34 protein-coding genes, 12 pseudogenes and 1 riboswitch (1 of these 47 only partly in view) are annotated in these 43,633 nt (G+C 68.7%); of the genes and pseudogenes, 24 read left to right on the top strand and 22 right to left on the bottom strand.

Translation table 11 applies throughout. The annotated features are described in order from the left end of the window. Positions 1 to 196 (bottom strand): annotated as a pseudogene (locus IE277_RS29700) (ribonuclease); the annotation flags it as partial. 509 nt (positions 197 to 705) lie between these two features. Between IE277_RS29700 and IE277_RS47705 the strand changes: the two are divergent. After that, positions 706 to 967: pseudogene (locus IE277_RS47705) on the top strand (IS5/IS1182 family transposase); the annotation flags it as partial. A gap of 24 nt (positions 968 to 991) precedes the next feature. Here IE277_RS47705 and IE277_RS29695 read toward each other — a convergent pair. Beyond that, complete coding sequence (locus tag IE277_RS29695) at positions 992 to 1,369, bottom strand: VOC family protein (protein ID WP_189956769.1); 378 nt, start codon at positions 1,367 to 1,369, stop codon at positions 992 to 994. A 216-nt stretch (positions 1,370 to 1,585) separates the two neighbouring features. Further along, positions 1,586 to 2,848, bottom strand: a pseudogene (locus tag IE277_RS29690) (IS701 family transposase). An 815-nt stretch (positions 2,849 to 3,663) separates the two neighbouring features. After that, positions 3,664 to 3,838, top strand: a riboswitch (M-box (ykoK) riboswitch). 304 nt (positions 3,839 to 4,142) lie between these two features. Here IE277_RS29690 and IE277_RS29685 point away from each other — a divergent pair. Both IE277_RS29685 and IE277_RS29680 read left to right on the top strand, forming a co-directional pair. Then, positions 4,143 to 5,510: a magnesium transporter MgtE N-terminal domain-containing protein gene (locus IE277_RS29685; RefSeq protein WP_189956768.1), complete on the top strand. Its 1,368-nt coding sequence runs from the start codon at positions 4,143 to 4,145 to the stop codon at positions 5,508 to 5,510. Continuing rightward, entirely contained in the window at positions 5,507 to 6,790 is a 1,284-nt protein-coding gene (locus tag IE277_RS29680) for an NRAMP family divalent metal transporter (protein ID WP_229882051.1), read from the top strand. The genes IE277_RS29685 and IE277_RS29680 overlap by 4 nt, the downstream gene beginning before the upstream one ends. Positions 6,791 to 6,835: 45 nt before the next feature. On the opposite strand, the gene IE277_RS29675 is transcribed toward IE277_RS29680, so the two are convergent. Continuing rightward, on the bottom strand, positions 6,836 to 7,042 hold the full coding sequence (locus tag IE277_RS29675; RefSeq protein ID WP_189956767.1) for a hypothetical protein: 207 nt from the start codon (positions 7,040 to 7,042) through the stop codon (positions 6,836 to 6,838). Positions 7,043 to 7,469: 427 nt separating this feature from the next. After that, positions 7,470 to 8,219, bottom strand: a complete 750-nt coding sequence (locus tag IE277_RS29670; RefSeq protein WP_189956766.1) for a TetR/AcrR family transcriptional regulator — start codon at positions 8,217 to 8,219, stop codon at positions 7,470 to 7,472. A 120-nt stretch (positions 8,220 to 8,339) separates the two neighbouring features. Between IE277_RS29670 and IE277_RS29665 the strand changes: the two genes are divergently transcribed. The 3 genes from IE277_RS29665 to IE277_RS29655 are packed head-to-tail and all read left to right on the top strand — an operon-like array spanning position 8,340 to position 10,724. Beyond that, positions 8,340 to 8,696: a darcynin family protein gene (locus IE277_RS29665; RefSeq protein ID WP_229882050.1), complete on the top strand. Its 357-nt coding sequence runs from the start codon at positions 8,340 to 8,342 to the stop codon at positions 8,694 to 8,696. Continuing rightward, positions 8,689 to 9,150: a hypothetical protein gene (locus tag IE277_RS29660; protein WP_189956765.1), complete on the top strand. Its 462-nt coding sequence runs from the start codon at positions 8,689 to 8,691 to the stop codon at positions 9,148 to 9,150. Before IE277_RS29665 ends, IE277_RS29660 begins: the two co-directional genes overlap by 8 nt. Further along, positions 9,147 to 10,724 (top strand): multicopper oxidase family protein, encoded by a 1,578-nt coding sequence (locus IE277_RS29655; RefSeq protein ID WP_189956764.1) that lies wholly within the window; start codon positions 9,147 to 9,149, stop codon positions 10,722 to 10,724. The genes IE277_RS29660 and IE277_RS29655 overlap by 4 nt, the downstream gene beginning before the upstream one ends. A 52-nt stretch (positions 10,725 to 10,776) precedes the next feature. Here IE277_RS29655 and IE277_RS49715 read toward each other — a convergent pair. Both IE277_RS49715 and IE277_RS29645 read right to left on the bottom strand, forming a co-directional pair. Then, positions 10,777 to 11,040: pseudogene (locus tag IE277_RS49715) on the bottom strand (DUF2690 domain-containing protein); the annotation flags it as partial. Between the two features lie 161 nt (positions 11,041 to 11,201). Then, positions 11,202 to 11,849: a TetR-like C-terminal domain-containing protein gene (locus IE277_RS29645; RefSeq protein WP_189956763.1), complete on the bottom strand. Its 648-nt coding sequence runs from the start codon at positions 11,847 to 11,849 to the stop codon at positions 11,202 to 11,204. Positions 11,850 to 11,997: 148 nt separating this feature from the next. Between IE277_RS29645 and IE277_RS29640 the strand changes: the two genes are divergently transcribed. Then, a complete protein-coding gene (locus tag IE277_RS29640; protein ID WP_189956762.1) occupies positions 11,998 to 12,348 on the top strand; it encodes a hypothetical protein in 351 nt (116 codons plus the stop codon). Between the two features lie 89 nt (positions 12,349 to 12,437). Next, a complete protein-coding gene (locus tag IE277_RS29635; RefSeq protein ID WP_189956788.1) occupies positions 12,438 to 12,869 on the top strand; it encodes an RICIN domain-containing protein in 432 nt (143 codons plus the stop codon). Positions 12,870 to 13,070: 201 nt separating this feature from the next. Here the strand turns inward: IE277_RS29635 and IE277_RS47700 are convergent. Next, a pseudogene (locus tag IE277_RS47700) lies at positions 13,071 to 13,292 on the bottom strand (transposase); the annotation flags it as partial. A 154-nt stretch (positions 13,293 to 13,446) separates the two neighbouring features. Between IE277_RS47700 and IE277_RS49710 the strand changes: the two are divergent. The 3 genes from IE277_RS49710 to IE277_RS29620 all read left to right on the top strand — a co-directional run bounded on the left by IE277_RS49710 (position 13,447) and on the right by IE277_RS29620 (position 15,860). After that, a complete protein-coding gene (locus IE277_RS49710) occupies positions 13,447 to 14,043 on the top strand; it encodes a transposase family protein (RefSeq protein WP_373310919.1) in 597 nt (198 codons plus the stop codon). Positions 14,044 to 14,168: 125 nt separating this feature from the next. Beyond that, entirely contained in the window at positions 14,169 to 14,513 is a 345-nt protein-coding gene (locus tag IE277_RS29625) for a hypothetical protein (RefSeq protein ID WP_189956761.1), read from the top strand. 141 nt (positions 14,514 to 14,654) lie between these two features. After that, positions 14,655 to 15,860, top strand: a complete 1,206-nt coding sequence (locus tag IE277_RS29620; RefSeq protein ID WP_189956760.1) for an acyl-CoA dehydrogenase family protein — start codon at positions 14,655 to 14,657, stop codon at positions 15,858 to 15,860. 682 nt (positions 15,861 to 16,542) lie between these two features. Here IE277_RS29620 and IE277_RS47695 read toward each other — a convergent pair. The 6 genes and pseudogenes from IE277_RS47695 to IE277_RS29590 all read right to left on the bottom strand — a co-directional run. Next, positions 16,543 to 16,772, bottom strand: a pseudogene (locus tag IE277_RS47695) (MarR family winged helix-turn-helix transcriptional regulator); the annotation flags it as partial. Between the two features lie 661 nt (positions 16,773 to 17,433). Beyond that, positions 17,434 to 17,997, bottom strand: a complete 564-nt coding sequence (locus IE277_RS29610; protein WP_189956758.1) for a dihydrofolate reductase family protein — start codon at positions 17,995 to 17,997, stop codon at positions 17,434 to 17,436. Between the two features lie 117 nt (positions 17,998 to 18,114). Beyond that, complete coding sequence (locus IE277_RS29605; protein ID WP_189956757.1) at positions 18,115 to 18,312, bottom strand: hypothetical protein; 198 nt, start codon at positions 18,310 to 18,312, stop codon at positions 18,115 to 18,117. A gap of 365 nt (positions 18,313 to 18,677) precedes the next feature. Next, a complete protein-coding gene (locus IE277_RS29600) occupies positions 18,678 to 19,250 on the bottom strand; it encodes an FUSC family protein (RefSeq protein ID WP_268252670.1) in 573 nt (190 codons plus the stop codon). Next, entirely contained in the window at positions 19,251 to 19,961 is a 711-nt protein-coding gene (locus IE277_RS29595; protein WP_189956755.1) for a hypothetical protein, read from the bottom strand. Position 19,962: 1 nt separating this feature from the next. Then, a pseudogene (locus tag IE277_RS29590) lies at positions 19,963 to 20,394 on the bottom strand (cysteine hydrolase family protein); the annotation flags it as partial. A gap of 379 nt (positions 20,395 to 20,773) precedes the next feature. Here IE277_RS29590 and IE277_RS29585 point away from each other — a divergent pair. Further along, positions 20,774 to 21,133: a hypothetical protein gene (locus tag IE277_RS29585; RefSeq protein WP_189956754.1), complete on the top strand. Its 360-nt coding sequence runs from the start codon at positions 20,774 to 20,776 to the stop codon at positions 21,131 to 21,133. A gap of 83 nt (positions 21,134 to 21,216) precedes the next feature. Next, positions 21,217 to 22,122, top strand: coding sequence for a hypothetical protein (locus tag IE277_RS29580; protein WP_189956753.1), 906 nt, complete (start codon positions 21,217 to 21,219; stop codon positions 22,120 to 22,122). A 239-nt stretch (positions 22,123 to 22,361) separates the two neighbouring features. Here the strand turns inward: IE277_RS29580 and IE277_RS29575 are convergent, their stop codons facing one another. From IE277_RS29575 to IE277_RS29565, 3 genes are all read right to left on the bottom strand, one after another. Beyond that, positions 22,362 to 24,917 carry a DEAD/DEAH box helicase gene (locus tag IE277_RS29575; RefSeq protein ID WP_189956752.1) on the bottom strand — a complete coding sequence of 852 codons (2,556 nt, stop codon included), beginning with the start codon at positions 24,915 to 24,917 and terminating at the stop codon, positions 22,362 to 22,364. 55 nt (positions 24,918 to 24,972) lie between these two features. After that, the gene (locus IE277_RS29570; protein WP_189956751.1) at positions 24,973 to 25,389 is read right to left on the bottom strand and encodes a hypothetical protein; all 417 of its coding nucleotides are present in this window, start codon (positions 25,387 to 25,389) and stop codon (positions 24,973 to 24,975) included. A gap of 776 nt (positions 25,390 to 26,165) precedes the next feature. Continuing rightward, the gene (locus IE277_RS29565; RefSeq protein WP_189956750.1) at positions 26,166 to 26,750 is read right to left on the bottom strand and encodes a putative phosphothreonine lyase domain-containing protein; all 585 of its coding nucleotides are present in this window, start codon (positions 26,748 to 26,750) and stop codon (positions 26,166 to 26,168) included. A gap of 166 nt (positions 26,751 to 26,916) precedes the next feature. Between IE277_RS29565 and IE277_RS29560 the strand changes: the two are divergent. Next, positions 26,917 to 30,047 (top strand): annotated as a pseudogene (locus IE277_RS29560) (Tn3 family transposase). Between the two features lie 209 nt (positions 30,048 to 30,256). On the opposite strand, the gene IE277_RS29555 reads toward IE277_RS29560, so the two are convergent. Continuing rightward, positions 30,257 to 30,838, bottom strand: coding sequence for a TetR/AcrR family transcriptional regulator (locus IE277_RS29555; protein ID WP_189956749.1), 582 nt, complete (start codon positions 30,836 to 30,838; stop codon positions 30,257 to 30,259). A 205-nt stretch (positions 30,839 to 31,043) separates the two neighbouring features. On the opposite strand from IE277_RS29555, the gene IE277_RS29550 reads away from it, so the two are divergent. From IE277_RS29550 to IE277_RS29535, 5 genes and pseudogenes are all read left to right on the top strand, one after another. Beyond that, positions 31,044 to 31,394, top strand: coding sequence for an antibiotic biosynthesis monooxygenase family protein (locus tag IE277_RS29550; RefSeq protein WP_189956748.1), 351 nt, complete (start codon positions 31,044 to 31,046; stop codon positions 31,392 to 31,394). A 68-nt stretch (positions 31,395 to 31,462) separates the two neighbouring features. After that, on the top strand, positions 31,463 to 31,849 hold the full coding sequence (locus IE277_RS29545) for a VOC family protein (protein WP_189956747.1): 387 nt from the start codon (positions 31,463 to 31,465) through the stop codon (positions 31,847 to 31,849). Positions 31,850 to 32,139: 290 nt separating this feature from the next. Beyond that, positions 32,140 to 32,568, top strand: a complete 429-nt coding sequence (locus IE277_RS29540; RefSeq protein ID WP_189956746.1) for a DUF4267 domain-containing protein — start codon at positions 32,140 to 32,142, stop codon at positions 32,566 to 32,568. A gap of 301 nt (positions 32,569 to 32,869) precedes the next feature. Beyond that, positions 32,870 to 32,995: pseudogene (locus IE277_RS50140) on the top strand (zinc finger domain-containing protein); the annotation flags it as partial. Positions 32,996 to 33,128: 133 nt separating this feature from the next. Further along, positions 33,129 to 33,827 (top strand): recombinase family protein, encoded by a 699-nt coding sequence (locus IE277_RS29535; protein ID WP_444544847.1) that lies wholly within the window; start codon positions 33,129 to 33,131, stop codon positions 33,825 to 33,827. 545 nt (positions 33,828 to 34,372) lie between these two features. On the opposite strand, the gene IE277_RS29530 is transcribed toward IE277_RS29535, so the two are convergent. Continuing rightward, the gene (locus tag IE277_RS29530) at positions 34,373 to 35,596 is read right to left on the bottom strand and encodes a PP2C family protein-serine/threonine phosphatase (protein WP_189956782.1); all 1,224 of its coding nucleotides are present in this window, start codon (positions 35,594 to 35,596) and stop codon (positions 34,373 to 34,375) included. 1,165 nt (positions 35,597 to 36,761) lie between these two features. Then, positions 36,762 to 37,103 carry an ArsR/SmtB family transcription factor gene (locus tag IE277_RS29525; RefSeq protein WP_229882045.1) on the bottom strand — a complete coding sequence of 114 codons (342 nt, stop codon included), beginning with the start codon at positions 37,101 to 37,103 and terminating at the stop codon, positions 36,762 to 36,764. Positions 37,104 to 37,196: 93 nt separating this feature from the next. Here IE277_RS29525 and IE277_RS29520 point away from each other — a divergent pair. The 3 genes and pseudogenes from IE277_RS29520 (at position 37,197) to IE277_RS29510 (ending at position 41,380) form a co-directional block, all read left to right on the top strand. Next, positions 37,197 to 37,932 (top strand): annotated as a pseudogene (locus tag IE277_RS29520) (3-oxoacyl-ACP reductase family protein). 119 nt (positions 37,933 to 38,051) lie between these two features. Next, complete coding sequence (locus tag IE277_RS47685) at positions 38,052 to 38,516, top strand: helix-turn-helix transcriptional regulator (RefSeq protein ID WP_229882044.1); 465 nt, start codon at positions 38,052 to 38,054, stop codon at positions 38,514 to 38,516. A gap of 188 nt (positions 38,517 to 38,704) precedes the next feature. Beyond that, positions 38,705 to 41,380: an amino acid permease gene (locus IE277_RS29510; RefSeq protein WP_229882043.1), complete on the top strand. Its 2,676-nt coding sequence runs from the start codon at positions 38,705 to 38,707 to the stop codon at positions 41,378 to 41,380. A gap of 214 nt (positions 41,381 to 41,594) precedes the next feature. Here IE277_RS29510 and IE277_RS29505 read toward each other — a convergent pair whose 3' ends face one another. Beyond that, entirely contained in the window at positions 41,595 to 41,885 is a 291-nt protein-coding gene (locus IE277_RS29505; RefSeq protein WP_189956745.1) for a hypothetical protein, read from the bottom strand. Here IE277_RS29505 and IE277_RS47680 point away from each other — a divergent pair. Next, a pseudogene (locus IE277_RS47680) lies at positions 41,823 to 42,130 on the top strand (DUF6879 family protein); the annotation flags it as partial. The gene IE277_RS29505 and the pseudogene IE277_RS47680 sit on opposite strands and share 63 nt — an antisense overlap. Here IE277_RS47680 and IE277_RS50135 read toward each other — a convergent pair. After that, positions 42,123 to 42,431, bottom strand: a pseudogene (locus IE277_RS50135) (helix-turn-helix domain-containing protein); the annotation flags it as partial. The pseudogenes IE277_RS47680 and IE277_RS50135 sit on opposite strands and share 8 nt — an antisense overlap. 349 nt (positions 42,432 to 42,780) lie before the next feature. On the opposite strand from IE277_RS50135, the gene IE277_RS29500 reads away from it, so the two are divergent. Beyond that, a protein-coding gene (locus tag IE277_RS29500; RefSeq protein ID WP_189956744.1) for an NADP-dependent oxidoreductase crosses the window boundary here: on the top strand, positions 42,781 to 43,633 show its 5' portion. It continues 47 nt past the right edge of the window; 853 of the gene's 900 nt are visible here — the first part of the coding sequence; it begins with the start codon at positions 42,781 to 42,783; its stop codon lies beyond the right edge, outside the window.

Here is a 43,633-nt window from a genome sequence, read left to right as displayed (position 1 = left end):
CGTGTGCCTGGGAGGGGAGCTGGGAGTAGCAGACGTTCCCGATGTCGCTGGCGTCAACGAGGTTGGTGTGCGCCGTCGTGACGTGGGCGGTGGCCGCGACGGCCGGCGTCGCGGCCACCGCGGTCGCGCCGAAGAGCAGGGCCGAGGCGAGGGCGCCCGCGGCGCCGATCCTGGTGATCTGTGGGGGGAAGTTCATGCCGCACAGCATGACGCGCGTAGACATGTCCCCGTCAATGTCGAGAGGGCTAAGTTTCCCAGGAGTTCACTGAGGCGATACATGGACACCTGGCCGTGTCGCTGTCGCCGGCCGACGCCTTGGGGGCCCGCGGTGCAACTGCGGGCGCTACCGACCAGACCCTCCTCCGGGCGGCGAGTTCGACGCGAATGACGTGTGTTTCAAGCGTGAAATTCTGTAGACGACCGCGTCCTGGAAGTCATCCGCAGTCGACTCCGACCTTCTGACGACGGATTCGTCGTCAAAGCAGATTGCGAGGACAGCACTTCCACCCCAAGCTCTGACATGAGGAAGATCAAGGGAGCTCTCGGAAGAGGTGCGCGGCCTGCGATCTTTTGATCGACGAGACAGGGGAGGCCGAACTACTCCTGATGAACCACGCGAGGATGAACCACATCATGTTGCGGCTGACGCACCCCCACTGCGTAGGCTCCAAGGTGGTTCAGTTGAAGGGCGGCAACAGCAAGATCCGCAGGTACCTACGGCGGCGCGCGGGATCCAGCACGTGATCCCGGAGAAGAACGACCACCGGACCGCCCGTCGCAAGCGCGGTTCACGCGGTGGCCGCCCCGCCGGCTTCGACAAGGCCCGCTACCGGGCTCGGAACTCGGTGGAACGGGCGGTCAACAAGCTGAAGCAGTTCAGAGCAGTGGCTACCCGTCATGGCTGTGAGGCTACGTCTACCTGGGCACCGTAACCGCTGCTGCCCTGCTCATCTGGCTCCGGACCTGACAGACGTAACCAGGCAACGGGAGATCAACCGTTCGCCAGCTCCGCCGCGCTGCGTTCGACACAAAATTCGTTGCCCTCGGGGTCATACAGCGTCACCCACCCGGTTCCGTCGGGCCTTCGGTGGTCCCCTTGAAGCGTGGCACCGAGCGAGAGCAGACGTTCGACCTCCTCGTCCCGGGTGCGGTCCTGGGGCTGGAGATCCAGATGCACGCGGTTCTTCATCGCCTTGCGGTCATCGACCCTGACGAACAGCAAGGTGGCAGCAGCAGTCGTGACCACGGCTTCCGGATCCCCGGGAAAGTCGTCATCAGCCAGCGAGCCGTCCAGGGCCTGGGCCCAAAAGCCCGCAAGAACGAACGGGTCGGCGGCATCGATGGTGACATGACGTATCGAAGAACTCATGCTCCAAGCCGATCACGAATGCCTCCCACCGTCCAGAGGCGGCCAGCCTCGACGCCGACCGCCTCACCAGGCTCTAGACATGATCGAAGAGACACGCCCTAGTGGTGCTTCGTCAGGTTCTTCTTCTGCTGGTCGGCAGGGGTCGGTCGCAGGTGGTGCAGGTGCCGGTCCAGCACCTCAGCAGGTCCTGCATGATGTCGAGGACCTGGTAGAGGGTCAGGCCGGTGTGTGTGCTTTTGGGTCGAGCCGCCAGAGGGTGAGAAAGGCCTGGGCGGCGGTGACGAGGGTGACGTGGTGGTGCCGGCCGCGCCAGGTGCGGCCTTCGAAGTGGTCCAGGCCGAGGCCGTGTTTGAGTTCGCGGTAGTCGTGCTCGATCCGCCGGCGCATCTTCGCCCACCGCACCAGGTCGACGATCGGGGTGGTGGCGGCCAGGTTGGTCATCCAGTAGCCGGTCGGCTCGCCGGCTTCTTCGGGCCGTTCGACCAGCAGAGTCCGCAAAGGCAGCACGCCGTCCCACCGGCTGCGTCCCCCGGCCTGTTCCTGGGCGGTTCGGCAGGCTTCCCTGCCCGACGGCCGCACCTGACCACGGCGAAGTGCGAGGTCTCCCGCCCTTGCTGCACTGCCGCCAGGTGACCTCCTCGAAAACGGTGGCGTCGTCGACGAGGCCGGGCAGAGGGCGGGGTGTTTCGCGGTAGCGAGGCAGCGTCGGCGGTCCCAGTCCGCCATAAGCGGGTTGATACGGCTCGGCCGTGGCCGGCCGTGCGATCTCTTTGGGGTCGACGGCCATGACGTATGACCAACCGCGTTCCTCCGGAGCAAGCCGGAAGCAGACGCTGCGGCCGTAGCCGGCATCGGCCACGATCACCGGCACCGCCAGCCCCTGCCCGGCCGGCCGGTCCGGCAGGCCCAGAGCCAGACGGGTCTTGGAGGCATGCCCGACCTCGTCAGGGATCCCGGCCCGCCGGCGCCTGTGATGGTCGCCGGCCCAGTCCTCGGGCAGGAACAGTTCCCAGTCCAGCGAGCACGAGGCGGTGTCGGTGGCCGCGTGCACGCTGACCGCGACCTGGCAGTTCGCCCGCTTGCCCAACGCTCCGCAGTACTGCCGGGCCGGGCCACCCCCACCGACGCCGTCCCGCACTTGGGAAACGACACATCGTCGACCACCCACACCTCAGGGCCGATGGCCCCGCACGGCCGTTCGGCGATCCGCCGCCGCACCGGCAGCGGATCCCACGGCGACTGGTTCACGAACTGCTGCAGGGCCTGCATGTTGCCGTCCGGCAGCCGCTCGGGCATCGGCTGGATCGACTTGCGCCGGCCGTCCAGCATCAGACCCCGCAGACAACACTCGCCCCACCCCCACTGATCCCGCCGCGGCACCGAAGCGAACACATCGGCAACGAACTCCGACAAGTCACCGCGGAGCTGTTCCACTTCCCCAGCCTCATACCCAGGAAGATGCCTACCACCAGGCGAGATCACTCGACGTAACGAAGCACTACTACGTCGAGGCCGGCGGTCGGGACGACGGACCACCACGTGGTGAGCGTTCCGGCTTCGGCAGCGCTGATCCCGGGTGCTCGCAGGGGGCGCACCGCCGGCCGACTTTGACGAGCCCGTCGTCTTCGTTCTCGGCCACCTGGCCCGGGGCGAGGGCCACGATGTACGTCACGAGAGGACCCTACCGACGCCGTCGGCACCGTACGCTTACGGACGCCGGGGCCTGGCCGACGACTTCGGCCTGGAGCGGAACGCTGCTGCAGGCGGCCGCGCTGCCTCTGCTGTGGCGCGCGGCTGGTCGGAAGCGGCCTTCCCGGCGCTCGCGCCGTGCCATCTCGTGGCTCAGCAGCTGCTCGCCGCCGTTCTGCAACAGCAAAAGGTTGGACGATCAGCTGTGGGAACGTTGGTGGAACGGCCTCGCTAAGGGGCGATCGGCACGTTGCCGCGGGTGCTGACGCTCGTTTGACGCACGTCCTGATGGAGTGTCAGACCGGATTTCGTGCAGGTGGCGCTTGGTGGAGTTCCGGGCGTAGACGGTTCGGCTTTACCGTCTCTTGGTGGTATTTCGTGGGTTGTCGCCGGCGCTGAGGCTCAGTACGACCGGGGTCCATACGCGGAGGAACGGCTTCTGGTCGTCGGGGTTGGGCTTGGGCGGAGAGTGGGGGCACAATCAGGCCCTTGCCGGCACCGCGGTGGAGGCGGCGACGGTCACGGTCCCGTAGTCACGAGGTCAAGCGCCGGTCATGGATCGGGAGGGCCGGGTGGTGGGGGCGTATCGTTGACCCGGTTTTGATGAGACACCTCGTTCGGTGAGGCGTCTTCACGGACACAGGCCACTGATCCCACCCGTCGAGAGACGCTCCGGATCAGGACAGGTCTCCCCGGCCCAAGGGGTGATCCCAAGTGGCTTCCCCGCAGGTGCGGGGACACGCCGTGGAGTGCCAAAGCTCTGACGAGTTGGGGTGCGTCGGGTCTCTTCCCGGCTGCCCTTGCCGCATGGCCGTGACGTCGTGAGCACGGCCGGGACCGGGAGGAGGCGAGTATGGACAGTAGTCCGGGCCATAGTCGGCCCTTTCCCGCTTTGTCCTTGCCGTCCCTCCGCGGCCTGAGGCAGCCCGTTCTCTTCCACTGATCTGACCTCGCCCGGCCTTCGTCGTGGGCCTGCCCGGAGAGTCGGGTCCCCGTGTGCCCTGGCGCCGGGTCCGGTGGCTGGGCGCGTGCGCTGTCGTGGCCGCCCGGTGCCCCGTCATGCCGGGGCAAGGGGGTGTTCATCTTGTCCGTCAACACTCTGCTCATGTCCACCTCGGCCCGTCTGCGCGACCGCCGGGTCACCCTGGAGCGCCGCGCCACCACCTCCAAAGCCGTCCGTACGTCCCTGGTCTCGCTGGCCGGACTGGTCGGTGGGTCGGTCACCAACCAGGCCGGCGAGGAGGTCGGCCGCGTCGTCGACGTGGTCGCCCGGCTGTACGGCGAGGAGTCGTACCCGCCGGTCACCGGACTGATCCTGCGGATCGGGCGGCGACGTACCTTCCTCGCGTCGGACGCCATCGGCAAGGTGCACGCCGGGCAGGTACGGCTGCGCACCGCGCGGATCGACATGCGGGACTTCTCCCGGCGCCCGGGGGAGGTGCTGCTCGCCAGGGACGTCCTCGACCACCAGCTCGTCGACGTGGACGGCGTGCAGGTCACACGGGCCGCCGACCTGTACCTGGCACCGCTCGTCGACAAGGTGGTCCTGGTCGGCGTCGACGTCTCCCTGCCCACCTTGCTGCGTCGGCTCGGCCCGCGCCGCTGGCAGGCCCGGCCGACCCCGGAGCGCGTGCTGGACTGGCAGGCGGTCGCCCCGTTCGGCGAGCAGGCCACCGACGGACCGGCGGAGGTGCGGCTGCGGGCCTCCCGAACCGTGCTGCAGCGGCTGCGCCCGTCCGATCTGGCCGACATTCTCGAAGACCTCGGCCGCAGTGAGCGGCAGCAGCTGCTGGGCTGGCTGGAGCCGGAGCAGGCTGCCGACGCGCTGGAGGAGATGGAACCGGCCGAGTTGGAGAATCTTCTGCGTGAGGCCGCACCCGACCACGCCGCCCGGCTGGTCGACGAGATGGAGCCGGACGAGGCCACCGATGCCCTGCGCGGCCTCACCCGTGAGGAGCGTGAGGCTCTGCTGACACGGATGCCGAAGGGAGAAGCGGCGGAGCTGCGCCGTCTGCTGAGGCACCGGGAGGGCACGGCGGGCGGTGCCATGACCACCCTGCTGCTCACATCTCGCCCGGCCGAGACCGTCGCCGAGGTACGGGGCCGACTGGCGGAACAGGCCGAGCACCGCACCGAGATCGACGCCGTAGCCGTCATCGACGAGCAGGACCGGCTGCTGTGCGATGTCGGTCTGTTCGACCTGGCGGTGGCCGAGGACACGTCCCTGGTGGCCGACCTGGTGGCCTGGCTGGCCCAGTTCGGCCCGCCCGCCACCGTCCACGCGGACACCCCGCTGGCCGAGGCCGCCGACCAGTTGGTCGCCGCCCGCGCCTCTTCCCTTCTGGTGGTCGACGACACCGACCGGCCCCTCGGCCGGATACTGGCCGACGACCTGCTCGACGCGATGCTGCCCGAGCGCGGCCGCCTGCACTTCCGGAGGTTCTTGCAGTGACCCACGACCTGGATGTCGCTCCGGCTCAGGCGGCGCCTGCTCGCCGTAGCGGCCGGCGGCGCATCACCATGGTGGCGGCGATCGCGGGCCCCGGCCTGGTCGCCGCGAACGCGGGCAACGACGCCGCCGGCATCGCCACCTACGCCTCAGCCGGCTCCCAGTTCACCTACGGCACCCTGTTCTTCATGGTCCTGGTCACCATCGCCCTGGTGATGGTGCAGGAGATGGCCGTCCGCCTCGGCGCCCACACCGGCAAGGGGCTCGGTGCCCTGATCCGCGAGCAGTTCAGCCTCCGCCTGACCGCACTGGCCGTCTTCTGCCTGCTGCTGGCCAACACCGGTCTGGTGGTGAGCGAGTTCGCGGGTATCGGCGCGGCGTTCGAGCTGCTGGGCGTCCCCAAGTGGGCGGTGATTCCGCCAGCGGCGATCCTGCTGTGGGCGCTGGTGCTGTTCGGCTCCTATCGCTGGGCCGAGCGCATCTTCCTGATCATGTCGCTGGCGTTCTTCGCCTACCCGATCGCGATGATCCTCGGTCACCCCGACTGGGGCGCCGTCGGCCACCACCTCGTCGTCCCTCACATGGAGCCGAACAAGAGCTTCATCCTGCTGGCGGTCGCCCTGATCGGCACCACTGTCAGCCCGTACATGCAGTTCTACGCCGCCGCAGGCGTCGTCGACCGGGGCGCCAAGCCTGCCGACTACCCCCTCATCCGGGCCGACGCCGTCCTCGGCGCGGTGTTCGCCTGCGTCATCAGCCTGACGATCATCATCGCCACGGCCTCCGCCATCGGCGGCACGGGCCCGCTGGATTCCGCCGCCCAGGCGGCCGAGGCCCTCAAGCCGGTCGCCGGCCAGAACGCCGAACTGCTTTTCGCGTTCGGTCTGATCGGAGCCTCCGCCCTGGCCGGCGCCGTTGTCCCGCTGTCGGCCAGCTACGCCATAGGAGAGGCGGCCGGCGTGGAGCGCTCGGTCTCCCGCAGCTTCCGCGACGCCCCACTGTTCCTGGGCCTGTTCACCGCCCAGATCATCCTCGGTGCCGCAGTGGCGATGACCCCCGTCGATGTCATCCAGCTCCTCATCGGCACCCAGGTCCTCCAGGGTCTGATCAGCCCCATCGTCCTGGTCTACCTGCTCGTCCTCACCAACCGCCGTTCCGTCCTCGGTGAAGCCGCCAACGGCCCGCGCTACCGCGTCGCCGCCACCGCCGTGGTCGTCGGCGTCGCCGCCATGTCCACCATCTTGCTGGTCCAGACGGTGCTCGGCTGGTTCGGCCTGGCGTGACGCGACCCAAGGGCACATCAGTGCCCACTGCGCTGCCCCGGCGGCCTACAGGGCGAGCGGCTTGGAGAGCGGCACCGGCCTCAGGTGCAGCTCCTCCAGCACCAGGTGGGGAATCACTTCGAGTGCCATGCCCAGGGCGTACTCCAGGGCCGCCGCGTCGGGGGACCTGTAGATGTCCAGCGCGCCGGTGCATTTGCGGGGCTGAGAGCGGGCCGGCATGGAAAAGCTGTAGAGGAGCAGCCACCAGGACATCACGAGACTCTGACGGCGTGCACGACGCGGGCATCTTGGTGGTCGGTTGTCCCGGAAGAGACCAGGCAGCCCCGTGAACTCCCACTTCCGACAGCACTCGGTGCAGGGCGTGCGGGTGCGGTGGGGGCTGGCGCTCGTGCACCGGTGGTCTGTCGTGAACGGACGACAACGCGAGCTTCTGGAAGTGGCGCGGCCGGTGGTGATCCCGTGACCTGAGTGACGGGTTGCTGGCGGCTACGCGCACATGCAGTTGACCGTGTTACGCAGGGCCCTCGCCGGTCGCTGCGACATGCGAGGGACGGACCGCATGAAGATCCTCACTCCTTGGGGCGGGCGTCGGGACCTGCGGCGCAGAGCGGAACGCGGCGGTTCGTCGGGGCACTGACGGCCGCTCCGCGCCGAGGCGCTGATCTCGGCGCGGTGCGGATTACCGGTTGTCGCGCGCGTCGGCTTCGAGCAGCTCCACGATGTCCCGGAGGTTGTGCTCGAACAGCGGCTCGGGATCGGTCAGGGCGAAGTCCAGGTGTCCGAACACCTCCATGGACACCATGCCGTACAGGCGCGACCAGGCGAGGACGAAGACGTACAGCGCTTCCAGGGGCGGCTGTTCGGAGCCGAGGTGTTCCCTCATCTCCTCCAGCTGGACGAGCCAGTCCGGGTCGAGGACGCCGGTCTTCGGCAGCGGGAGGGTGCCCGCCCGCCAGAACTCCAGCATCAGGCCGACGAAGACGCCGCCGAAGCGCCAGCTGGCGGTATGGCAGGGGTCTCCTGGAGCGCAGTCGGCGTCGGGCATCGGCTTGCTGAAGATGAGCGCGAACTCCGGCTTGTGGCTCAGGGCCCAGGTCCGCAGTGCGTGTGCGGTGGCGGTGAAGCGAGCCCGGGGGGACTGCTCGGGTGCCTGGTCGCGGGAGTGTTCCAGGGCGGCGGCCAGTTCGTCGTAGAGGGAGGCCGTGAGGGCCTGGACGAGCTCACGGTGGTCGGCGTAGTAGCGGTACAGCCCTGGTGCCGTCATCCCCATCTCGCGTGCGATGGCACGCAGGGAGACGGCGGCCGGGCCCTCGTCCACCAGCAACTGGCGGGCATGATGCAGGATCTCGGACTTCGTTTCGGCGCGCTGGCGTTCGCGCACCTCTTCGCGTTGCCGAGCCCGTCGTACCGACGGGGTCTCGCTGTTCACGGCTCTGCCTCCTGGCCTGTCGCGGCTCCGCCGACCGGCCCGCGCTTGACAATGTTAACGCCTATCACATCTAGTAAACGCCGTAAGCTAAAACTGCATTCGAAAACGGGGGACCCTGTCGTGAAGACGACGATCATCCTGACCCACACCTTCACCCCGGCCTGGCTGGCGCTCTCCCGCGAGGAGCGGAACGCGATGGCGGCAGCCCATGTCCACCCCTTGTTCGCCAAGTACGCCGACCGTGTCTCTGCCCGCTTCTTCGACGCGGAGGCGTTCACCACCGCCTTCTCCGACTTCGCCTTGCTGGAGACCGAAGACCTCAAGGCGTACTACTTCCTCATCGAGGAACTGCGCGACTCGCCCCTCATCGCGCAGGGCTACCTGGTCATGAACGACATCTTCATGGGCGTCGAGGCCGGGTTCCAGGCGTTCGAGGCGCAGGCCCGCGTCGATGGCGGTGAAGTGGCACATGTCTGACACGACCACAGAGGCCATGGTTCCGCGGCCGCGCCCGGGGGAAGAGGAGCCGCCGCCCGGCAGACCCGCGGCGCGGTCCCGCACCTGGCCGCTCACCCTGCTGCGCACCATCGCCCTGCTGTTCGTCTTCGACACCCTGCTCCAAGCGGCCCTGGCCGGCCTGTTCATCACCGGTGACGTGCGCTTCCTCGACCTGCACGTGGCCAACGCACAGGTGCTCGCGGCCCTCGTTCTCGTCGAAGCGGTGGCGGCCCTGCTGGTGTGGCGCTCCATGAAGGGTCCGGCCTGGCCCTTCGCGCTCGCGGTCGGACTGGTCGTGCTGGTGGGGGTGCAGATGTGGCTGGGTGCGGCCCGGTTGGTGGGCGGCCATGTCCCGCTGGCGCTCGGTGTGTTCGGCGCCGGAGTGGCGCTGGCCTGCTGGGCGTGCACATACAAGGATCAGGAGGGCGGATGACATCGCGGCGACGCGTCCTGGGGCTCACGGCCGGCATCACAGCCGGCCTCGCCGTGCCCGCCGGAGCGGCGGCGTACGAGAAGTGGTCGGGCGAACACACCGGAACGGTCCTGCCCAGCAGGATCCGGCCGCCTCGGCAGTTCGCCGTACCCCTGCCCGTGCCCCGGCGTGCCCGCCCCACCCGCAGTGCCAACGGCACCGACTTCTACGGCATCGCGCAGCGTGAGGCGTCCGTAGAGATCATCCCGGGTCTGAAGACGACCATCTGGGGATACGACGGCATCTTCCCCGGCCCCACCTTCACCGCTCGCTCAGGCCGCCGGATGGAGGTACGCGTCCTCAACAAGCTGTCCGTGCCCACCTCCCTGCACCTGCACGGCGGCGTCACACCGCCGCACTCCGACGGCTACCCGACCGATGTGCTCGTACCCGCCCAGTGCGGCGCAGCGTTCAAGGATCGGGGGATGACGTCCGGCGCCATGGCGGGCATGTACGCCCCCGCGTCAGACTGGACGGTCTCGGAGGGCTACAAGACGTACACGTACCCGATGGGCCAGCGGGCCGCGACGCTCTGGTACCACGACCACCGGATGGACTTCAGCGCGCCGCAGGTCTGGCGCGGCCTGGCGGGGATGTTCCTGGTCCATGACCAGGAGGAGGACGCCCTGCCACTGCCCGGCGGCGAGCGGGACATCCCGCTGATGATCTGCGACCGCTCCTTCGAGGAGGACGGCTCTTTCCGCTACCCCGGCCACTCACCGTCGTGCACCGGCACCCCTGGAGTCGAGCACGCCTACATGGACGGCGTCCTCGGCGACGTACAGCTGGTGAACGGCGCGCCCTGGCCCGAGGCGGAAGTCTCCGCGACCCGGCACCGCCTCCGCCTGCTGAACGCCTCCAACGCCCGCCGCTACCATCTGGTGCTGCGCCGGGAGGACGGTGGCACCCTGCCCTTCACGCAGATCGGCGGCGACGGCGGCCTGCTGGCCGCCCCCCAGCGCTTGAACGGCATCCCCATGGCGCCGGGCGAACGCTTCGACACGGTCGTGGACTTCACCGGCTGTCCGGTCGGCAGCCAGGTCACCTTGGTCAACACTCTGGCGGGTGGCCGCATGCGCCAGGTCATGTGCTTCCGGATCGCCCGCAGGGAGAAGGACGCCAGCCATGTGCCGGCACACCTCTCCCGCTATACGGCCCTGCACTCGGCGTCGGCCGTCACCACCCGGCACTTCGACTTCCGCCGTTCCGACGACGCGTGGACCATCAATGGCCGCCCCTTCAGTACCTCACGGATCCTGGCCCGGCCTCGCCTCGGCACGGTCGAACGCTGGCGCTTCACCAGCGACTTCCACCACCCGGTGCATCTGCACCTGGCCCACTTCCAGGTGTCGTCGCGCGGCGGCCAGGCGCCCGAGCCGACCGACGCCGGCTGGAAGGACACGGTAGACATCCGTCCGTACGAGGTCGTCGACGTACTGGTCCGCTTCCGCGGCTATCGCGGCCGGTACATGCTGCACTGCCACAACCTCGAACACGAGGACATGGCGATGATGGCCAACTATCAGGTGGTGTAAGGAGTACGCCCAGCGCGGGACACGGGACTACCGGTCGTCCCGCCCGTGGGTCGGTCGTGGCGAGCATCGGACTGCTGGACGGGAAGCGGTCGTTGGGCGGAGAGGAGAGCTCGTCCTTCGGCTCCATCTTGATGGTGACCTCGCGGACCGTACCGACGCGAGAGGCGACTTCGGTCCATACGGCACCACAGCGGGGGCTGAAGCGCAGCCGCACCGAGTAGACGCAGGCCGCCACGCTGCTCTCCGTTCGTGCGTCGCCTGTGCATCCGGACGGGGTCGGACACCGGCCCTCACAGCTTTCGCCCCGGCAGGACATGGGGACGGCAGGGGCGGTCGACTGTGGCGTGGCCGCCGGGGCAGTCGTCGCCGGGGCCGGTCCGCGATGCCGCCGCCGATGGGCTTTCCACGCTCGCCGACGAGGGCTACATCGGCGTCGGCATCGGTGTTCACGGGCCCGTACCCCGCTCACCGGCCCTGTCAGTGTTCCGGGAAGTCCCCGAAAGCCCCTGCGCGTGCCGCGAGGTAGGCCGCCTCCGCGCTCGTGTGGACCAGACGGGCATCGATGGGTTCCCGCAGGATCAGCAGCCGGTAGTAGAAGGGTGCGCTCAGCGCCGTGATGACGTCCTTCGCGTCCGTGTCCGGAGCCAGTTCGCCGCGAGCGACCGCGCGGCCGACGATCCGGGTCACGTGTTCGGTGCGTGCGGTGAAGGCGCCGCGGACGATCTCCGCGATGCGCGGGGTGTGTGCGGCCGCGGCCACGATGGCCTCGATGAGGTTCCGGTTGCGTGGTGTGCCGTGGAAGTCGGCGATGGTCTGGGCCAGGTCGTGCAGGTCCTGCCGGAGGTCTCCGGAATCGGGGGTGGGGAGCGCGGAGCTGTGCTGGGCCAGCAGGTCCACGACGACGCCCTCGACCGTACGCCAGCGGCGGCGGATCGTGGAGACGTGTACGCCGGAGCGCGCGGCGAGGTTGTCCAGGGTGAGCGCCGCAAACCCGCCTGCGTCGAGTTCGTCCGAGGCGGCGGTGAGGACGGCCGCGCGGGTGCGGGCCGTGCGCCCGCCGGGTCGGGCTGAGCCGTGGGGCGGCCGCTCCGCGCCCTCTGATCGACCCGCTGATCTCTCAGTCACGAACAGCCAGTCTAGTGCGCACCAGATCTTCACGCCGGGCTCACAGTTCCGCCCGGAGCCGCTTTGTGTGACGTGCACACACGTCGATAGCGTGATCCTTAATGCGCGGTAGAGCGCATTAAAGCGTCATCGAGCACAAGGACTATGTATGCGTAGGAAGTTCGCCGGGGTCGCCGTAGCCGCGATCGCCATCGTGGGCATCGGCACCGCCGGTGCACCGGCCGTTGCGGCGCCCGCCAGCGGCGTGCGGGCCACCATCGATTGTCCGGCCTCGTGGCCGGCCAAGGCGAAGGAGAGCGTGAAGATACGCACCGCCCCCAGGACCAGCGCCACGGCTGTCGGCCTCTTCCCGAAGGGCGCCACCGGCTGCTACATCGCCAGCAAGCTCAGCGAGAAGTACACCGCCTGCGGCAGGACCAGCACCGAGTGGGAACTGATCTCCTACGGCAGCAAGCACGGCTGGATCATGCACACCTGCGACCGCACCTACTACCCGTAGGCAGCCGGGTACGAGACGGCCCGGCCTCAAACGGGTCGCCAACTCGCTTTGCGACCAGTCGCGTTATCGCATCACACAGGGGGAACTCCATGAAGAAGCGTTTGATAGGCACGTTCGCGGCATCGACGGTCCTGATCCTCGCGGGGTCGGGACAGGCGTTCGCCGACGGCAACGTCACCTGGAAGAACAAGGGCACTGGCAAGTGCCTGGCTCACATCTCCGGCGTCGCCATCCCCGGCGACTGCGGTTCCGGGTACGCAACGTGGTACGAGAAGAAGCAGAGTGACGGCACGTTCGTCCTGCACAGCGGGGACTACAACGGAGACTGCCTCGAGCACTACAAGGGTGAGATCCACACCGCCTCGTGCGACGGCAGCAACTACCAGAAGTGGTACGAGACCAAGTTCTCCAACGGCTGGCGCCTCAGCAACAAGGCCACCGGCATGACCCTGGGCACGAACAGCGGCAATGGCCTTTACGCCGGAATCGACGCGGGCGGCAAGCTTCAGCGTTGGGGGTGACCGACGACGCACGGGGTGAAATCCCGTAGCGGCTGAAGAGGGTGGTCGGATGGCGGTTTCCACGCCCCGGCCACCCTCTCGTCCCCGGCGCGGCAGCCCTTGATCTGGGTGAGGGGGCTTTGACACCCTTCGCGCCGGCGCGAGCCCGGAAAGGGCATCTGCGCGGTCGTCCCGGGCCAGGCAGCCGCCGAAGTCGGACAGCACGCTGTGACGAAAGCCGGGATCGTCAAGATCGAGCGCGAGGGCGTGCGTGAAGTCGATTCGGCGGCGCACCGCCTCGGCCGCCTGCCGGTCGGACAGGTCCAGCAGGAACTGCGGCACGCTCACCGTGACGAGCTGGGTCGGCGACAGTCCGGGCCGCGGGAACCAGGCGTCGAAGTTCTCGTCGTGCCACCACCCGTCCAGCCGGTTCCGCACCCACATCGCCGTCGTACCACGGGGATTGCTCGCCCGCGCCATCCGCGCGGTCGCGAAAGGAACTGTTGCCGGACACTCAGGATGGGTCTGGTCGAAATCTCGTGACGGCCACGAGCGATAGCCGTTGCGATCACGGGGATAGTGTGGGAATGCCTTGGTCATGGGGAAGTTGCCTGTGTTGAAGGCGGTCCTGACGCCGCGGGCGGCGGGGCTGATGCTGGACCGCCTCGCCGAGACGGACGGGCTGGTCGTGGTGGAAGCGCACTGTGCCACCGAGGAGTTGGCGTGTCCGGACTGCTCGGCGGTCTCCCGGCGGGTGCACAGCGGCTACGAGCGGCACCTCACCGAGCTACCCATGGGCAGGCGCCGCGTCGTGGTCAAACTGACGGCACGCCGGTTCTCCTTCCCACGTGGCCGACTGACCACGACGCACGCTCGCCGCACAGATCCAGGGGCTGACCAGCAAGTACGCTCGGGCAGCGCCCATGGCGAAGTGGCTCTGGCGAGCTCTGGTCCTGGCCCTGGCCTTGGGCGGACGGCCCGGTGCACGGCTGCGCCGCAGCCTGGCAATTCCCACCGGCCGTGCGGGGCTGCTCGGCCTGCTCCAGGCGTCGCGGTGCCGGCCCGTGCTCCCCAGCTCCTGGGCATTGACGATTTCGCGTTCGGACGCGCCAGCCACACCTACGGAACGCTGCTGGTCGACGTGGAGTCGACGTCCTGCCGGACCGGGATGTGGCGACGGTCGCTGACGGGCTGACCGTGCCCAGGGCACCGAGGTGATCTGCCGGGACCGGGCCTCGTCCTACAGCAGGGTGATCAAACAGGGGGCACTCGACGGTCTGGTCTACCGCCTGGTCTACCGCGGATATCGGTGCTGCGTGCATGACCGGTGATCTATCGGCTGTCACCGACACACCGGTAAGACCAACCGTGGCGACCGCGCTGATCAACGGCTGGCACCGAGCCGACATACGAGTCGGGGCGGCCAAGGTCACCGGCTGCACCGGGGGAGGAGACCGGCACGCGACGCGCGACGCCGGCGCGGCGGAGCTCCTGGACCACCTCGACTTCGGGCTGGTGTCGACATTCGGTACTCCCATCGACACCCTACGGGCCGTGACAGCCACCGTCACCATCCGGTTCGCGAAGGCAGGTGTGGGCGCGGTCGTCCTGGAGCTCGCCGACGGGCTGCTGCGAACCGAGAGCCCGTGGGATCGCCCTCGTTGAGGAGGCCGCAGGCGCGGTCTTTCCGATTCCGTGCAGCAGGTGGCCGACCGCAGCAGGAGGCGCGGGCAGGCATACGGGTACGGTGCTGGGACTGGCCGCTGGCCTCTTGCCAGGTGGTTCACGTGCGAGGGAGGACCTCTCATGACGATGGGCACCGCGGAATCTGCCCCGGACTTCGAGCAGGCCACGCTGCCCGGACGGGCCGCAGCCTTGGTCGAGTTGCTCCGGCGCAACGCGGCCCGCACCGAACAGGACCGCTGTGTTGCTGCGGAGAACATCGCGGCACTCGACGAGGCCGGCCTGTTCAGCCTCACCGTTCCCCGGCGGCTCGGCGGGCACCAGGAACGCATCCGGACGCTGGTCGAAGTAAGTTCCGAACTCGGCCGCGGCTGCGGATCGACTGCTTGGACCACCAGCTTGATCAACATCTCGGGCTGGCTCATCGGCCTCTATCCCCAACGCGCGCAGCGTGAGGTCTACGCGCAGGACCCCAGCACCCGTGCCTGTGCGGTCCTGCCACCCCATGGGACCGGTAGGACGGCCGGCGCAGGCAGCATCGTCACCGGACGGTGGGGCTTTGCCTCCGGCTGTCTCCACGCCCGATGGGCGCTGCTCGGCATGACGCTCACAGACGAGCGCGGCGAGCACCTGGACCAAGCACTGGCCCTGGTCCCGGTGAACCAGCTGACGATCGAGGACACCTGGCACGTTGCCGGGATGCGCGGCACCGGCAGTAACACCCTCATCGCCGACGGCGTCTTTGTCCCAGCCCACCGCATTCTGTCGGTGACGCATGCGCTCCAGGGCACCTATCCGACCGAGTTCAAGGACGAGACCCTGTACCGCGCGGCGTTCGTCCCTACGCTCGCCCTGTCGCTCGCCGGCCCGCTGCTGGGCCTGGCCCGCGGCGCGATGGAGCTGGTGCTGGCTTCCCTCGCCACGGGCCGGGGCATCTCGCATACGCACTACTCACAGGCACGCGAGGCGCCCTCCACCCAGATGCAGCTCGCCGAGGCGGCATCATTGATCGACACTGCCACCCTGCACCTGATGCGTGCCGCAGACGATGCCGACAACTGGGCGGCAAGCGGCCGGTGCATGCCTGTGGTCAACCGGACCCGGGCGCGCATGGATATCGGCACAGTCGCCCGCTGCTCACGAGATGCACTGGACCTGCTGCTCAACGTCCAGGGGGCCCGGAGTTTCGCCGACGACAGTCCGCTGCAGCGCATCTGGCGGGATCTGGAGACTGGTACGCGGCATGCCATGGTCAACCCCGCCATCGCGACCGAGATGTACGGCCGGGCCCTGCTCGGTATCGAGGACCAGATCACCCCGCTGATCTGAACGGGGGTGCGCCCGACGACGCCCGGTCGCACCCCTGCCGCTACCCAAGCCCAGACGGCGGCGGCTTCGATACCGCTTCGCCAGCGGATGCGCTCGGGGGTTGAGGACGCGCAGGTCGATGAACGCGGCCAGCTGCCTGTGCCGGTCGCGGGAGCGTGGGAGAGAGAATTTCAGCAGGGCCTGGGCCGGCACTGACAGCCGTTGCTTCGGTCGCTCTCGGCTCCCTCGCCCTCAAGCTACGCGGCTGCCTGGTGGCAGGCCTCGGCGGGCGGGCCTGCGACCACGGTATTCAGGCTTCGGTGACACGAACTCGTGGTTGGCCCTGCGCCACGTGTGAGGCAGAGAGTCGCGTGATCGTGAGCCAGGAGGTCTTGGCACAGTGCTGCGGTGTCAGTGTTCGGCGGTGGTCCGGAATTCCGGGCCAGGGAAGGGATCTGCCGGACGTTGAGGCCACTCGTCACGTTGGTTACAAGTCCGCCGATGGTCCCGGAGGCGGCCCGGATGCAGAGCAGTTCGACGTTGTTCCTTCCACACCGCGTCTTTCCGCCGGCCGAGCGAGGGTTGAAGACCTTGGTGTCCGTGATGTGCGCTCCGGCCACGAGATCGGTGTTGTCGCAGTCGGCAGAGTACGAGCATCTGCACTACCTCTGGGACGACCCGGACACAGGCTTGACGATCATCCTTCGGTGAGGGTGAGCAGAGTGGCGTGGCGGTCGTCGGGGTCGGGTTCGCGGCGCAGCAGACCGGCTTCCTCCAGGCGGGTGCGCGGCGGGTGAAGCCGGAGCGGTCAGGGCCGATCTCGCCCGCGGGGTCGGCGGCGCTGCGCGGGCCGGTCCGCGCGAGCCCGCTGAGGACGGGGTAGCTGGATTCGCCCACCGCCTCGCCCAGGCCATCCGTCAGGCGCGCGTGCAGCCGTGCCTGGGTGCCTCGCTCGCGCAGAGTGCCAAGAGCGCGAACGCTCTCGAACGCACGATGGCAGGCATGAGCCTGGAGCTGTCCGAGTAGGGGTGCTCATGCCCGGCCGGGCTGTCCTGGTGGACAGTGGCGGTCGGGCCGGGCGTACGACGGTGGACAGGCAGCTGTGGACGAGGGGCGGACAAGCATGAGGGCCTTCGTATGGCGTGCTGCCGGCGCGAAGAGCGTGTGGGCAACGTTGGCGGTGATCGTTCGGTTCGCCGTCTCGGCGTGTTCTACGCCCCCGGACCGTGCTGGCCGGCGACAGGCAACTGCGCAAGCTCGGGTAGGGCGGCCAGGCGGTGGGGCCCGGGAGCGGGCGGAGCGACGACTTCGGGACGTGGCGCGGGCGTACGCCGACCGTACGCCCCTGTCGCTCGGCCTGGTGGTGGTCCACGATGTCAACCTCTTCCGTCGACGCCTTCCTCTCTGCCGTCGACCACGCGCCTGGCACGGCTGCGCTGGATGCTCTGTGAGGCGCGTTCAGCCCCTACGGCGACCACTACCCGGCGGCGGACGCCGAACAGTTGGTGCGCGGCTTCGCCCGGGAAGTGCTCATGATCTCCGAGAGAACCTCACTGGCTGACCCGTTCTTCCCAGGGTTCGGCGGACGAGCCGGCTAGCGCGCCACGCGGTGGCGGAGGTAGACGACTCTTGAGCTGAAGGTGCGGGTTTCGAGGAGTTCGAGATCCACCCGGCGCCCGTGCCGGGGGAAGAACTGAATGCCACCGCCAACCAGCACCGGGTAGATCATGGCTCGGTACTCGTCGATCAGACCCAATGCGGCCGCCTCGGCGGCGAGGGTCGCGCCGCCGATCGCGATGTCGCCTTCCCCCGGCTCGGCTCGCAACCGCTCGACCTCCTCAGCCAGACCGCAGGAGGCCAGGCGGGCATGGCCCTGCACCGCCGACAGCGTGGTGGAGAACACCACCTTTGGCAGCGGCTTCCATAGCGCGGCCCACTCAAGCATTGAGTCGTCGAGCGATGGATCCTGATCGGCGGTCTCCCAGTACAGCATCGTCTCGTACAGCCGCCGTCCCAACAGGTGGACGCCGACCTCCCGGATTTCGTCGATCCAGAAGCGAAATACCTCCTCGTCGGGGGCCGTCCAGTCGAAGCCGCCGTCCGGCCCGACGATGTAGCCGTCGAGTGAGACGCTCATCGAATAGGTCACGCTGCGCATCAGAAGCCCTCCTCGGTAGCGGGTTCGACAGTACGACCGCCGGACGCCACAGGACTCATCGCGGCTCGCGGGAGCCTGGGCCGAGTCACCTCACGAGATCATTTCGTTGCGAAAGCCTCAGTGATCCGTTTTCTGGCGTCGTTCCGCGTCGCGTCGCTCCGCATCGGAGATCCAGCGGTCGATGAGCTCCAGTTGCCGGGTGGCCTGCTGCTCGACGACGCGCCGGGCGAAGCGCGGCGCGTCCAGACGCGAGAGCGGCCGCTCACCACTCATCTGCTTGTGATTGAGCGCCTCAGTTGCCACTGTGAGCGTCACAGTTGGGCATAGGCGACCAAGTGGACTGCCCCTGGGCAGGTGGGGATACAGATGTCACGCTCGCCCTATGAGCTGGGGGATTTTTTCATGGGGCCGGGAACATCATGTTGCTCCACGCTATGACGTGCCGTCAGATGACACCGTGGGGCAAGAGGTCGAGGGCTTTCGAGCCGAGTGTGAATGGCAGTCGGAGAAGTTTCGCTTCCACCGCCGACTGTGGTGGTTCGCACATACCAGTCTCGGACTCCCTTCGGCCGTTCTGGCCGGCATCTCGGGGGCGACGGGGCTCTCTTCGGAGGCTGCTCGCGTTCCGGCGGCTGTGTTGGCGTTGATCAGTGCCGGACTCGGCGCAGCCATCGCGTTCCTCAAGCCCGCAGGCGGGCGGAGGCGTCCCGGACGGCGTCGAGCCCGGCCATCAGCTGCCGCGGTGGGCGTGGCTGGGTGGCAAGCCTGGTCTTCGAGGTCGCCAGATGCTGTTCGACGGCGTCGCGAGTGCGGGTGCGTTCGGCTGGCAAGGGCCCTCCGGCCAGGGAGGCGACGCGGTCGAGGTAGCGCGCCTGCGTCATGAGCAGGTCCTCCAGGCGCCCGGGGACCAGGGTCTGCCCGTGGTGCGGCCACAGGAAGAGGGTGGCCAGGGCCGCCAGGGCGGCACCCACGATGTTGTTCGACGTGCGCTCCAAAGCGTCGATCCAAGTGGACTGGGTGTCCAGGGAGAAGAGCAGGAGCATGGCGGGTGAGGCGAAGACGGGCCACAGGCCGTAGTTGTAGCCGCGCAGGATCCGGGCGATGCCTGCGAACGCCACGGTGACGGCGGCGAGGACCGGCACGGACGGGGAAAGGGCGAGTATCAGCAGGGCGGTGGCGAAGCTGGTGCCCAGGATGATGCCGATCACCCGTTTGGCCATGCGGCTGGTGGTCTGCCCCCAGGTCGGCCGCAGTCAGCCGAAGATCCCCGCCAGGACCCACGTGCCGTGCGGGGTGTGGAGCAGGTCGACGGCGATGAAGACGAGGGTGAAGCAGACCGCGAGCCGCACCTTGTAGCGGAATTCCGGCGTGCGGTCGGCGCCCGAGATGCGCAGGCTCGCGCAGTGCCGGATCCACGCCCTGTCCTCGGGTCGGCGGGGCTCCTCGGGCTTGGGCCGGGCGGGGTCCGCACGGCCCGCGATCAACGGGATGAGCAGCAGCAGGCTGGTCCACAGGCCGCCGACGACGAACATCAGGGCGTAGGTGCCGACGCCGACGCCGGGCAACCCCTGCACGGCGAACACCAGGGGGATGACCGGCTCCATGCCTGGTGTCGCGATCGGCACGCTCACCAGGACGGCCAGTACGGTCAGCGGGAGGCTGCCGCTCACCAGGGCCCCCAGCTCCGTGGCCGCCGAGCAGGACAGCCATTGCAGGCCGACCTGTCGGACGCGGGTCCACCGGCCGCCTTGGGGGACCAGCAGGTTCAGCAGGTAGGCGCCGATGCCGGCCGCGACGTCGGACAGTGCGTGGCCCGAGGCGATGCCTGCCGCCAAGGGGACGCCCAGGGCCAGGACCATGCCCGCACCGAGGCGCCAGGCGTAGTGGCCCTCGCGGGCGAGGTAGAGGCCGGTGACCGTGCGGGCGGCGTCCCGCACGGCGGGCAGGGGTGCCGGTGTTGCCATGTCACCTCCTTTGGGTTCCCGGCGCGAGGCGGCTGAGGAGTTCGGTGGTGCGGTCGCCGCGGTCGGTGCCAGTGCGCCGATGCGGCGCGTGCGGCGGCCTCGAATGCGGCCACGTCGACGACGTCGGCCTGGGTGGGCAGCAGCGACGTATCAGCGTGTCGTGCTGCCGCTGGTCGGGGTCGCCGCATACGTCGCGGAGCACCGGGAGGCGGTAGTCCTTGTCGGCGGCGTCGCGAACGGTGGACAGGATGACGCCGCTGGCGAAGATGCCGTCGAGCACCAGTGTGTCGATGCCCTGCTCGCGCAGCAGAGGGTCCAGCGAGCCCGTGGAGAACGCGCTGACGCGAGTCTTGGTGACGGTCAGGGGCTGGTCCTCGCGGGCCTCGCGCAGCGCCGGGTGCACCTCGTTCTCCGGCTCGGTCTCGGCCAGGGCGCCGGCCTGGGCGACAGGGGCGAACGATCAGGTTCAGTGCGGGGGACGCCGTGTCGACTCCCAGGGACGGCAGGACGATCCCGACCTGCGTCAACGCTCCGCGCGGCACTTCGACCGCCGCGGCGGCCACATCCGTGGATCATCAGCCCCGGAGTGATCCAACCATCGTGGAGATCACTTCGTTAGGAGTTCTAAGCGAGCACTCGGGTCCTGCTGCTTCGTCGCAGAAGCGTCGGGCTAACGTCAGGTCAACGTCATGGTCGGCCGGGCAAGTAGGCGACGAGGATGGGCGCTGAGCAGGGGCACTCTCACCCTCTCTCAACTCACCGCAGACCTGTCCACAGCGGGCTCGCCCGCACCCTGACCAATGGGGGATTCCATGAGTATTCGCAGGAAGGCCGGAGTCGCTGTCTCGGCCCTCGCCCTGGCCGGCGCCGGTCTGGCGATGGCCGCGCCCGCGCACGCGATCGGCGGGGTGACCTGCCCGACCAACGGGCTCATCGTGATGACCACCGGCCCCAAGAACTACTGCGCCGCGGGTTCCATCGGCTACAAGACCACCAGCCAGCTCTTCGACGTGCCGCAGATCACCAAAGTCGTCAAGGAGCACACGGAGTGGAACTGGGCGCAGTTCTACAACGAGTTCGGTGTGGTCTCGCTGAAGCCTGGCCAGGACAGCCAGCCCCTGGGTAACCAGATGACCTTCGCGCTGGAGATCGACAACCCCGGCTGGACGTGACCGTCTCCTGGACCAGTCCGTGAACACGGCGTCCGCCGCCGCATTGCGTGCGGCGGCGGACGCCACCCTTTGGAAGGACGCGTATGAAGCTCTCACGGACGCTGGTCGTCACCGCGCTGGCCGTGACCATCGCGGGCTGTGGTGCCGCAGACAATCGGCCGGTGCTACCGCCGGCGGGCAAGACTGCTGCCATCACCCGTGTCGACCAGGTCGTGCGGCCCATTGATGCTTACCTTCCCACTGCAGAGCAGAGTCGGCTCGTGGAACGTGCTGCCTATGTGTCGAGCATCAAGTGCCTGAAGCGGTTCGGCATCTCACAGGCGCCCGGCCCGGACCCGGCAACGGGCGAGACCGGGCGGCGCGATGTGCGATCGCAGCTCTACGGCTACTTCGCCCCGGACCAGGCCGCGACCAAGGGATACGACGCCGTCGCCATACCCCAGTCCCGGGCACCGATGCCGGATTCGGTTCGGCGGGTCTACTACGGCCGGGACGGCGCCGGTGCCGCACTCACGGTCTTCCACGGCAAGGACGTGCCCAGAGGAGGTTGCCTGAAGGAAGGCCTCGACGCCGTCGGTGGATCGCTCCTGCTGGGAGCCGATACGTCGGCGATGCCGGGCGGCGGACCCAAGCAACCACTGAACGATCCGCGCGTTGTCGACGCCGACCACAAATGGAGCGCCTGTATGAAGGCGCACGGGTTCGTGTACGCGACCCCTGCGGACGCCTACATGGACCCGCTCTGGCGCGCTTCGGCGATGAGCACCCGCAGCTCCGTGACCCACAGCCGGGCAGAGGTCGCGACCGCCACGACCGACATGGCCTGCAAGCAGTCCACGAACTTCATGGGAATCACCGTCGCTGTCCAAAGTGGCTACGACAAGCAGTACATCACGGCCACGACAGCCGCACTGGCGAGCTTCAAAAGGCGGCTCGACAAGCAGATCGCCGTGGCCGAGAAGATCATTGCGGACAGCAAGCCAAAGTGAGCGCCACCACGTCCCGACGGGTGCCTGGTTCGCCGCCTGGGGCTGTCCCGTGGCCTCTGCCGAAGTGCTGGAAGGACGTGCTGACCGAGCGTTGGAAGGCCACGCAGCGGAAGGCGTATCGCCGGCCCGTCCGGCTGCCTCTGTCCCGGCACGGGAGATGCTCGACCTCGGCTGAACCGGACGCCAGCAGGGCCCGACGGAACCTTCCCTGCCCGGCCCCGCTCCCTGTCCGTACACCGCTACACCCACCGCATCCCGATCGCGGACAGCTGTTCCATCCGTTCCGGGGGCAGTGTCGCGGCTCTGCTGCGCTGGTTCCCGATCCAGGCGCCCAGCTTCAGCTCCCGCTCCTCCTGGCCCTCGTCGGCGGTGTCGACTGTGATCGTCTCGACGTGCTTGCGTGGTACGTGGAGGTGTCCTTCGCGTTGGTAGTACTGTCGGGCGGCCTCGTAGTTGATCGCCCATCGGTCGGTCTGGCTGCGGCGTGGTCTCGGTGTCTCGTCCTCCGTGGCGGGTTGGATGCCGAGGATGTGTTCGCACATCCATTGCTGGACGGTGGTGAGCTTGTCCCAGCCGAGCCGCACAGCCTTCACCCACCGAGCTAGATCCTCGCCCTGCCGCACAACGTCACCCGGCGCCCTAGGCAGCGCGCCGTCGGCGTCGAGGTGCTGCCTGACGAGGTGGAAGCAGCGTTGCCAGTCGATGGGCCATGCCGGGCACCAGGCGGGGTCGATATCATCCAGCTGCTCGCGCCGCTCCTCGGACAGCACCCCCACCGCCGACGGCCCGGGCAGCCCCTCCGCATGCCGCTGCTCGTCCACCACCGCTCGCCGGGCGGCCGCCCGCGCGTTCTTCAGAAACAGCCCTACGCGATACCCCCGGTAGGTGGCGTCGGTCGGTGCTGCGAGGTGCCCGTTCTCGGCAGCCCAGCCACGGACCGCGGCGAGTCCTTCGTCCCAGGCGATGTCGTAGCGCGACCAGACCATGCCCAACTGTTCCAGCTGCGCCACGCGGTCGGCGTCCATATCCCCCCGGGTGTAGAAGCGGCGCGCGTCGGCGATCCACTGCCCGAGCGGGAGCGCGGCGAGCGAGGCCGGCCACCCCTCGCCGCCCTCCACCTCCTGCTCCTGGTCGTCGCCGACGGCGGCGGGGACGCGGTACGTGAACGGCACTCGCAGATCGCCATGGAGCCGGTGGTAGATGGCGGCGGCCTCGACGCCGCGCCGCCAGTGCGCGTGTTCGGGGTTGAGGACGCGCAGGTTGATGAACGCGGCCAGCTGGGCGGGATCGCGCGGTGTGCTGAACTTCAGCAGCCGACGGGCCGGCACGGACACGCGGTCGCTTCGCTCGCCCGCGACTTCCTCGCCTTCGGCCCCCAAGCGGCTCTGGACGCCTCTGACACGGCTTCGCGCCTGTGGCTCGGCGAGTGCTTCCACGACGCGGGCGTCGTGGGCACGGAGGGCTTCCAGCAGCTTGGCCAGGCCGCCGAAAGCGCGGGAGGTGAGCATGTTGTCGGCGGTCTCGCCGGGGCCGAGCAGGACGGGTACGACGAGGGAGGCGATCTTGCCGTCGCCGGGCTGTACCCGCAGTGCGCGGCCAACGGCCTGGACGAGGTCGGGCATGGATCCGCGGACGTCCGCGAAGTACACGGAGTCGCATTCGCGGGTGTCGACCCCCTCGCCAAGCACGCGAACGGAGCCGAGGAACGTCTTCTCCACGATCGTGCCATCAGCAGCGATCCCCCTGGAGAACTCGTCCAGGACCCGGCGCCGGTGGAGCGGCTTGTGCTCGCCGCACAGCCAGTCGGCCCACACCGCGCGCGGGTACAGCCCAGGATCGGCCCCATGCAGCTGCTCGGCGACGTCTGTGAGGCCGGCCGCGAATGCCTCGGCCTCCTTCACCTGATGGTGGAAGACGAGCGTCCGGCGGAAGCCTTCCTCAGCCGAGGCCTTCACCAGTGCGGTCTGCAGGGCGGCGAGCCGGGCCCCGCGCACCTGATCTGTGCGGCCCTCCACGCCGAGGAGCTGTGCGGCCTGGAGCTGGGTGTCGGTGATGTCCAGGCACACCACCTGGTAGGGCGCGCAGATCCCCCGGTCGATGGCCTCGGACAGGGTGAGGGTGTGGCAGCGGGTCCCGAACGGCCCGTCCGGATCGTCCTCCATCGACGCCACCAGCTCGCCCGGCACGCCCGAAGTGCTCGGTGCGCCGCCCTGCTCCTGGTCCTCGTCGAGCTGCCATAGCCGGGGTGTGGCGGTCATGTACAGCCGCCGCAGGGCGGGGACGCGGGTGTTGTCGTGGACGACCGCCCACGGCTTGCCCAGCCGCCCCGACGTCCGGTGCGCCTCATCGACCACGATCAGGTCCCAGCCCGGAAGACCCGCGGTATGGGCGCGCTCGAGTGTGCCGAGCCCGAGTGAGGCGTAGGTGGCGAAGACGGTGATCTTGCCGAAGGGCCTCACCCAGGCGACGAGCTCGCCTACGTCTGTGGTGTTGGGGAAGCCGGCCTGGTCTCCGCGCAGGGACGAGACCCCGATCATCGGCCCGGTGCGGCCGCCCTGGCGCCAGGCGGTCTCGGTCTGGGCGAGGAGGTCCAGCGAGGGTACGAGCACCAGCACGCGGCCCGCGCGCAGCTCCTCAGCGCTTCGCACGGCGACGAGGGTCTTCCCGGATCCGGTTGCCATGACCACCTGTGTGCGCAGGCCGCGTTCGGGGACGGTGTCGTCGGTGGGCAGCTGTAGGGAGCGGAGGACGGCATCGACGGCTTCGCGTTGGTGGGGGCGTAGAGACGGTGTCACGGGCTGGTCCTTGGTCAGGGGGCCGGAGCGGAGGGGGCGGCGGGTGTTGGGCTCCTTACCGGTTGCCTTGGACGCTTCCCCGGCGGGGCCGGTTAGGTTCCCTGCCGATCTGTGCCGCGACCTGGTTGATCTCGGTCTCGCCGTAGGCGGTGCGTACGCCGGAGACGCTGTAGCCGGCACGGCGGGCGAGTTCTTCCAGGCCGTAAGGGCGGCTTCCGTGGAACTCACGTCCCCAGGCCAGGAGTCGCCGGATCTGGGCGTCGACGGCCTCTTTCTGTGCCTTCAGGTCGTCGAGTGCGAGCAGCAGCGGGTCCGTTTCAAGCTGGTCGCCTGCGGCTTCCAGGCTGAGAGCGTCGCTCTTGCGCTGCTGGTCCACCTGCTGGCAGGCGTCGTCGTAGCAGTCTTCCGGGGTGACGGTGCCAGGTTCGGGCATCGGGTTGCGCAGGGCGGCCAGTTCCTCAATCGGATGCATGTTTGCGATCATCGCAAAGTATTGCGTTGATCGCAAGTATAGTGTCCGACCGCGCTGCCGTGCAGGGGACACGCACAGGTCACCGCAGGGGAGAACCGTGCTACGGGTCCGAAGCCGTAAGGGTGACGGGGCAGACGCGTATTCCATCCTCGTTGACCTGGAGACCCGGCACATCGTCGGATACCGGGGATCGAGCACCTCGTGGTTCGACAAGGGGCACGTACCGGTGGAGGAACTGTTCCAGGACGTCGCGGGTCGCCGGCAGCGGACGGAAGGGGAGCGGCAGAGAAGGTGAAACGGCGGGTGGCGCACGAACAATTGATCCGCGAAGAGCAGCAGACGGCGGCTGTTCGGCGGGCAGCCCGCAAGGCAGGGATCAGCGTCCCCGCATGGCCGCTGTTGCGTGAGGGTCAGTAGGGCCGGAGCGGAAACCGAGGGCCCGAGCCGTGCCCCCGGCAGCCGATCACCGACGACGCGTGAATTCAATACGTCGGCCGCAGCCTTGTGCGGCCCTCCACCGTGACCTGGACGTGCTCTTGCGTGCTCCCCGAGCAAGGGAACAGTTCAGGTCGACAGCGAGGCCATCACGCTGACGGGCACGAAGGTCACCATGACGTTGACGCCGGACTGCGCGATGGTGCGCACGTTGAATCCGCCACGAGCGGGGGACAGGAAAGAGCCACCACGCCGTCGGGCCGACCGCTGGCCGCTGTGCCGCCCGAACCAGAACTGACGACACCGCTCTGCGCGGGGGAGCGCTGGTACTGGTCCATGGTTCAGGGCCTGCTGACATCCGAGGCCGCGCTGCGGACTACAGGGCAGGTGGCAAAGGGGGGGCTACGAGGCGGCTCGCTTCGGACGCTTGAAGACGTGCTTGTGGCCGGTGTCCGTCCGCGCGAGGTCGAGGCGCGTCCAGTGGTCTGGGCCGGGTTGCGTTCGATGAGCTTGATGGTGTTGACCGGACTGGTGTAGATGGCGGTGCCGTCTCCGTGTTCGCCCCTGCGGGTTGTCTGATCGGCTTTGTAGGCCAGGGCGTCACGGATGCCGAGTGAGCGCAGGACGTTCAACACGCGTTGGACATCCTCCCTGTCGCGGTGGCCGGCGGTGTCGATGATCACGGGGCGGCGTGTGGGATCGCCGTCGAAGTCGCTGCCCGGCGTGGCGACCTTGGCTCCTGGGCCGACCTGTCCGGCTTCCACCGCGGTCCTGATGAGATGCCGGGCGGCGTCGAGGGCACGGACCGGCAGGAACCACAGCCATTTGCTGGCGTTGGCGTACTCCTTGGCGGCGGCCGGGGCCAGGGAGTCGACCTCGGGGTCATGGCCCATTGCCATCGGTTGCTGGGTGGGCTCTATGTGCATGAACGAATGATATGTAGCAGTTGGTATATTCCATTGCTGGATATCCCGGTGTGGCCGTCAAAGATGTCGCCGCGGATCACGGCCCCGGGGAACAATGGAACAGCCGTTGGCGCTAAGGGACGGTCTTGTCGTCTAGCACAGTGATCTACGGGTCTGCTGGGGTTCGGTGAATGCTCGGCTGCATGGGTCGGCACGGGGATACGGTCCGGCCGGGCCGGTGGAATTTCTGACTGATGAGCAGGCTGAGGTGTACGGGAAGTTCGCCGAGGAGCCGAAAAGGCCCGAGCCGGAGCGGTTCTTCTATCTCGACGACGTCGACCGTGCGCTGATCGGCAAACGGCGCGGGGATCAGAACCGGCTCGGGTTCGCGCTCCAGATGTGCACGGTGCGCTACGTCGGGCTGTTCCTGGAGGACCCGCTCGCGCGTCAAGCAGTACAGCGAGCGGTTGAAGACGGCGTACGAGCACGCGTGGGAAATCCGCGACGTCTACGGGTACCACAGTACGAGGACCCGCAGCGGGGGCGGTTGTTCCGTACGTTCCTGCACGGTCGGGCGTGGACGAACGCCGAGGGGCCGGTGGCGCTGTTCAACCAGTCAGTGCACTGGCTGCGCCGGAACCGGGTGCTGCTGCCTGGGGTGAGCGTGTTGGCCCGGCAGGTCGCGGAGGTGCGCGGGATCGCCGAGCCGCGGCTGAACGCCACGGTGGCGAACGCGGCCCGCCGCGCGGACGCCGCGCTGCCCGGGGACCTGGTGGCCCTGCTGGAGGTGCGGGAGGGCAAGCGGCTCTCGGAGCTGGAGCGGATGCGTCCGCCGCCGACGCGGACCACTGGCAACGCGATGAAGGGGGCTCTGGAGCGGGTCGACGAGATCGCGGCCTTCCGCCTGGGGAAGGTGAAGGTCGAGCAGATCCCGCCGAACCGTCTGTCCGCGCCGGCCAAGAACGGGCTGGGCTCGAAGGCCCCGAATCTGGCCCGTACCCCGGAGCCGAAGCGTACGACGATGGTCACCGCGGTGGTCCGGTCGCTGGAGGCGGCGGCGATCGATGACGCCCTGGACCTGTTCGCGCTCCTGATGCAGGTCAAGCTGATCAGCTCGGCGAAGCGGGCCACGAACAATGACCGGCTGTCGACGCTGCCCCGTCCGGAGAAGGCATCGCGGGTGATGACGGCGGTCTGGCGGGTGCTCTCCGGGGAGCTGGGGCCGGTCGAGGAGCACGGCACCGATCTGGACGTGGCCGCGTTGTGGCGGGCGGTGGAAACGGTCGCTCCGCGCGAGCAGGTCAACGCCGCCGCGGCGACGGTGGAGGAGCTGGTCCCGCCCGGCGACGACGCGGCCGAGGCGGCGGTCCGCGCGCTGCTGGCCTCCCGGTACAACACGGTCCGTCCGTTCTTGACCCTGCTCGGAGAGTCGACAGCGCTGGGAGCGGCGTCGGGCGGGCGCCGGGTGCTGGCCGCCGTGCAGAAGCTGCCCGCGCGGTCGCGGCGCCGGGTGAAGGACAAGCCGCTGCTGCCGAGAGAGATCGACAGCAAGCAGGTGCCGCCGGCCTGGCGGCAGGCGGTGTTCAACAACGTGGACCTCCCAGCCGGGGCGGTGGACCGCGACGCGTACGTGGTGTGTGTGCTGGAACAGCTCTACCGCGCGCTTCAGCGCCGGGACGTGTTCGCGTCGCCGACGAACCGGTGGTCCGACCCGCGTGCCAGGCTGCTGGACGGCAAGGCGTGGGAGGCGGTGCGCGAGGACACCTTGGCGGGCCTGAGCCTGAACGAGCCGGTCGAGGAGCGCCTCAAGGGCCGGGTCAAGGCGCTGGATGCGGCCGGGCAGCTGATGGCGGAGCGGCTGGAGGAAGCCGGGCAGGACGCGAAGCTCAGCTTCGAGATCCAGCCCAACGGCCGGTTGAAACTGAACGCGGACCGGCTCGGCGCACTCGGCGAGAGCGCCTCATTGAAGTGGCTGCGCCAGACCACCGCGAAGATGCTCCCGAAGATCGACCTGCCGGACCTGCTGTTCGATGTCGACTCCTGGACTGGGTTCCTGAACGCCTTTGTGTACCTGGGCGACGGCCGGACGCGCATGGAGGACATCAAGACCTCGCTGGTCGCGCTGCTGGTGAGCGAGGCCTGCAACATCGGCTACACACCGGTCATCGACGCCGACGACGAGGCGCTCACCCGGGCCCGGCTGGTCCACGTCGATCAGTACTACCTGCGGGTGGACACCATCGCCGCGGCGAACGCGAAGCTGATCGAAGTTCAGGCGAAGGTGCCGATCGTGAAGTTCTGGGGCGAGGGGCTGCCTTGGCCTCGGTCGACGGGCTGCGGTTCGTGGTGCCGAAGCGGACCGTTCACGCCGGGCCGTCGCCGAAGTACCACCACTTCAAGCTCGGCATCACCTGGCTGAATGCCGTGAACGACCAGGTCGCGGGCATCGGGCAGATGGTCGTGCCGGGCACCCCGCGCGACTCCCTGCACATCCTGGACGCGTTGCTGAACCTGGACGCCGGAGTAAAGCCGGAGATGGTCGCCACCGACAACGCCTCGTATTCCGACATGGTGTTCGGGCTGTTCACGATACTGGGCCACAACTTCTCGACGCGCTTCAAGGACCTGGGCGACCAGCGGTTCTGGCGGGCGGAGATGCTCGGAGTGGAGACCGGCGAGTACGGGCCGCTGGAGGACCTGGCCCGCAACAAGGTGAACCTGACCAAGGTCACCACGCACTGGCCGGACATGCTGCGGGTCGCCGGCTCGCTGGTGACCGGGCAGGTCCGCACGTACGACCTGTTGCGGATGTTCGGCCGCGAGGGGCGGCCCACGCCCTGGGGGCAGGCGTTCGCCGAGTACGGGCGGATAGCCAAGACCCTGCACCTGCTGCGGGTCGTCGACCCGGTCGACGACACCTACCGTCGGCAGATGAACCGCCAGCTCACCGTCCAGGAGTCGCGGCACAAGCTCGCCCGCGACATCTGCCACGGCAAGCGCGGACAGATCATGCAGGCGTACAGGACGGGGCAGGAGTATCAGCTCGGGGCGCTCGGCCTGGTCCTGAATGCCGCCGTGCCATGGAAGACCCGCTACCTCGACGCCGCCGTCGACCACCTACAGGGCTTGCCGCCCGAGGAGCGGGAGCATGACGTCCTGGCCGAGGACGTGGCCCGGGTCTCCCCACTGAAGCACGCCAACCTCAACTGCCTGGGCCGCTACAGCTTCGCCGCCCGCCTGCCACGCGAGGGCCTGCGCCCACTGCGTGACCCGGCGACCGTCCACCTCGACGAGGATGACGAGAGCACCGGCGAATGACGCGGCATGAGGGCGCGTATCGGGTCGTGATCAATGATCATCGCAGCTTCCGGGCGGGTGACCGTCGGGGGTACGGGGTCGGCGATCTGCGGCTGCGCCGTGTGGGCTGTGTGCCCGCCGGCCTTTGATGCTCGGTGACGAGTCGGCTGCCGCCGGGAGGGAACACGCCGTGACCGAGGTCGCGGTGGTTGGTGCCCTCGACGCGTTGTTCAGGGCGTGGGCGCGGTGAGATACCGCTGGACCGTGGGTCCGAGCCAGTCCACGATCTCCTCGCGTCCGAGCGCCATGCTCGCCGGGAACCGCAGCACGTAGCGCGTCAGCGCGAGCCCCAGTACGGTCGAGGCGCACAATGCCGCCCGCGCCGGCGCCTGGTCCGGCTCGGGGCCCAGCCGGCGGGCCAGCGGGATCAACTGCTCGCGCAGCACGCTCTGCATGCGCTCGGCGGCGGCCGGGTCGGTGGCGCCGACCCGCATCAGCGCGGTGAGCTCCTCGTTTTCCTCCCACAGGGTGAGGAAGTGGCGCACCAGGGTGCGGCCGATCTCCTCGCGCGGTTCGAAGGGCAGGCCGGGCAGGTTGGGGTCGATCGCGACGGCCTCCGCGAACAGGCCCGCCTTGTTGCCGTAGTAGCGCATCACCATCGACGGATCGATCTTGGCGTCGCGCGCGATGGCCCGAATGGTCGCCTTCTCGTAGCCGTCCGCCGCGAACCGCTCGCGGGCCGCGGCGAGGATCGTGGCGCGGGTGGCGTCGGAACGCCGTGCGGCCTGCTGGTTCTCCGTGGTGCCGGTCATGCCGACAAACATAGGCCAACACGAGTTGACCAACAAGCGTTGACAGTCCAGAGCCGTGGCCCTAAGTTTGCCAACACAAGTTGGCCAACAAGCGTTGGCAGGATCGCGGTCGTTGGAGGCCGGCACCAGCGATGGCCCCTGAGTACCCGCTAGACCCCCTCGTGCCACAGGTAACACCCCCCGTTAGTGAGAGGACGTACCGAAAATGGCCAAGCTGCAGAGTCTCGACCCGAACACCCCGATGTTCGCGCAGTTCAAGGAGAAGACCGGGCCCATCGTCCTGGCCAACACCTTCGTCGTCCCGAAGGAGAGGACGGAAGCGTTCCTGGCCCTCTTTCAGAGGCAGGCCGAGTTCATGAAGGCTCAGCCGGGATTCGTCTCCCTGCAGATGCACAAGGGAACGGCGGGCAGTCAGCTTCTGATGAACGTCGCGGTCTGGGAGTCGACCGAGGCGCTCGCCACGGCGTTCGGCCGCCCGGAGTTCCAGCGCATGGTGGCCGAGTCCCCCGACGACATCGTGACGTACCCGCACATCTTCCAGCAGATCGACGTGTGACACGGCAACCGCAGCCGGGGGAGGGCAGCATCCCACCTCGCGCAGCCCGTCCCTGAACAGGAGTCACTATGACCGTGGAACTGAACCACACCATCGTCCCCGCCCGTGACCCGCAAGCCTCGGCGCAGTTCCTGGCCGACATCCTCGGCCTCAGCGTCGACCCGCCGCTGGCGCACTTCACGCCGGTCACGCTGGCCAACCAAGTCAGCCTGGACTACGACCAGCTGGACGACTTCGAGCCACACCACTACGCATTCATGGTCAGCGAGGAGGAGTTCGACGCCGCCCTCGCCCGCATACAGGACGGTGGAATCGCCCACTACGCCGATCCCGCATGCCAAGAGAATGGGCAGATCTACCGCAGCGAGCGCACCGAAGGCCGCAGGGGTACCTACTTCCGCGACCCCGACGGACATCTCATGGAAATCCTCACCCCGGGCGGCGCCGGGTCGTGAGGCCGGTGGCGGCCCAACGGATCACGCCCTCGCTGGTGACAGCGGGATTGCGTTCGCAGCCGCGGGGATGCGGCGATGCCGGTCAGCCACGGCAGTGTCCGTTCCCCCCGTCTGCAGGGCAGCACTGCGAAGCACTTCTGGTCTGCGGGTCTACGGATGCCCCCGAGTAAGGCGGTCTGGTCCGCCCCGCCCGCACCGGTCCGCGTCATCCGGCACGTCACCGGCCAACCCAGCTACGCCCGCCGCCGAACCCTGCTCCACTCCAACGTGAACATCGAAGGAGAAGCACCATGTCGCTGAAGAACGTCAACACCGGGCTGGTCACCGTCGTCACCCTGTTCGTCCTCTACCTCGGGCTGTCCTTCATCCTGGCCCCTGAGGCGTCCGCTCAGGGCGTGGGCCTGCCGAATTGGCCCGCCGGAAACGGCGACGGCTTCCTCATCATGAAGGGCACCCGCGAATTCTCGATGGGCCTGGCCATCGGCATCCTGCTGGTGACGGGTCACCGCCGCGCGCTGGGCTGGGTCCTGCTGATGGAGGCCGTCGCCCCGTTCGGCGACATGATCAACGTCTTGGCCCACCACGGCCCCCTCGCCGCCGCGTTCGGCATACACGGCCTGACCTCGGCGCTGATCGCGATCACCGGCTTGCTGACCCTCCACGAGACCCGCAAGGCACACAAGGCCCCCGCCCCAGCGCCCGCCGCGCAGCCCGCCTGACAGTTGCATGCCCGGAGGGGTGGCCCGGTCCCATGGCCGGACCACCCCTTATCTGTCAGCGACCGCCGGGAAAGACCATGCAGACGATCCTCTTCCAGTAAGCGACGGCCTGACGGCTGAGGCGGCCGGTCGAGCCGAACCGGCCCACTGTCCCGAATCTCATAAACGGTGCTTTGCCCGAGTCAGATCAAAGGCAGCGTCCGGGTGGTCGCGAACCGGCGGTTCGGTTCGCAGAACTCGTTCTCACTCAAAGGTGGGTTCGGGGTACGTCTGAGAATTGTCTGTGACAGCAACCGGTGCCATGTCGGTCCCTCAAGAAGCCTCCCCGAGCGACGCGGACGACGTCGAGCGCCACCCCTGCCCGCGCTGCCGGGCCGAACCCGGCTCGCCGTGCCGCTCGCGCTCCGGCGCGGTCACCGGCACCTACCACACCGGCCGCTTCACCAAGGTGCCCCGGCTCGCCAAGCTCCTGCGCGTGCCCACCCCCGCCGACCGCGGGCCCGGCCAGCCGTGGCGCCCCGGTTCCGCTCGCTCTCGCACCGGACACCCCGAGCGCCGACATCCGCATCGGGTACGCGCGGTGCTCGACGCTCACCCAGGAACTCCAGTCGCAGCTGGACGCCCTCGCCAAGCACGGCATCGAGCGCGACAAGGCGTTCTCCGAGAAGATCAGCACCCGTGTACGGGTCCGGCCCCAGTTCGAGGCCGCGCTCGCGCTCGCCCGCCAGATCAAGGCCCACGCCCCGCACTGCCGCGTCATCTTCACCATGTACGAGATGAAGCGCCTGGGCCGCGACGCTGCCGAACTCACTGCACTCGCCGACCACCTGACCGCGCGCGGCCTGGTGCTGGAGATGCTCGCCGGGCCGCTACCCGGGATGTACGACCCCAGCGGTCCGGGCCGCCTGCTGTTCGCGTTCTTCGTCGCGATGGCGGAGACCGAGCGGGAGAACATCCGGGAGTCGACACTCGAAGGACTCGACGCGGCGGCCCGCAAGGACAAGCACGGCGGCCGGCCGCCCGTTATCACCGACGACATGCTGCACACCGTGCTGCGCCGCCGGGCGATCCGCTCACGCCAGAGGAAGCCGACCTCCGGCAGCGTCTCCAGGACCAGGTCCTCAACCCCATGGAGACCGAGTAGCCAGCGAGATCAATCCCTTAGCGCCAACCGCTGTTCCATTGTTTCCCGGGTCCGGATCCGGTACTGGGGCTCGACCGGCGGAGCAGGGTTTCATGGACTGCCTGGCGGTACCTAGAGCGGCTCACCCGCCACAACTGGGGCGGGTGAGCCGGGGATGAAGAGTTCCGGCACGGCCTGCGTGGCCCGCTGGGACCGGATCACTCCCTCCCTGGCCGCCTCCCTCCCGCCTGGCCGCGGCATGTCCCGTACCCGAGGCGGCCGGCAGGACACTGGCCAACGCGGCGATGTCGATGCCTCACCGGCGCCGTCGGCCTGTCAGGGCCACGCCACGGGGTCTTACGGGCAGTTGAGTTTCAGCTTTCTCCTGCAGCTCCATGGCACATGGCTATCGGGTGGCGTATCGCTTGGCAGGGCGAACCCGGTGTGGAAGCTGCCAGTCCCACCGGTTCAGTTCACCACCGCTGCCCCATGGCGGATGGCTGGAGGAGCGAATAGGGGCAGGCCACCATGGACCATCCTGCATGCACGCAGACGTCCGGGGCTGAGTGATCCTCTGGCGACGCGACGCGGCGTGTGTGTGTTGGAGGGGAGCATAGGCGGGGCGGGTGGCCGTGGTCCGTGTGGGCGGCGCTGTCCAGTTCGCGGCTGGTGTCGAGGCGTTCAGTCGAGAACGGCGAGGTGGTCTGCGGCGCTCCCGTGCCACTCGATCATGAAAAGGGTGGCATCGTCGCTGGTGCGACCACCTCGTTCCCGCTTCAAGGTGTGGGAGAGTCGGCGCAGATCGGCGCGTGTCCCCTCTGAGGGTTGCTCTCCCAGGTTGTTGACGCAGCGGATGAGGCGTTCTTCTCCGAACGGTTCCCCTCCGTCGACGTGTTCCTCGATGATGCCGTCGGTGTAGCACACTACCCGGTCGCCCCGCTGGAGCATGTGCTGTCTGATCCTGGGCGCCTCGCCGCCGAAGCCGACGGGCAGCGTTGTTGCGCTCTCCAGCTGCTGCACGACCCGGCCGTCGCGGATCAGCAGCGGCGCGGGGTGGCCCGCGTTGACCAGCTCCAACTCACCGGTGCCGATGTTGATGTGCATCAGCTGCGCCGTGACGAAGTGGTCGGGTCCGAACTGCCGGGAGATGGCATCGTCCATGAACGCGTACTTCTCGGCCAGGCTGACGAACACGCGCCGAGCATGCCGGTAGGCGCCGATGGCCACGGTCGCCATCACTGCAGCGTCCAGGCCGTGCCCCATCGCGTCGATCACGGCGACGTGCAGGATGTTGTCGTTGAGGGCGTAATCCAAGCTGTCGCCGGCGACGCGGTAGGCGGGTTCCAGGATGCCGGCCACCGAGACCTGCGGAATGGACATCGTCAGTGGCGGCAGCAGGCTCCACTGGATCTCCGCGGACACGCTCATCGGCTCCCGGCGCCGGGCCAGGAAGAATTGGTCGGTGTAGGCGTTCTTGGTGACCAGCATGTCGGCCACCAGGCCGGCCAGCCTGCCCAAAAGGCGCCGGTCGTCATCGCCTACTGCATCCAACGTGAGGGCCATCACCCCCACCTGGTCGCTTCCGTCCAGCAGCGGCAAGTACATCCGGACACCGTGGGCCTGCGGCACCTCGACGATCTGCGCACGCAGGAAGGCCCGGCCTGCGGGGGAGCCGTCCACCGGCTCGGGCTCGCTGACGTGCAATTGCCTGCCCGGCAGCGGCACCAGGAGCTCTTGCGCGTAGTCCTGGAGCAGGATGGAAACGTCACGACCACCGATCCTGGCCACCTCCTCCGCGATCAGCGGGGCGATCAGTTGTGGCGGCATCAGTCGCGCCCTGTCCAGCAGCAGGCCCAGCAGCCGCTCGCCGAATCCCTCCGACCGGTCCACGCTGTCCTCACTCATGGCCCGGTTCGCCACATCCTTTCTGTCACCATTCCGATCACCGCCTCTATACAAGGTGGCCTGGCCAGCACACCCGAACAGCTCATTACGCCAAAGCGCGGCATGTCGGCCCTGGACTGCGGTCACGACTTCGTCACCATGGCCTTCTCCGGTTGTCCGGGCACGGTTGTCGGCTGCGGCTGAAAAGCGCACCAGTAGCTGACGCTGGGGTTCCGCAGGCGCTCGACGAGCTTGTTGTACCGGGCGGTGGTGATGTCCGAGGAGTGTCCTGGGCGGGCCGCGGACAGCCACAGCAGTCGGCCCTTGTCGTCGGTGAGCGCGAGGAAGAGCAGGCCATGGGCCTTGTTTCCCGCTGTAGTTGAGGCGGATGTCCGTCCTGGTGCGGCGCCGGGCGTGGATGAGGGGGACGTCGATCAGGACGACATGGTCGCCCTTTCGGATGACTTTCCGCAGCGCCCGGTCCAGGCGTGGGGCCCGCACGGCGAGCAGTTCGATCACCTCCACCACCCAGCGGCGCACCGTGGTCGCGGAGCTGCGGTTGCCGCCCGCCATGTCGGCGAGCAGCTGGTCATGACGGAGAACGGCGAGGACGATCGTGGCGATCCTCCCGGACGATAGCTTGCGCCACCGCAAGCGGATCTTCTTGAGACGGCCTCGCAGCAGGTCGCTCAGGAAGGTCACCGTGGCCGTGATCAGCTCACGAAGGGCTTAGGGCCTGTCCGGCGGATCCTGTCGCGGACGCGGGGGCTGGCACGCCTATCTGCGGCGTTGTCGTCACTCGCCGACTCCCCCACGCTCGACTTCGCTCGCGCGGGGGACCCCCACCGCGGGGGCACCCCCATCGCGTCGACTCATTCCTCCGCCGTGCAGCTGGACGCACCAGCCCCCGCTCACCTGCGCCGATGAGGCACCGTCACTTTCCCGCGACCTGATCCGCCGGACAGGCCCTAGTCCCGCATCCCTGGCCACCTGACGCACCTCCGGCCGGACGGACAGACGCCTCGCTCACGCCGGGGATCCCGTGGATCCGCGATCACTGAAACGGTAGGCGATCTCGCGTTCCGACAACCGTCCACGACCAGCACGAGAGCACGACCACCAACTCGTAGCAGCCTCGTGACCGGCGACTTCAAGGGGGTGATCTTCCTTGGGTATCGCCTCTCGCTCAGCGGGCACCCAGAAGCTCTGGCGCCGTATTGAGTACCGAGTCGAGCAGACCGGGGAAGCAAGAGTCCAGTTCGGCCCGTCGCAGGCTGAACATCCGGCGGGAGCCGTCCACTCGGACCCGGATCACACCCGCCTCGCGCAGTACGCGCTGATGATGGGAGAACGTGGACCGGCTGATGTCCAGCCCGGCGGCCTGCTGGAGCCCGGTGCAGGGAGATTCCCCCTGCTCCGCCGGCGCGCGTACGGCCAGCAGCCGGGCCGGATCGGCCAGTGCCGCAAGGACTTTGTCCAGCCGCAGATCGGCCGGTTCCGGATGTGCCATCTCGATTGCCGTACTCACACGGCTGGGCCTAGCCGCCCCCCTTGGGGGATGTCGATGCCCGTCGCCGTCGGAGTGTTCGATGTCTATCGACATATACAGAGGCGGTTGCATATGAGTACCGGCAAAGTGGCCCTGGTCACCGGCGGTTCCCGCGGCATGGGCGCGGCCATCGCCCGGCGCCTGGCGGAGGACGGCCTGCGGGTGGCCCTCACCCATGCCGAGTCGCCGCACCGCGCGGACGAGGTGGTCGGGGAAATCGAACGCGCCGGAGGTCAGGCATGCGGCCTGCGGGCCGACGCGGCGGACCCAGATGCGGTCACGGCCGCGGTCGAGCGCACCGTCGCGGCGGATGGGGGGCCTGGACGTCCTGGTCAGCAACGCAGGTGTGGCCGCGGTCGGCGCCCTGGACGAGCTGGCGCCCGAGCAGATCGACCGGATGATCGACGTGAACGTACGCGGCGTCGTCCATGCTGTACGCGCAGCCCTGCCCCACCTTGGCGACGGCGGCCGGATCATCACCATCGGCAGCGTCAACGCCGAGCGCATCCCCTTCGCCGGGGGTGCAGCTTATGGCATGACCAAGGCGGCCATCGCCGGGTTGGTGCGCGGCCTGGCCCGGGACCTGGGCCCCCGAGGTATCACCGTGAACAACATCCAGCCCGGCCCCACCGCCAACGACCGAATGGCGGAGGACGGGCCGCCGGCCGAGGCCATGCTCAAGTGGCTGGCCCTGCCGCGTATCGGCAGCCCGCTGGAGATCGCCGCCCTGGTCTCGTATCTCGCGGGGCCGGAGGCGGCCTTTATCACCGGGGCCAGCCTCACGATCGACGGTGGCTTCACCGCGTAACGGCCGGACCAGTGTGGATGGTTGTGCGGCCGTCGTGCGATGACGCGTGAGCACAGGGAGTGGCGGTGCGTTCAATGGCCGTCCGGTGAGGGCCGTCTGGCTGGCTGGGGGGCGAGCATGTGCGTACTCGGGCTTCTCGACGGGGACCGGCCTGCGTCGAGACGCTCACCGACGCGGTTGCCCTGCTGGAGTCGACGACCGCCTGGCTGGACCTCGCTCACGCCCTCACCGATCTGGGCGCGGTCCTGCCCCAAAGCGGACACACCGAGCAGTCCGGGACCAGACTCCGCCAGGCCCTGGACCTGGCCGAGGCTCAAGGCTCTACTGCGGCGACCGAACCCGCGCACGCCGTACTGCTCGCCGCGGGCGCCCGCCCGCGGCGCCGACGGCAGACAGATGTGACCGCTCTGACGCGCCAGGAGAGCCGTATCGTCATGCTCGCCCCCGGGAGACTGACCAACGACGAGATCGCCTCGGAACTGTTCGTCGCCCGGCGAACCATGGAGTTCCACCTCACCCAGGCCTTCCGGAAACTCGGCATCTATGGCCGGCACGACCTTGCCCGGGCACTTCCCCGCGCTTGACAGCGGTGACGAACGACGCCCAGGTGCCCGCCTTGCGGACGAGGGCCGGTCCGGCGTGCTCGTAACGGAAGGCGCTCAGCGGCCGCACGAAAGCCATTACGGCGACCTGACCCGGTGAACGGGTAGGTTCTTCCGTACACGGCGCGGCCTTCTGGCCCAGATCGGGCAGGTGATCGCAAGATCGGGTCATGGGATTGCCCGAGCGGGATGAGAAGTCGGCGTCCGGTGCGAAGCCGTTCCCTGGCCGTCCCTCGTCCGACGCACCGGTCATGCCGGTCGCCGGTGCGGGAGGCAAAGGTCTCAGGGCAGGCGCTCTGGGGCTCTTCTCCTCCGTGGCCATCGGCATGGCCTCCACTGCCCCGGCCTACAGCCTGGCGGCCACGCTCGGCCTCATCGTGGCGGCCGTCGGCCGTCAGACGCCGGTCATCACGATGCTCGCCTTCATCCCGATGCTGTTGATCGCGTATGCCTACCGGGAGCTCAACGCGAGCAACGCCGACTGCGGGACGACGTTCTCCTGGGCGACGCGTGCCTTCGGCCCGCGCGTCGGCTGGATGGGCGGCTGGGGCATCATCGTCGCCGACATCATCGTCATGGCCAACCTCGCCGAGATCGCCGGCATCTACAGCTTCCGCCTCCTGGGCTACGACGCACTCGCGGAGCACCAAGTATGGCCCACCCTCGTGGGGGTCATGTGGATCGGGGTGATGACCGCGATCTGCTACGTCGGCATCGAGATCTCGGCTGCCATCCAGTGCGGGCTCCTCCTCATCGAGGTCTCCGTCCTGCTGCTGTTCGCCGCCACCGCCCTGATCAAGGCCTATACCAGCGGTCCGCAGACGGCGATCCACGTCTCCGCCTCCTGGTTCAATCCGTTCGACGTGCCCTCGACCAAGGCGCTGACCGCGGGCATCCTCGCCGCTGTCTTCATCTACTGGGGCTGGGACACCGCCGTCACGGTCAACGAGGAGACCGCCGAGAGCACGCGCATCCCCGGACGCGCCGCGGTCATCTCAACCATGCTGCTCCTGATCACCTACGCCCTGGTAGCGACCTCGGTGCAGGCATTCGCCGGAGTCGGCAACTCCGGGATCGGGCTCGGCAACGGGAACAACTCGGACGACGTGCTCTCGGGACTCGGCTCTGCCGTCTTCGGCAGTCACGGCCCGGGGATCTTCCTCGCCAAGCTGCTGATTTTCATGGTGCTGACCTCCTCGGCGGCCTCCACGCAGACCACCATCCTGCCCCTGGCCCGGACGGTCTTCTCGATGGCCGCGCACAAGGCCCTTCCCTCCCGCTTCGCCCGCGTTCACCGCAGATTCCTCACCCCGACCTGGTCGACCGTCGGCGTGGGCCTGGCTTCGATCGCCTTCCTGGTCCTGCTGACGGTGATCAGCCACGACTTTCTGGCCGACTCCATCGGGTCGATCGGCATCGCAATCGCCTTCTACTACGGGCTCACCGGCTTCGCCTGCGTCTGGTACTACCGGCGCGTGCTCACCCGCAGCCGCAGGGACCTCCTGTTCAAGGGCCTGCTGCCGGGCCTGGGCGGGTTGATGATGCTCTGCCTCTTCTGCTATGCCGCATTCGATGTCTACGCCGATCCCGACTACGGCAAGACGTCCATCGACCTTCCGGTCATTGGACGGACGGGCGGAGTGACGGTCGTGGGCATCGGTGCCCTGCTGATCGGCGTCGTGCTGATGCTGGTCGTCACCCATGAGCACACCACGGCACTCAGGCTCCAGCGGAGCCTGCTCCCTGACGGGCTGCCGCCGCAGACCGCCGTTGAGCTGGCGAGCCGTTACGTTCCGGCCGACAGCAGGACCGGGGTGGGCGGCGACTGGTTCGACGCGATCCCGCTTTCGGGCACGCGCGTCGGTCTGGCCGTCGGCGAGGTGACAGGCCACGGCCTGCGCGCCGCCGCTGCCATGGGGCGCCTACGCACGGTTGTACGCGTCCTCGCCCGCCTCGATCTCGCCCCGGACGAACTCCTCTTGCGCCTGGACGACATGGTCCGACAAGCCGCCCGAGAGGAAGTACCCAAGCACGGCGCCTCAGGCGCGGCCGGAAAAAGGCCCACGGATGAAGCAGACCTCGGTGTCTCGTGCCTGTTCGCGGTGTACGACCCTGTGTCCGGCAGGTGCACCATGGCGCGCGCCGGAAACCCGACGGCAGCAGTCCTCCCACCGGACAGCGACATCGTGACGTATCCGGAACTACCGGCAGGCCCACCGCTGGGCGTTGGCGGCCTGCCGTACGAGAGCACGGAACTCCAGCTCCCGCCAGGCAGCATCGTCGCGCTCTTCACCGATGGACTCGTCCAGACCGCAGACGGCCCCGACAAAGCACTCGGGTTGCTCGCCGAGACCCTCACCCGGTACCGCCATGCGCTGGAGGAGTTCTGTGACCGTGCGGTCGCGGCGCTCCTGCCGGGTCCGGCGAACGACGACGCGACCCTGCTGCTCGTGCGCACCCGGGTACTTGCCGAGGATCAGGTGACCGTGTGGGAGCTGCCTCCCGATCCCGCGATGGTCGCCGATGCACGCAACACGACGACGGAGCAACTCGGCGCATGGGGCCTGGACGATCTGGCGTTCACGACCGAACTCATCGTCAGCGAGTTGGTCACCAATGCCATCCGCTACGCCACCGGACCGGTCCACGTCCGGCTCATCCGCGACCGGACTCTCATCTGCGAGGTGTCCGACACCGGGCACACGTCACCCCATCTGCGGCACGCCGAGACGGACGACGAGGACGGCCGCGGCCTGTTCATCATCGCCCAGATGGCTCAGCGATGGGGCACCCGCTACACGGCCACCGGCAAGACCATCTGGGTAGAACAGTCCCTGCCACCCTGAGACGCGATCCGGCCCGCAAGGTGGCAGAGGGCTATGCGGGACCCGGTCACCGGTTCGTGGCCTGGGGCGCCCGAGCCCAGTACCCGCCGGCATCCGGTCCCCGCAATGCTTCATCGCGACGACCCCGACCGACTGATCATCCGCACAGCCGCGGACCGACCCGGCCCGCAACGTGACGGGTTACCGGCCACCGCCGTTCAGGCCCGGCGCTTCCTCATTCGTTCGAGAGCATGCCATCGCCCGCGGCAGGCAGTTGGTCAAGCGGTGCGGTCTCCAGGTTTGCCGTGGTCGATTGCGGCTCTCTGTCCTGCACGCTCGGCGTGGAGTCGTCGTCGCCCGCGTGATGCTTGTTGTAGACCTCCCCTTCCTTGGCCCCGTCGGCGGGGAACGTGCCGATGAGCTGACTGAGCCCCCTCCGCCGCCCTTCGCCTGGACGCTCTCGATGGCCGACGCCTACGTGCTCGCCACGGAGCAGCTGGCTGCTGCCAAGCTGTCGGCTGTCCACCTTGAGATGCGGGGACGCGTACTACAGCAATCCTCGGTTCGAGGCGTGGCTGAGGGGCGAGTGTGTCGATTGGGACAACCGCGCTTCGTGGTGGCGCCCGTTCCACCAGGACATCGCGGACGCTGTCGCCCGCGGCGTCACCGTGCGCCGGGCTCGGGTCGTGTCCGAGCCGGTGACCGACCACATCCGTCGGGAGCACAATCAGACCCGCGCCAAACGTCGAGGCGGGCGAGCAGGTGCGCTGGTCCAGCGTTGGTCCCACCAGCCGTGTGCGGCCGGCCCCCGCGCCAGTTCCTTCTCCAGCTCGGCGAACTGTTCGTCGCACAGCTTGGGCAGTTTCGGCAGCCCCGCGGACGCGAGGGCGGCCGTTCCGCCCTCCCGTCAAGCGCGACGCCAGCGTTCCACCGACCGTTCACTGACCCGCAGATCCTTCGCGATCACCGCGGTTCTCTCGCCACGCGCGAACCGCTCGCCCGCCTCGTGCCGGATCCGCTCGCGAAACCGTCGTCGCTCCGCGGTCGGCCCGCCACCCTGCGCGTACCGCAAGAGCCGGATGAGCCGGATGAGCTGTGGGACTGCCTGGAGCCGCTGCTGCCGCGGAGCGAGCGGCGCTTCCGCTACTCGATCAACGGCGACGCAGGCCCCGACCCGACTCAAGGGCCGACTCAAGGTCCAGGCGCAGATTCCACAATTGGCCCATCCGGACACTCTCTGAATGGACTACATGTCAGGGCCACTGGCTGCATGGGCTAGACACCAATGCGGCTGAGACCACGAGCGACCTCTGGAGAGGATCCCGAGATCGACACTGGGGCCTGCTTTTGACTTCCGGCCCGTGCCTCCCGGCCGGCCGGACTGGGTGAGAGGACAAAGATCTGCTGTGAAAGCGTGCGGAGTGTCCGGGGCCGAGAAGGAAGTCGCCCTGCTGGAGTTGCCCGAACCGTCATCTCCCGGGCCCGGTCAGATCCTGGTGGCGGTGGAGGCGGCCGGGGCCGGCCCGTGGGACGAGCTGCTGAACGGCGGTGGCTGGGATGTGGGGCTGCGCCCTCCGGCGGCGTTGGGAGTGGAGGGCGCGGGTAAGGTGCTGGCCGTCGGCGCGGGTGTCACCGGGTTTGCCGTAGGCGACCGGGTACTCGCGCACGAGGCCCCGCTGCCCGGGGGAAGCGGCTTCTGGGCCGAACGCGTTCTGATCAACGCGGATCACGCTGCAGCCTGCCCACCCGGGCTGGACGCCGTGCACGCGGCGGCGTTGCCGGTCAACGGACTCACCGCGGTCCAGGCCCTGGAGAAGCTGGACCTCAGCCGAGGACAGCGGCTCCTGATCACCAACGGAGGCGGGGCCACGGGAGCCCTGGCCGTCCAGCTCGCCGCGACCGAGGGCATCGAGGTGACCGCGACCGCGTCTGCCGCCGCCGCGGAGCGCCTGCTCGGTCTGGGAGCGATGGAGGTCGTTGATTACCACGACCCGAACTGGTCGGCCAAGGTACGCGGCGGGTTCGACGCCGCCCTCATCGTCGCCACCGGCACGGCGGACGCCGCGCTGCCTTTGGTGCGGGACAGCGGCCGACTGTGCTCCCTGACCTCGGACGCGCCTGCTGAGGAACGAGGCATCACGAGTTGGGACCTCTACGTCGAGCCCAATGCCGCGCAACTCGTCCAGCTGGCGGAGCAAGCCTCTGCGGGAACCTTGAAACTCGAGCCGGAACCCCTGCCGCTGAGCGAGGGACCGGCTGCGTACGCCCGGGTGG

This window comes from Streptomyces alanosinicus, assembly GCF_014650595.1.
GTDB lineage: Bacteria > Actinomycetota > Actinomycetes > Streptomycetales > Streptomycetaceae > Streptomyces > Streptomyces alanosinicus.
The sequence above is the reverse complement of the archived record's forward strand: the minus strand, read 5'-3'. Positions and strand labels throughout refer to the sequence as shown.

What these genes read in the sequence shown, in the direction of transcription:
- IE277_RS29695 (WP_189956769.1), bottom strand. Translation starts at nt 1,369, where the DNA reads ATGAGTTCTTCGATACGTCATGTCACCATCGATGCCGCCGACCCGTTC.
- IE277_RS29675 (WP_189956767.1), bottom strand. Translation starts at nt 7,042, where the DNA reads ATGTCCTGGTGGCTGCTCCTCTACAGCTTTTCCATGCCGGCCCGCTCT.
- IE277_RS29660 (WP_189956765.1), top strand. Translation starts at nt 8,689, where the DNA reads ATGTCTGACACGACCACAGAGGCCATGGTTCCGCGGCCGCGCCCGGGG.
- IE277_RS29655 (WP_189956764.1), top strand. Translation starts at nt 9,147, where the DNA reads ATGACATCGCGGCGACGCGTCCTGGGGCTCACGGCCGGCATCACAGCC.
- IE277_RS29640 (WP_189956762.1), top strand. Translation starts at nt 11,998, where the DNA reads ATGCGTAGGAAGTTCGCCGGGGTCGCCGTAGCCGCGATCGCCATCGTG.
- IE277_RS29635 (WP_189956788.1), top strand. Translation starts at nt 12,438, where the DNA reads ATGAAGAAGCGTTTGATAGGCACGTTCGCGGCATCGACGGTCCTGATC.
- IE277_RS49710 (WP_373310919.1), top strand. Translation starts at nt 13,447, where the DNA reads ATGGGGAAGTTGCCTGTGTTGAAGGCGGTCCTGACGCCGCGGGCGGCG.
- IE277_RS29625 (WP_189956761.1), top strand. Translation starts at nt 14,169, where the DNA reads ATGACCGGTGATCTATCGGCTGTCACCGACACACCGGTAAGACCAACC.
- IE277_RS29620 (WP_189956760.1), top strand. Translation starts at nt 14,655, where the DNA reads ATGACGATGGGCACCGCGGAATCTGCCCCGGACTTCGAGCAGGCCACG.
- IE277_RS29610 (WP_189956758.1), bottom strand. Translation starts at nt 17,997, where the DNA reads ATGCGCAGCGTGACCTATTCGATGAGCGTCTCACTCGACGGCTACATC.
- IE277_RS29595 (WP_189956755.1), bottom strand. Translation starts at nt 19,961, where the DNA reads ATGGCAACACCGGCACCCCTGCCCGCCGTGCGGGACGCCGCCCGCACG.
- IE277_RS29585 (WP_189956754.1), top strand. Translation starts at nt 20,774, where the DNA reads ATGAGTATTCGCAGGAAGGCCGGAGTCGCTGTCTCGGCCCTCGCCCTG.
- IE277_RS29580 (WP_189956753.1), top strand. Translation starts at nt 21,217, where the DNA reads ATGAAGCTCTCACGGACGCTGGTCGTCACCGCGCTGGCCGTGACCATC.
- IE277_RS29570 (WP_189956751.1), bottom strand. Translation starts at nt 25,389, where the DNA reads ATGCATCCGATTGAGGAACTGGCCGCCCTGCGCAACCCGATGCCCGAA.
- IE277_RS29565 (WP_189956750.1), bottom strand. Translation starts at nt 26,750, where the DNA reads ATGCACATAGAGCCCACCCAGCAACCGATGGCAATGGGCCATGACCCC.
- IE277_RS29555 (WP_189956749.1), bottom strand. Translation starts at nt 30,838, where the DNA reads ATGACCGGCACCACGGAGAACCAGCAGGCCGCACGGCGTTCCGACGCC.
- IE277_RS29550 (WP_189956748.1), top strand. Translation starts at nt 31,044, where the DNA reads ATGGCCAAGCTGCAGAGTCTCGACCCGAACACCCCGATGTTCGCGCAG.
- IE277_RS29545 (WP_189956747.1), top strand. Translation starts at nt 31,463, where the DNA reads ATGACCGTGGAACTGAACCACACCATCGTCCCCGCCCGTGACCCGCAA.
- IE277_RS29540 (WP_189956746.1), top strand. Translation starts at nt 32,140, where the DNA reads ATGTCGCTGAAGAACGTCAACACCGGGCTGGTCACCGTCGTCACCCTG.
- IE277_RS29530 (WP_189956782.1), bottom strand. Translation starts at nt 35,596, where the DNA reads ATGAGTGAGGACAGCGTGGACCGGTCGGAGGGATTCGGCGAGCGGCTG.
- IE277_RS29510 (WP_229882043.1), top strand. Translation starts at nt 38,705, where the DNA reads ATGGGATTGCCCGAGCGGGATGAGAAGTCGGCGTCCGGTGCGAAGCCG.